This is a genomic window from Bradyrhizobium sp. IC3123 (genome assembly GCF_020193625.1).
Classification (GTDB): Bacteria; Pseudomonadota; Alphaproteobacteria; order Rhizobiales; family Xanthobacteraceae; genus Bradyrhizobium; species Bradyrhizobium yuanmingense.
Genome location: NZ_JADYVF010000005.1, coordinates 286,941 through 342,982 on the forward strand (window position 1 = coordinate 286,941; position 56,042 = coordinate 342,982).

The window sequence follows — 56,042 nt, forward strand, 5'->3', positions numbered from 1 at the left end:
GGCCGGCGCATCGGCCTGCTCTCGACCTTTCCGCCGACGCTGGCGTCGATGCCGCCCGAGTTTCCCGCCTCCGTCGAGGTGGTGCCGAAGCTCGCCGACGGCGCGCTGGCCGCGCTCGACCGCGGCGACCGCGCCACGCATGACCGGCTGATCGCGGAGGCCTCACGGAGCTTGCGCGATTGCGACGTCATCGCGCTGGCGCAATTCAGCATCGCCGCGACGGCGCCGCTGGTCGCGGAGGCCGCCGGCCGCCCCGTCGTGACCACGCCGGACAGCGCGGTCGAAAAGCTGATGAAGCTGCTGAAGGCGAAGGGTTAAGCGCCGGCCTTGGTCCGACGTCGCGCATCCTTGATCGCGACCGCAAGCGCAGCCTTCGTCTCGTTGACGAAATCCTCGACCAGCTCCTCGCGCGTGGCATGCGCCGCCTCGCCCGTGAACAGGCCCTGCTCGGCCAGCATCACCACGCCGTGCAGCGCCGCCCAGATCTTGAGCGCCTGCCGTTCGCGCAAATAGCCCACGGCGGGCGCTTCCAGAGCTTCGATGACGAGCGCAAAGGTCTCCCGCGTCGCCTCGTGCAGCTCGCTGCCCTTGGCCGCGCAGGACACCGTGCGCGAGGCGAACATCAGGCGGTAGATGCCATTCCGGCGCAAGCCGAAATCGAGCGTCGCCTGTGCGAGCCGCGAGAGCTTCGATTGCTGCGACGGCTTTGCCATCGCATCACGCAAGAGCGCCGAGAGCTGCCGGAATGCTTGCGCGGTAACGGCGGCGAGCAGCGCCTCGCGGTCGGCAAAATGCCGGTATGGCGCCGGCTGCGAGACCCCGAGCTTCTTGGCAAGCGCCTTGATGCTGATCGCCTCCGCGCCGCCCCGCTCTGCCTCTTGCAGTGCGGCCTCGATCAACGCATCGCGGAGATCGCCATGGTGGTAGGTCTTCGCGGGCTTGCGGGCTGGTCGTGAACGCATGTCGGGGCGAAGCCTACAAGTTCCCGCTTGACAAGGGAAGCCCGCCGCGAATGTAATAGTATATAACTTAAATAGAACCGAGATGAGGAAACGCGCCGCCTTCGGGCCCTCGCGCGCACACGACCAAGGAAGCCGAGAATGGCAGAGCGACTGAAGGTTCACGTCGATCCCGACAAATGCCAGGGCCATGCCCGCTGCAAGGCGCTCGCGCCGGAGCTTTTCGAGCTCGACGAATACGGCAACGCGCACGAAGCTGGTGACGGCACCGTCCCTCCGGGACTCGAGGACAAGGCCTGGCTTGCGAAATCCAACTGCCCGGAAATCGCAATCGATGTGATCGAGGAATAGTGCGGCCGTTGCCGCCCCGCTGCGTTCAGCGAACACGAGCCAAGGGATTCCCTGCCATGTCCGACGTCGACCAGCCTGTCGCCCATCCGCCCGTCACCGACTGGGTTCATGATTTCGACCACACCGATCCGCAATGGACCGAGGACCCGTTCCCGATCTGGGACGAGCTGCGAGCCGTAAGCCCCGTGGTGCACACGAAACGCTTCCTCGGCTGCTATTTGCCGACGACCTATGAGGCCGTGCGCGAGATCGCCAACGACACCGAGCACTTCTCCTCCCGCCGCATCATCGTCCGCGACGTACGGCCGGAAATCACCAGCAGGAACGCAGCCCCGCCGATCACCTCCGATCCGCCCGAGCACAAGCCGGCCAAGCAATTGCTGCTGCCGCCGTTCACCCCGGACGCGATGAAGAAGCTCGAGCCGCGCGTCCGCGCCATCTGCAACGAGCTGATCGACGACTTCATCGCCGAGCAGAGGGTGGACGCTGCGGCGCGCTACACCAAGCACATCCCGGTTCGGGCGATCGCGCACATGCTCGGTATTCCCGAGAGCGACAGCGACCTTTTCATCAATTGGATCCACATGATCCTTGAGCTCGGCATCAAGGACGAGAGCAAGCTGCTCCAGGCCGTGCAGGAGATGACGGCCTATTTCGGCGGCCACATCGAAGCGCGCAAGAGCAAGCCCACCGACGACCTGATCTCCTACCTGATGAACGCCAGGGACAAGAACGGCAATCCGCTCGAGGACACCCATGTGATGGGCTCGCTGCGCCTGCTGCTGATCGCCGGCATCGACACCACCTGGAGCGCGATCGGCTCCTCGCTCTGGCATCTTGCGAAGACGCCGGCCGACCGCGAGCGGCTAATCGCCGAGCCCGGACTGATTCCAACCGCCGTGGAGGAGCTGCTGCGCGCCTATTCGCCGGTGACGATGGCGCGCGAGGTGGTCAAGGAGACCACGGTGTCCGGCTGTCCGGTCAAGCCGGGCAACATGGTGCTGCTGTCGTTCCCGGCAGCCAACCGCGACCCCACGATGTTTCCGGACGCTGACAAAGTCGTGATCGACCGGCGCGAGAATCGTCACGCGGCCTTCGGCCTCGGCATCCACCGCTGCGTCGGTTCCAACCTCGCGCGCATGGAAATGCAGGTGGCGCTGGAGGAATGGCTGAAGCGGATTCCCGACTTCCGGCTCGATCCGGCAGGCACTGTGACTTGGTCGCAAGGAACGGTGCGCGGCCCCCGCCAGTTGCCATTTTTGCTCGGAAAGGCGATGTAAGGCCTTCCCAAAGGAAGCGGACAGGCCTTTCATGGCGGCGCGACACCAAGCACGCCTCCGCCATGCATCGCCACGAGCACAGGCCATGACCGACGAGACGCCATCCGACAGCAAGCTGACGCGCACCAAGGAGAAGTGGGCGCGCGAGGGCCGCTTTCTCACCGGCAAGATGACACGCCCGGAGGATCAAAGGCTTCCGCCCGGGCAGCACCTCACCAAGGACTGGCCGGTACTCGATCTCGGGGTCACGCCGCCGGTCTCGCGCGAGCGCTGGCGGCTCGACGTCTATGGCGCGGTCGAGACCCCCGCGTTCTGGACCTTTGCCGAATTCGCCGCGCAGAAGCAGTCCCGGTTCACCTCGGACATCCATTGCGTCACGACCTGGTCGCGCTATGACAACGAGTGGGAAGGGCTCGCCACGCGCGAGCTGCTGGTGGCCTGCCAGCCGCGCGAGGATGCCCGCTTCGTCGTGCTGCATTCCTATGACGGTTACACCACCAACCTCGCGCTGGAGGATTTTGCCGCCGAGGACGCGCTGCTCGCCCACAGCTGGTCCGGCCAGCCGCTGACGGAGGAGCATGGCGGCCCGGTGCGGCTGGTCGTGCCGCACCTCTATTTCTGGAAGAGCGCGAAATGGCTCCAGGCCATCGAATTCCTGACCGAGGACGCGCCGGGCTTCTGGGAAGTCCGCGGCTATCATAACCGCGGTGATCCCTGGGCCGAGCAGCGCTATTCGGGCGATTAGGTTCGAGCAAGACGGGGGGAAGCCCATGCCGACGGAACGCTTTCAATTCACCGGCGAAGGCGGCCATCAGCTCGCGGCCGCGCTGGAGCTGCCTGACGGCGAGCCCGCGGCTTTCGCGCTGTTGGCGCATTGCTTCACCTGCGGCAAGGACACGCTGGCGGCCAAGCGCATCTCGGTCGCGCTCGCCGCCAAGGGCATCGCGGTGCTGCGCTTCGACTTCACCGGGCTCGGCTCCAGCGGCGGTGATTTCGCCAACTCGACGTTCTCCTCCAACGTTGCCGATCTCGTGCGCGCGGCCGATCATCTGCGCGAGACCCGCAAGGCGCCCTCGATCCTGATCGGCCATAGCCTGGGTGGCGCCGCGATCCTCGCCGCTGCCGGACGGATTCCCGAGGCGAGAGCGGTGGCCACCATCGCGGCGCCCTCGGATCCCGCCCACGTCACCGGCCTGTTCAGGGAGCATCTCGACAACATCCGCGCGCAAGGCGAGGTCGAAGTCTCGCTCGCGGGACGCCCGTTCCGGATCAAGCGCGAATTCCTCGACGACATCGCCGAGCACGAGCTGATGAAGGACGTCACCGGCCTGCACAAGGCGCTGCTGGTGATGCATTCGCCCCTCGACGATACCGTCGGCATCGACAACGCAACGAAGCTCTTCGTTGCAGCAAGACACCCCAAGAGCTTCGTCTCGCTCGACCATGCCGATCATCTTCTGACCAAGCCTGCCGACGCGCTCTACGCCGCCGACGTGATCGTGGCCTGGGCCAGCCGTTACGTCGATGCAGCGACGCCCGCGAAGGCGATGGATCTGCTGGAGGAGCCGCGCAAGGTCGTGGTGCAGGAGACCCGCAAGAGCAAGTTCAACCAGACCATCACCGTCGGCCCGCATCATCTGGTGGCGGACGAGCCGCTCGCGGCTGGCGGCGCGGATGCCGGACCCGGCCCGTACGATTTCCTGCTCGCCGGCTTAGGTGCCTGCACCTCAATGACCATGCGTCTCTATGCCGACCGCAAGTCGCTGCCGCTCGACCGCGTCACGGTGACGCTGAAGCATTCCAAGATCTACGCTAAGGATTGTGCGGAGTGCGAGACCCGCGAGGGCATGCTCGACCAGATCGAGCGCGACATCGCGATCGACGGCGCGCTCGATGCCGAGCAGCGCAAGAAGCTGATGGAGATCGCCGACAAGTGCCCGGTGCACCGGACGCTGACGTCGGAGATCCGGATCGTGACGAAAGCGGTGGAGTAGCGATGCCCCACTAGAAGCACGACGCCATCGTGCGCACGGCCGCGCTGATCTCGTTTTCGCGCCACGCCGCAAAGCCGAGCAGCAGGCCGTGATCGCGCGGCTTGCCGAGCGCCAGGCTGGACAAGGCGCGCGTTTCGACGCCCGCCTCGACCAGCCGCTTCACCGCCGCCCGATCAGTGCGGCCGCGCTCGAGACGGGCGACGAGCTGGATACCGCCGGGGGGCACCTCGACCAAGAGCATGCCACCGAGATGCCGCTGCAGCTCCTCGACAAGATGATCGCGGCGCGCGTGATAGAGCCGGCGCATGCGGCGCAGATGCGCGAGGAAGTGCCCATCGGCGATGAATTCGGCCAGCGCCTCCTGAATGTGGCTGGCGGCGATCAGTCCCATGTGCTGCTGCGCGATCTCCAAGGTACTGACCAGCGCCGCCGGCGCTACCAGATAGCCGAGCCGGATGTCCGACCTCATCGCCTTCGAGAATGTGCCGACATAGAACACACGGCCATGGGCATCTAACCCCTGCAAGGCCGGCACCGGCCGGCTGTCGTAGTGGAATTCGCCGTCGTAATCGTCCTCGACGATCCAGGTCCTGCCGGGCCGGCTTGCCGCGAGAAACTCGGTTCGACGGGCCAGCGACATCAACCGGCCGGTTGGGTGCTGATGCGACGGCGTCATGAAGATCAGCCTGGGAGCTCCAAGGCCTGGCATTCGCTGCATGCCCTGTTCATCCAGCCTGATGCCGGTCAGGCGCGCGCCGGATGCGTGAAAGGCAGCCGCCGCGCCGGGATAGCCGGGGTCTTCAACCCATACATGATCGCCCGGTGAAATGAGTGTGGCAGCAATCAAGGTCAGCGCGGCCTGCGCGCTCGGCAGGATCATGATCTGCTCCGCCGTGGCGCGGACGTCCCGGTTCGTCGCCAGATAATGCGTCAGCGCCTCCCGCAGGCGCAGCCGGTTGACCGGTCCCAGCTCGCGCCTGCCTGCATGCACGGCGCTGCGGCGCAGGCACCGTGCCCAGACCTCGTTCGGAAACTCCCTGAAATCGCCCAGCCCCGGGCGCAGCGGTTTGAGCTCCCCTCGATAAGACATCGGCCAGTCGGCCTGCTGGAGCTTCGTAGCCCAAGGCGAGAGCTGCAGTTTGCCGACGCATTCGCCCGCTGCGACGGCGCCCCGTTCGATGCGTTCGTGGCCGTCGATCATGACCACGGGACGGCGGCCATGAGACGCTGCGACATATCCCTCGGCCGCGAGCTGCTCGAACGCGTATGTGACGGTGTTGCGCGAGACGCCGAGATCGCTCGCAAGCCGTCGGCTCGACGGCAGAACGCGGCCTTTGCCGAGGCGGCCGGTCGCGATCAGGCCTCGCAGCTGGCTCGTCAGTTGCGCCACCAGCCCCTCGCCATCGGTCCGCTTCAGCTCGATCAACGCGGAGATCGTCGTGTCGGATACTGGCACTCTCTTCTTCTCCAATCTGGCACTTTTTCAAATGCCAGTCGGGATGCTATCCGGCGGCTCGGACTGCTTCAAGGACCTGCGACATGAACACCCTGTCACCCCGTGCGGCCATCGGCCTGTTCCTCATCGTGGTGCTGGCCTGGGGCGTGAACTGGTCGGTGACCAAGCAGCTCGTGCAGTTCGTCCCGCCGTTGTGGAGCGCGGCAATCCGGAGTTGGATCGCGCTGGTTGGATTGTTCGTGCTGCTCGGACTGAGCAACAATCTCGTGATCCCGGAGCGACGCGACTTTCCCGTGATCCTGAGCGTGGCGCTGCTGCATATGACGCTGTTCTCGATCCTGGTTGCCAGCGGCCTTCGCTTCCTGCCCGCAAGCAAGGGCATCGTGCTCGGCTACACCACGCCGCTCTGGGTCGCACTCGCCGCGCCCCTTTTCGGCAAGGACACGCTGACGGCGCCGAAGCTCGCCGGCGCTCTGCTCGGGCTGATCGGCCTTGCCGTCATCCTGAATCCATCCTCGATCGACTGGACCAACCCAAACGTGCTGCTCGGCGCCGGCATGGTCATCCTGGCCGCGATCTCTTGGGCTGCGAACATCATCTATATCCGCGCGCATCGCTGGATCGGATCTCCGCTTCAGCTTTTGCTTTGGCAGGTGCTCGTGGCAACGATCGTGCTGTCGGTCGGCGCGACAGCTGTGGATGGCCTCCCGCATGTGGAGTGGTCGTGGAGGCTCGTATTGTTGTTTCTCTATTCGGGCCTGGTCGGAACGGTCCTGGCTTATTGGGCGATGTCGATGGTCAACAAGAGCATCTCAGCCCTGACGACGTCGCTCGGCACCACCGGGACACCGCTGGTCGGCATCGCCAGCGCTGCGATCCTTCTGGGTGAACCCATCGACGCGAGCCTTGCCGTCGCGGCCGCGCTGATCGTCTCCGGCATCGGCCTTGCGACGCTGGGCGATCGGTTGTTGCGCAGTCAGGCCACCGCGAGAGGCTGAACCCGCAGAACCCCGCGCAGGCCCGCCGCGGTGCCGAGCAGGATGCCGGCAGCCGCGACGAACGATCCCAGCGCGAGCGTAGACACGCCGGTGAGCCCCTGCCCGATCGAGCAGCCGAACGCCATCACGCCGCCGATCCCCATCAGCGCGGCACCGGTCCCTGAGCGGAGCATGTGGCGCGGCGAGGAATAGCCTTCGAGCTTGAAGCGGCCAGTTGCGAGTGCCGTCACCAGACTGCCGGCGAAGACGCCGGCCACCGTCGCGATGCCGAAGTTGAGCGTCAGTCCAGTCGAGAGCATGGCATATTGCAGGCTATCGGCGATCGGCGCGACGAACGTAAGGGAGGTCACGGGGACCGGATTGAAGTCGTCGGCACCGAGATAGCCGGTGGCCAGCCAGCCGCCGACGACGAGCAGGCCCACGATGATGCCCGCTACGATCTGGCCGGGTGAGCGGCGGAACGCTGGATGCGCGAAAGCGAACAGGCTCAGCGCCACGGTTGTCGCGGCCGCGGCGAGCGCGCGTGAAAGCGATTCCGTGAAGCCGAGCGTCGCCAGCAACGACGGCAGCGAATTGGCAGGAGCCGTGGCTTGCGTTGCCTGGACCAGCGCAATGCGCGCCGGTGCGATGAGGCCCTTCAGCGTCATCTGCGCGGCAATCGCGAGCACGATCACGACCACGAAGGAGCGGAGATTGCCGCGGCCGAGCAGCACCAGCGCCCGCGAGCCGCAGCCGTTCGAAAGCACCATGCCGTAGCCGAACAGCAGGCCGCCGAGGAACAGCACCGCCGGCGAAAACGATTGCTGCAGATAGATCGACTTGCCGAGATCGACCGTGCCGCTGCCGGCGAGGAACTGGCTCGCGGCGATCGCAACAGCGATTGCGAGCGCGTAGGTCCGCACCAGCCGCCCGTCGCCCTCAGCCAGTAACCCGCGCATGCTGCTCATCAGGCAGAAACCGCTGAGCAGGCCAACGGCACCGTAGACGAGACCGATGGCCAGGCCGGCGAGGATAACGAGTTGCGTGGATTCCATGGTTACGGCTTCAGGATCACCCGGTCACGCGAGGAGCCGGCGACCGCAACATACGCTTCCTTCGCGCGCTCCAGCGGATAGATCGCATTCGCCCTGATCGGAAACGGTTTCAGATGGCCGCTGGCAAAACCCGGCCCGATGTCGCGCAGCACCGCACCCGTCGCGGCCGAGGATAGACCCAGCGTGTCGATGCCGACATAAGTGTGCTGGCCCCGATAGAATTCGAGGATGTTGAACTGCACGATGCGGTCGATCGCGGCGATCAGGATTTGGCGGCCGCGAAGCGCGAGCGATTTGTGCGCGGCCTGGAAATAGGGATCGCCGACCGTGTTGAAGACGACGTCGGCGCCCTTGCCGCCGGTCAATTCGCGCACGCGCGCGGCGGTTTCGGTGGCGGAGGCGTCGATCACCTCGATGGGCGCGTTGGTGTGGCCTTCATAGGCTTCCGCCCTGCGCACCACACCGATCACGCGCGCGCCCAGCCAGGTCGCGATCTGCACCGCGGCCTGACCGACCTTGCCATTCACCCCGAAAACCAGAACGGTCTCGCCGCGCTTCGGCACGCCCGCCCTGCGAAAGCCTTCCATCGCGGTCACGAAGGGCACGCCGATGCCGGCGGCCTCCTCCCAGGACACAGTCTTCGGCTTCTCCACGACCGCATCGGCTTCGACCACGAGATGGCTCGCATGAGTGCCGTCACGACGAATGCCGAGGTCCCCGGACGAGCCGAACACTTCGTTCCCAATGGTGGCGGCGGGCCCGTCAATCACCACGCCGGCATAGTCGCGGCCGGGGGTCCGGGGGAACACGGCATAGGGCATCAGCCCGGTGGCAGCCTTGACGTCGGAGGGATTGAGCGCGGCAGCCTTCACCTCGATCAGAAGATCGTTCGGCCCGCGCGCAAGCATCTGCCGCTCAATTGTCGGCGCAAGCGCAGCGGCATTTTCAGCTTTGGCGCTGAGGCGCACACAGCGCGCTTCGACGGTTTTGGCATCGGCTGACATGAAAAGACCCGCGATTTCTCGCGGGCCTTGTCGCCTCTGGCGCCGGTCGAGTCAATCCGTCCGGTCAGTCCTTTGGCCGCTTGTCGAAGAGCCGCTTGGCCTTGCCGAGCGAGCGCTCCAGCGTGGCCGGCGCAACTACCTGCACCCTGGAGCTGACGCCGATCGTATTCTTGATGTGGGTCGAAATTCGATCCGCATGGTCGACGAGGCCGCGGCCGTCCCAGCTCTCGGGCCGCGCCTCGGCGATGATGGTGAGCTCGTCCATGCGGCCTTCCCGGGTGAGCTCGAGGATGAAATGGCCGCCGCACCAGTCGGTCGCGAGCAGCACCTCCTCGATCTGGGTCGGGAACAGATTGACGCCGCGCAGGATGATCATGTCGTCCGAGCGCCCGGTCACCTTCTCCATCCGCCGCATGCCCGGCCGTGCCGTTCCCGGCAGCAGCCGCGTCAGGTCGCGGGTTCGATAGCGGATCACCGGAAAGGCTTCCTTGGTGAGCGAGGTGAAGACCAGCTCGCCCTTCTCGCCGTCGGGCAGCACCGCGCCGGTCTCGGCGTCGATCACTTCCGGGTAGAAATGATCCTCCCAGATGTGCAGGCCGTCCTTGGTCTCGATGCATTCCTGAGCGACGCCCGGGCCGATCACCTCGGACAGGCCATAGATGTCGGTCGCGTCCATGTCGAAGGCGTCCTCGATCTCGGCGCGCATCGCGTTGGTCCAGGGTTCCGCGCCGAAGATGCCGATCTTGAGCGAACACTGGCGCGGATCAAGCTTCTGGCGCTTGAACTCGTCGAGGATCGCCAGCATGTAGCTCGGCGTCACCGTGATGATGTCGGGCCGGAAATCATTGATGAGCTGCACCTGCCGCTCGGTCATGCCCCCGGAAATGGGGACAACCGTGCAGCCAAGCTTCTCGGCGCCGTAGTGCACGCCGAGACCGCCGGTGAAGAGTCCATAGCCATACGCATTGTGGATGATCATGCCGGTGCGGCCGCCGGCGGCGCGGATCGAGCGCGCCATCACCTCGGACCAGGTGTCGATGTCGCGCTGCGTATAGCCGACCACGATCGGCTTTCCGGTCGTTCCGGATGAAGCATGCACCCGCACGAGCTTTTCGCGCGGCACGGCGAACATGTCGAAGGGATAATTGTCGCGCAGGTCCGTCTTCACCGTGAACGGAAATTTGGCAAGATCAGAGAGATCGCGAAAGTCGGACGGATGCACGCCCGCTTTGTCGAAAGCCTTGCGGTAATGCGCGACATTGTCGTAGGCGTGCTTCAGCGACCAGGCTAGCCGCTGCCTCTGCAGCGCCATGATCTCGTCGCGCGAGGCGCGCTCATGCGCGTCCATCTCCGCGCTATAGGCGTTGCCACCTTCCTTGAGCCTCGTCAGAGCCATCCTCGTTTCCCCACATTGCCTGTTCTTTTTTGTTTGGTTTTATTGATCTTGCGCCGGCAGCCATTTGCCGGGAATGACGCGGGAATGTCCGCGGAATTCCGCGATGACGACCTCGCCCGCCGTGACACGCACGTCGTAGATGCCGGAGCGGCCGCCGCGGGTGATCTCCCGCGCTCTTGCGATGAGACGATCGCCAAGCTTGCCCGGCTTGATGAAGGTGATCTGGCCCTGTGCCGCCACGACGCGCTCATTGTGCGAGTTGCAGGCGAACGCGAAGGCGGAATCGGCGAGCGTGAAGATGAAGCCGCCATGGGCGATGCGCTGGCCGTTGACCATATCAGGCCGCACCGTCATGGCGAGCGTCGCAAAGCCCGGGCCGATCTCGACGATCTCCATGCCGAGACCTTTGGAGGCATCGTCCTCGGCCCACATCGCATCGGCGCAGGCACGGGCGATATCCTCAGACGACAGGGCGGCTTTCACGTTCACGCGCTTCTCCCGGCCAGACGTTTGCTCATGATGTTGTTCTGGTTGGCTCACACTGTCAAATATTGCGACGCATTTGCATTGCGGAGCCGCAGAACGCCTGATCAGACATGATCATAATCGACCACGACGCGCTCGGTGGACGGCTTGGCCTGGCAGGTGAGAACAAAACCGGCCTCGAGCTCCCACGGTTCCAGCGAATAGTTGATGTCCATCGGCGCCTCGCCTTCGACCAGCTTGGCGCGGCAGGTCGAGCACATGCCGCCCTTGCAAGCGAAGGGCAGATCGACGCCGGCGCGCAGCGCGGCATCGAGGATGGCCTCGTCCTCGGCGACGGGCACGTCGCGGCGCTTGCCGTCGATGATCAGCGAGGCGATCGCCTTCGGCGGCGCGTCGGGCGCAACCGCCTTTTTCGGCCGCGGCTTGCCGCCGAACTCGGAGACGAAGCGCTCGACATGGATGCGCTCGTCCGCGATGCCGAGATCGCGGCAGGTCGCCTCGATGTCCTCACTCATGCCAAGAGGACCGCAGATGAAGACGTGATCGACGCTGGCCGCCGGCACCAGCGCGCGGAGCAGCACCCTCACCTTGTCGCCGTCGAGCCGGCCATGCAGGATCGGAATGTCCTGCTCCTCGCCGGAGAGCACGTAAAAGATCGAGAGACGATCGATGAAGCGATCCTTCAGCTCCTCGAGCGTCTCGAGAAACATGACGTTGTCGGTGGTGCGGTTGCCGTAGAACAGGAAGAAGCGGCTGTCCGGCTCGCGCGCGAGCACGCCCTTCACGATCGACAGGATCGGCGTGATGCCGGAGCCGGCGGCGAAGCCGACATGAACGCGCGCACGATCTGTCGGCGGGACCAGACCGAAGCGGCCGGTCGGCGTCATCACGTCGAGCTCGTCGCCGCATTTGAGATCTTCGGCGGCCCAGCTCGAAAATGCGCCGCCATCGACCTTCTTGACGGCGATACGGATCTCGCCGTCGTCAGGGCCGGAACAGATCGAATAGGAGCGGCGCACCTCTTCGCCGTCGAGCGTGGCGCGCAGCGTCAGATACTGGCCGGGCGTGAAGGCGTAATCGCCGGCGAGTTCGTTGGGGATGGCAAAGGTCATCGAGACGGCGTCCGTAGCCTCGCGACGGAGGTCCCTGACGGCGAGGCGATGGAAGCGCGGTGCGGCTGCGGACATGGTCAATGGCACTTGAAATAGTCGAAGGGTTCGCGGCAGGCCTTGCAGCGCCAGAGCGCCTTGCAGGAGGTCGAGCCGAATTCGGACAGCAGCTCTGTCTTGTCCGAGCCGCATTGCGGGCACGCCACCGTCTGATCGCCGAACAGCGCGCGGCGCGAGTTTGAAGCTTGCGGCGGCGCGATGCCGTAGGCGCGCAGCTTCTTGCGTCCGTCCTCGGTCAACCAGTCCGTGGTCCAGGCCGGCGACAGCACGGTCCGTACCTTTGCATGTTGAAAACCGGCGCGCTCCAGCGCAACCTCGATTTCGAGCGCGATCATGTTCATGGCCGGGCAACCCGAATAGGTCGGTGTGATCGCGACCTCGACATGATCGCCGTCGAGAACGACGTCGCGGAGCACGCCGAGATCGCCGATGGTCAGCACCGGGATTTCCGGATCGACCACGCTGGCGGCGGCGTCCCAGGCGCGCTGGCGCAGCGCGGCGTCATCGGTCACCATCACCATGTCAGCCCCGGAAAAGTCCGCTGCATCGATTGCAGCTCCGACAGGAGGTGGCCGAGATGCTCGCTGTGACGACCGGAGCGGCCGCCCTGCTGCATCCACTCGTTCTGCGGCAGCGCGAGCGTTGCTTCACGCGTGACGTCCGAGAGCGTCGCCAGCCAGCGCCCGCGCAAGCTTGCGGGATCGACGGCAATGCCGGCATGGATCAGCGCGCGTTCGCCGTCGTCGACGGCAAACATCTCGCCGGTAAAGGCCCAGAGATGATCGATCGCTCCTTGCGTGCGCGCGTGGCTCTCCTCAGTGCCGTCGCCGAGCCGGATAATCCATTCCGAGGCATGGCGCAGATGGTAGGCGCTCTCCTTCTCCGATTTCGCAGCAATCGCCGCCAGCGTCGCACCGCGCGAATTCATCATCGCGCGCCAGTAGAGATCGGCGAAGGCGGAATAGAAGAATTGCCGCACCAGGGTCTGGGCAAAATCGCCGTTGGGTTGCTCGACTAGGAGAAGATTGCGGTACTGCCGCACGTCGCGCAAGTAAGCGAGCTTGTCCTCGTCGTTGTCCCTGCCTTCGACCTTGGCGGCAAAGGTGTAGAGCTCCCGCGCCTGGCCGATCAGGTCGAGCGCGATGTTGGAGAGTGCCATGTCCTCTTCCAGCATCGGCGCATGCCCGCACCATTCCGACAGCCTGTGACCAAGAATCAGCGCATCGTCGGCGCGGCGCAATGCGTAAAGCACCAGCGGCGTTTCGGAGACCTGGATGTTGGCGCAAGACATCACATCATCCCCATCACATGTGCCCCACTTCTTCCGGCACCTCGTAGAATGTCGGATGCCGGTAGATCTTGGATTCCGCCGGCTCGAACATCATGCCCTTCTCGGCGGGATCGCTCGCGGTGATCGCGCTGGAGGGCACGACCCAGATCGACAGGCCCTCGCCGCGCCGGGTGTAGATGTCGCGGGCGGCCTGCAGCGCCATGGTCGCATCGCTTGCATGCAGCGAACCGACATGCTTGTGCGCGAGCCCGTTGCGGCTGCGAATGAAGACTTCCCACAGCGGCGTGTTCGGCGTGGCCATATCGCTCTCCTATTCGGCAGCCTGGGCGGTCTGACGCTGGGCGCGCTTGGCGGCATAGCTAGCTGCCGCCTCGCGCACCCAGGCGCCCTCCTCGTGTGCCTTGCGGCGCGCGGCCATGCGGTCGCGATTGCACGGGCCGTTGCCGGCCAGCACCTGCTTGAATTCGGTCCAGTCGATCTCGCTGTAGCGCCAGTGGCCGTCAGCGTCCTGCGTCATGCCGGGATCGGGAATGGTGAGGCCGAGATATTGCGCCTGCGGCACGGTGGCATCGACGAACTTCTGGCGCAGCTCGTCATTGGAGAAGCGCTTGATCTTCCACTTCGTCGAGGTGTCGCTGTGCTGGCTCGTCGCGTCGGGCGGACCGAACATCATCAGCACCGGCCACCACCAGCGGTTCAGCGCGTCCTGCGCCATCGCCTTCTGCTCCTCCGAGCCGCGGCACAGCGTCACCATGATCTCGTAACCCTGGCGCTGGTGGAAGGACTCCTCCTTGCAGACGCGGATCATCGCGCGCGCATAAGGCCCGTAGGAGCAGCGGCACAGCGGGATCTGGTTCATGATCGCGGCGCCGTCGACCAGCCAGCCGATCGTGCCGATGTCCGCCCAGGTCAGCGTCGGATAGTTGAAGATCGATGAATATTTGGCCTTGCCGGCTAGCATGGCGTCGACCAGCTCCTCGCGCGAGGAGCCGAGCGTCTCGGCGGCGGCATAGAGATAGAGCCCGTGGCCGCATTCATCCTGCACCTTGGCGAGCAGCGCGGCCTTGCGGCGCAAGGTCGGCGCGCGCGTGATCCAGTTGCCTTCGGGCAGCATGCCGACGATTTCCGAATGGGCGTGCTGGGAGATCTGGCGGGTGAGCGTCTTGCGATAGGCCGCCGGCATCCAGTCGTTCGGCTCGATGCGCTCCTCGGCATCGACGCGGGCCTGGAATTGCGCAGCCTTGCCTGCGTCCTCGAGATCGCGATCAGCGGTCTCGGCCGTGTTCAGCGCCTGGGTGTACATGCGCATCCTCCCGTTTATTGGGAGAGAATATATAACAAGATTTACATCATGCAAGATATTTCTGTAACATAATGTCAGGCGCCGAACCTTCGTTCCAGCAGCTTTCGCGCGGCCGGCAACGGCCCTTTTTCATTGGTTCCATGGCTGTCGAGCCATTGTTCGGACGGAGCAAGCAGCGCGCGATAGATCTCGCCGCAGAGTTCGCGGGCCGCCCTGCCCGGCCAATCCGGCGGCAGCAGGCTCTCGGGCAGCAATGGATCGCGCAGCACGACGCGGCGGTAATGGTGGATCAAGAGGATCCGCGCGGTGAAGGCGTCGGCCTCGGACAGATCCGTGCCGCGCGCGATCGCGGCGCGCAGCGGCTCGAACGTCTTCATGAATTTCAGATAGGCATCGGCGGTCCGATCGAGCGGCCAGCTCGCGCTGAGCAGACGGCGGCCGCTGTCGTCTTCCGCCGAGACTTCGAGGCGGATCGCGCCCGCGGCCTCATCCGGCACCGGAACGCCCGATGGCGCGACCCATACGCCCGGCAGCGGGCTGCCGAAGCCGGCATTGCGCAGCGCTTCGCGCGATGCGTCGCGATCCTCGCCATTGCCGATCAGCAGCAGCTCGAAACGTCCGGTCCAGTCGGACGGCGGCGGATCGTAGATGTGGCGCGTCGCGGCCTCGAAGGTCTGGCGGCCCTTGTCGGCCAGGCGATAGAAACTGTTGCGACCGACCTTCTCGCGCGTCAGCCAGCCATCGGCGGCAAGCCGCGACATCGCGGTGCGCACCACGCCGCTGTCGATGTCGAGGCTTTCGAAGAATTCCAGAAGCGTGCCGAGCCACACCGAGCCACCACGCGGCACGATGGCATCACCAAACACTGTGATGACGATGGAGCCGGTGCGCGAGGGCTCGCGCTTGAGCTGGTCGATGATACGAGAGAGCGGATGCGCCATGCGGCAGCCTTAGCGCGTTTGGTGCAGGCGCGACAGTGGAGCGGGACGACGGCTCTTCTCCTTCTCCCCGCTATCGCATCTCCGATGCAATCCGACCTCGCCCAGCTTGCAGGGAGAGGTGAAGAGGAGCGCTACCGATGCGGATCGGGATACACCACGCTGCGCCAGCCGCTGCGATCGAACGGGCGCCACTGGCCTTCCTTCTGCGCGAGGCGATCGGCTACGGCATAGACGGCGGCCGGATGATGGCCCATGCCGCAATGGCTGCTCTCGACCTCGATGCTCTCGGTCTGTGCGCCCGTCTTCTCCATGCAGCCTTGCCAGGCGCAGACTCCGTCGGTACGGCTGAAGATGGCGGTGGTCGGCACCGGCGGCGGAGCGACAAGCTCGCCGCCGAAACGCGGATCAACCTCGTCGGCCTTGCGGCCGCTCGCCCATTCATAGACGCGCCAGGCGTTGGTCGAGCGTGGATCGCCGGCAAAGGGGCTACCAAGCGTGATCACTTGGCGCACGCTGTCCGGCACCATCTTGGCAAGCTGGCGCGCATAGATGCCACCGAGGCTCCAACCGACCAAGCTGATCTTGCGGCCGTGGGTGTCGTTGAGCTCTCGGATCTGACCGAGCATCGCATCCTGCACGCCGGGCCGCAGGCCGTAGTTGCGGCCTTGGCGCCAACCAGCCACTGCATAGCCCTTGCTGCTCAGAAACGTGCGCAGCGCGCCAGTGGAGGTGTCGGAGGCCACGAGGCCCGGCAGCACCAGCACCGGATGCCCATCGCCGCGCGGCGCAAGGCTCAGCAGCGGCAGCGCGCCGAGGAATGCGCCGAACTCGTGGATCGCGCGTCCTTCCAGAAACATCAAGGTACGGGACGGCGGACGCAGCGTTTGGGCAGTAGCGGTCATCAATGGTCCCCTAGGAAGAATCGCTGAAAAGGAGGCCGGCGAGGCCGGCAAATGCGTAGACAGATTCCAACTCGCCGGCTTCTGGATCGTTCCGCAGCGCAACATGAATCAGCTAGGCGGCCGGTTCCTGGTATTCAAGCGGGAGAGACGCGGGGCGACAATAGGTCCGCGCGTTAATGCTAACGGCCGTGACGCAAAAGTCACAACCATCGGAGCAGGAATTCTACGGTGTAGAGCGCGAGCCCGGCGAGCCCGCCAATCAACGAGCCGTTGAAGCGGATGTATTGCAGGTCGCGGCCGATGTTGATCTCGATCAGCGAAATCAGCTGGGTCATATTCCACGCTTTGACCTGATCGGAGATGAAGGTGGAGACGCCGCTCTTCTGGTCCGCGACGAAGCTGCGCAGCACGGTGACGAGGCCCTTGTTGATCTCGCCGCGCAACTCGGCATCGCTGGCGAGCGCCTCGCCGGCTGAGACGAACATCCCGGCGAGATGATGTTGCAGCACCTGCGTCTCGCCGCTCGCGCTGCGCTCGATGAAGGAGCGCGTGTTGGCCCAGACGGTGCGGGCGAGATCGGCGAGCTCCGGCCGCGCCAGGAGATCGCGTTTCAGGCCGTCGATGCGGTCGATATAGGCCTGATCGGTGCCGAGCCTGTCGACGAAGTTCAGCACCATGCGGTCGAACTCGCCGCGGAACGGATGCTTGGGGTCGCTGCGCACTTCGTTGAAGAAGGCGGTGGCGGAGGCCACGATCTTGTTCACCAGAAACTTGTCGGCACGATAGAGCTTGAGCAGGGTCGGCAATTCCGCGCGCACCTTCTCGCGGATCATCGCCATCGTCTCCGTCTGGTTCAAGGTCTCGTGCATCACGCGCAGGAGATCGTCGAACAGGATCTGATGCCGTCCCTCCGCGACGAAGCCGCGCAGCGTGCCGGCCGCCAGCGGCGCGAGGTCGATCGCCTGGAGCTGCGAGGACATGCGGCGGATGATGAAGGTCATCAGGCCGGAGCTTTCGGTTGCGGATACGGCCTCCGGCAACAGCCGCAGCGCAAAGCGCGCAAGGTCGTCGCTGCGCTTGCGGTCGCGCAACCAGTCGGCGACGAAGGAGCCGAAGTCGATCTCCTTCAGCTTGGCTTCGACTGGACCCGCCTCGAGGAAATGCACCTGGATGAATTCGCCGAGCTTGTCGGCGATGCGGGCCTGGTTGCTCTGGATGATCGCGGTGTGCGGGATCGGCAGGCCGAGCGGCCGCTTGAACAGCGCCACCACGGCATACCAGTCGGCGAGCCCGCCGATGGTCGCGGCCTCGGCGAAGGCGGCAATGAAGCCGAACACGGGATGCACGGGCAGAAGCCATTTCGCGACGACGAACAGTGCCAGCGTCGCGGCCAGCACCAAAGTCGCCAGCGCCTTGACGCGGCGCAGCTCGGCCGCTCGTTCGGCATCGCCGGGGGCGTCGAAGGAAAAGGTGACAGATGAGTCCATGACTGCATCACAGTACTCGTCATTGCGAGCGAAGCGATCCAGAATCGTTCAAAGACTTTGGATTGTTCGTCGCATCAGCGCAAAATTGCTACGCAATTTTGTCGCGAGCTCCTCGCAATGACGGCGGCGCAAAAACAAAGGCCCGCCGAAGCGGGCCTCAAATTCAGTTTGTGCTCAGGTGCCAGATCAGGCGGTCTTGCTGTAGACCTTGGCGAAATTGTCCTGAGCGGACTTCGCACCGTTGGCGGCGAGCTTGCCGAGATAGTCGGCGGTCGCCTTGGCGCGCGAGACGAACACTTCGCCGCGGGAGCGGAGCAGGCTCGACTGGATCTCGACGGCTTCGCTGACCGACTTGGCGGACGCGAGCTTGTCGATGCCCGAGAAGAACGCCTCGGCGTCCTCGTAGATCGCCTGCTGGATGTTGCGGCTGATCTTGCCGGCCTCGGTGATGGACTCGGTCACCGCGTTCTCGACGGCGGCGGTCACGCGCTCGGAGCCAGCAAACACCTCGGCAGCACGGTCCTTGGCGGTATTGGCAGTCTTCTTGACGAATTCGCGGGCGGCCTCGGGAACTTCCAGGTTCTGGATGTTCTTGAAAGCGTCCTTGAAGCCCTCGAAAGCGGTGTTGGTTTCAGTGGTCATGGGGTTCTCTCCATCCTCAATGGTTTGAGCTATGGGCTCACCCCGTCCGCATTGGCCCGGGGCACGACCTATATGGCACGGTTAATTGTGCATCGCAATATTGATATTGCAGTGCGATATCACGAAATCGTGAACAACTCTCACGAGAGACATCGTGATGCTTCCGTAGCCATGGGGCACGTGAATGGGTTCCGATCCGGACCCAATGTCGGACGCCTCCTGCTTAGTGCTGCACGGCGCCAGGCAGGCCGTAGGCCTCCATCTGAGCCTGGACCTGCGCGATGTTATGGCCGAGCACGACGATGTCGTGGGTCTTGCCGTCGACGTCCCGGACATGGTCCCGCAGCAGGGCCTCGGCCTTGAAGCCGAGGCTCTCGAACAGGGCGATCGCCGCCTGCTGATCCACCGTCATCTGGACCGAGAGCTTTTCCAGGCCCGCTCCGAGCGCCAGCGCAAAAGTCTCCTGCGACAGCGCTTTGCCCACGCCCTTGCCGCGGACCTCGGGCGAAACCACCATCCGGATCTCACCGACATGAGGCGACCAGGAATGGGGATCGCGCACCAGCGTGCCGCAACCAACGACCCTGCCCTCTCTCACCGCGAGCAGGCTCTGAATAGCTCCGCGCTCGATTTCCTTGACCCAGGCCGACAGCACCTTCGGCTCGCTGATGTTGCGTGGCAGGAACAACAGGTCATGGGTCGGCAGGCCCTTGCCAAAAGCCAGCACCGCGGCCTCGTCCGCGGGCGACATCAGGCGGATCTCGATAGTGCCGGCGTCGGTCTTGACATGGCGCGGATAGGAACGCTGCTCGCTCATATCGATCTCTTTCCCAGCCAGGAATCCAGTTTCGGCCACAGCCGCTTCACCGCGTTGGCGCCGGCAACGAGCGAAACGTGACCGCCCTTCAGGATCACCTCTTCCTTGTCGGTCGAGCCGACCTTGGCGATCAGGTGCTTGGCCGCCTCATAGGGCACGATGTGATCGTGCTCGGCGACCGCATGCAGGATCGGCACCGTGATGTTCTCGAGCCTGGCCGCACGGCCGCCGACCGACATGGTGCCGTTGAACAGCTTGTTATCCCACATCAGGTCCTTGGTGATGGTGCGGAAATATTCGCCGGCGAGCGGCAGCGTGTCGGTCGCCCAGCGGTCGAACATGCGGTACGACTTCACGAACTCGTCGTTCCAGATGTTTTCCCAGAGCTGGATCTGGCTCACCGTGCGCGAGGCCGGCCGCAGCATCTCGAACGAGGACAGGATCATCTCCGGCGGCACGTTGCCGACGCTGTCGACGAGGTGGTCGACGTCGAAATAGCGGCGGTCGGAGAAGTTCGAGAACAGCTTCATCTCCCGGAAGTCGATCGGCGTGGTGAAGCAGATCAGGTTCTTCATTGGCCCGTCCTTGTGGATCGAGCCGTAGAGCAGCGACAGCACGCCGCCAAAGCAATAGCCGATGACGGAGACGTCCTGCTCGCCGGAATCGGCTTGCACGCGGCGGACGCAGTCCGGAATGAAGTCGAGGACATAGTCCTCCATGCGCAGACCCTTCTCCTCCGGCCGCGGCGCGCTCCAGTCCAGCATGTAGACGTCGTAGCCGCGTTTCAGCAGGAACTCGATGAAGCTCTGGCCAGGCACGAGGTCGAGGATGTAGCCGCGATTGGTGGTTGCCATCACGATCAGCACCGGCACGCGGTAGATCTCGTCCGACATCGGCCGGTAGTGATAGAGGCTCATGGTCCCGCGCGTGTGCAGCACGTCCTTTGGCGTCGAGCCGAGCGAGGGGCCCGAGGTCGAGAAATATTCGACGCCCTTGATGCTGCGCTGAATCGCGCGCTGCACCTCGGACTGGATGCGCTCCGGGATCGAGGCAAGATCAAGTCCCGCCGGCGCGTTCATTTTTGGTCTCCGCCTTCGGACGGCGGACGCTTGGTTCGTGGTGGCCGCGGCGCGGCGCCGGGTTGCGGCGCGCCCGAAGTGGCCGACATCTGGCTCAGCATCGACTTGATCTCGCCGAGCTGGCCTTCGATCGACTGGAGCCGTTCCGCGATGCCGGTCATCTGCTCGCGGCTCGGCAGGTTCATCGAGATCAGGTATCTCTCCATGAGATCGCCGAATTGCTTCTGAGCACCTGCAGCAACGCCGCCGGCGCGGTTCATGGCCTGCGAGAATTCGGGCGTCTCCATCGCCTTGGTCGCGAAGGAGTTGAAACCCTTCTCCATTTCGCCAACCATCTTCTGCCACAAGGCGACCGGATCGGTGATCTTGTCGGTCATCGGCGTCCTCCCAATGCGGAGGGCTTTGCACCCTTCTTGTCCCGCCATACCACACCGTTGCGCGGTGCCGGTCAACCGGCAAGCAACCGACGCAACGTCGGAGACGCGGCTTCTTCGTGAAATGAAACCGTGCGATACAGCATCGGTCAGCAGGAGGAACCCGTGACCGCCCATCAACCGCCCCAGACCGTCCGCGCCAACGGCATCGATATCTGCTACGAGATCTTCGGCAACGACAATGCCGAGCCGCTGCTGCTGATCATGGGCCTTGGGGCGCAGATGATCCATTGGGACGATGCATTCTGCGAGCAGCTCGCCGCACGCGGCTTCCGCGTGATCCGCTTCGACAATCGCGACATCGGCAAGTCGAGCCATCTCACCGGCGGCAAGCGGCTGACGCCGTTCGAGCTGCTGAAGCTGCGCTTCTTGCGCATCCCGGTGGCCGCGACCTACAAGCTGATCGACATGGCCAAGGACACGGTCGGGCTGATGGATGCGCTCGGCATCAAGTCGGCGCATCTCGTCGGGGCGTCCATGGGCGGCATGATCGCGCAGGAGGTGACGCTGTCGTTTCCGCACAGCGTGCGCTCGCTGACCTCGATCATGTCGACGACGGGCAATCCGCGCGTACCGCCGCCGACCCGCGAGGCCGCCGCGGTGCTGATGGCGCCGCCGCCGCGCAGCAAGGAGGAGTTCATCGTCCGCTACGGCCAGACCTGGAAGGTGCTGCGCGCCGGGCATTTCCCGGAAGAGGAAGCGCTCGACCTTGGGCGCGCCGAGCGCGTGTTTGCACGCGGGCTCAATCCGGCCGGCGTCGGCCGCCAGCTCCGCGCCGTGCTTGCCTCGGGCAGCCGCAAGGAGCGGCTGCACACCGTGAAGGTTCCGACGCTCGTGATTCACGGCACCGTCGATCCGTTGGTCCGCCCCGAAGGCGGCAAGGACACGGCCGCGTCGATCCCGAACGCAAAGCTGCTGATGATCGAGGGCATGGGCCACGCGCTGCCCATGCGCTTCTGGCCGGAAATCATCGACGCGATCGACAAGCACGCGCATGGCGCGGCGGCGCAGGCGGCCTAGGCCGGCCGGTCTCCTCCAGGTGACCATGTGAGCAGCCGGTGCCTGTCTTAACGCGGGTTCCGATGAAGGCTATACAGACCGTCTCAGACGCCAGACAGAGGCTGCGGCCTCTCGGAGCTCACATGCACTTCATCATTCGATCGGCGGCAATGGCCGCTTCCATTCTCATGTTGTCTCTCGCCGGCGGCGCCGCGATGGCGGCCAGCGCGCAGGAAGAAGCCAACCGCCAAACTGTGCTGGCCTTCTATGAGAAGGGCCTCAATCAGAAGGACGCCGACGCCGCCCTCGCCTATGTCGGCAACCGTTACGTCCAGCACAATCCAACCGCTCCCGACGGGCCGGAGGGCTTCCGGAAGTTCATCGGCTTCCTGCGCGAGAAGTTTCCGAACTCGCGCAGCGAGATCAAGCGCAGCTTCGCGGAGGGCGACTTCGTCATCCTGCACGTCCACTCCGTTCGCGAGCCCGGCACCAGGGGCCGCGCGATCGTCGACATCTTCAAGCTGGAGAACGGCAAGATCGTCGAGCATTGGGACGTCATTCAGGAGATTCCTGAAAACCCGGCGAACGGCAACACGATGTTCTAGCCTCGAGGCGCGCCTAGCCTTTCCGCGCGATCCAGATCACGTGGCGCGCGCCGCCGCCTCTGCCGGTGGCGCGAACGTTGACTTCGTTGACGTCGAAGCCGGCGCGCTTGAGGCGCCCTGTGAACGGCGGATTGGGTCCCGACGACCAGACGGCCAGCACGCCTCCCGCCCGCAGCGCCGTCTTCGCAACCTGCAGCCCGCTCGCATCGTAGAGCGCGTCATTGCCCTTCCGGGTCAGCCCTTCGGGCCCGTTGTCGACGTCGAGCAGGATGGCGTCGAAGGCCGAACGCTTCGCCCGGATGATTTCACCGACATCGATCTCGCGAATGCTCACCCTGGCATCATCGAGGCTATCGCCGAAGACCTCGGCCATCGGGCCTCGCGCCCAGGCGACGACCGACGGCACCAACTCGGAGACCACGATCTTCGCCTGGGCTCCGAGCACGGCCAGCGCCGCGCGTAGCGTAAAACCCATGCCGAGACCGCCGATGAGAACGACGGGCTTTGCGACTTTCTCGATCTGCTTCGCGGCAAGGGTTGCCAGCGCCGCTTCCGACCCCGACAGGCGGCTGTTCATCAGCTCGTTGGTGCCGAGCTTGATGGAGAACTCCTTGCCCCGCCGCATCAGGCGGAGCTCCTCGTCGGAACCGGGGATCTTGGCGGTGTCGATCTTTTCCCAGGGAATCATGGGAATGCTTTAGCACGAACAGGATTGTAGGGTGGGTTAGCCGAAGGCGTAACCCGCCGCTCGGACAGAATTGGTGGGTTACGCCTAGCGGTTTGCGCTTCGCGCAATCCGCGGGGCTAACCCACCCTACGATCTGCGGCTACGCTCCCGCCCAGACGTCCAGCACATAGCGGTTGTTCGCGCCCATCTCCTCGATCCAGCGCGCGCCTGCCGCAGCATCGCTGCGGCTCTTCTCGCTATGGATCGCGACGAGCGCGGCCTTTACGTCCGGCTCCATCTTCGCGCCATCGCCGCAAACATAGACGATCGCGCCCTGCTCGATCAGCGGCCAGACTTTGTCCTTCTGCGCCGCGAGCACATGCTGCACATAGGTCTTCGGCCCGTCCGCGCGCGAGAACCCCGTGAACAGCTCGGTGATGCCGCTCGCCGCCATCGCCTTCAGCTCCTCCGCGTAGAGAAAATCCTGGTCGGGATGGCGGCAGCCGAAGAACAGCATGGATGGACCGAGGGTGGCTCCCTTCGCCTTGCGCGCCGCGCGCTCCTGGAGGAAGCCGCGGAACGGCGCAAGTCCGGTGCCCGGGCCGATCATGATGATCGGCACGGATGGATCATCCGGCAGGCGGAAGCCCGCCTTGGTCTCGCGCACGGTTGCGTAGATCGTATCGCCCGCCCGCCGGTTGGCGAGATAGTTCGAGCAGATGCCCTTGTAGGTGCCGCGGCCGGAGGCAGCCGGACCTTCGACCACGCCGACCGTGACGCTGCAACGCGCGGGGTCGACCGACGGCGAGGAGGAGATCGAGTAATAGCGCGGCGCCAGCAGCGACAGCATTTCGAGATAGACGTGGAACGGTAGTTCGCAAGCCGGATATTCGAGCAGCAGGTCGAACACCGATTTGCGCTTGGCGAGGATCTCGGAGCGATAGCGCTCGAGCGGTTCCGCCTCCTCGCCGACGAAGGCCAGCAGCTTCGGCTTGGTGACGGGGCAGCGGGTGTGCTCGGCCATGATCTGGATCTGCTTGCGCGTCGCGAGCTGCTGCAGCTCGACGAACTCGCTGAGCAGACGGCCGACCGACACGGCCGCGCCGACCGGCAATTGCGCGCGTCGGCCTTCGGCCACCTGGAGCCTGATCTGATCGGCCGGCAAAAAGCCGAAGCGGCGGGCAACTGAATCAACCAGCGTAGGATCGTTGCGCGGAACGACGCTGAGGTGATCGCCGACGCGGTAGCTGAGGTTGGCCGGCAGCTGCACCTCGATGTGGCGCGTCGAGCGCTCGGAAGCATTCGCGCCGGACTTGTTCTGGAGCTCGTCATTGACCAGCACCTTCATCGCCACTGCGCCGCCCTGGGCGACGATGGTGTTGACGGCGGTCACCGCGACCGGCTCGATTGCATAGAGCGGATCGTCCTCGGCGGCGCGGGTGAAATTCCAGTCGATGCCGAACTCCTTGGTCGCGACTTGCGCGGCCGCCGGGAACCATTTCTGGAACTGGCCGTCGAGATCGCTGCGCGCATCGCCCTCGCCGCGCGGATAGACCGCGCGCGCACCATGCTTCGACAATTGCTCGTCGATGAAGCGCGGCACCGATTGATAGGTCGCGGCCCAGTCGCTGTTGCCGCAGCCGAACACGGCGTAGCGCACACCGGCGAAGGCATCCTTCGGCAGATCCTCGCCGAGCCATTTGACGAACTGCGTCGCATTGTCCGGCGGCGCGCCGTTATAGGAGGCGCAGATGATCAGCACCCCGCCCTCCTGCGGCAGCTTGCCGACATAGTCGTCGAGCGGGCCGAGATGCACGGCAAAACCGTTGATCTCGGCAAGATCGGCCATGCGCGTTGCGAGCTCCTCGGCGGTGCCGAGATTGGAGCCGTAGAGCACCAGCATCGGCGTGTTGTGGCCGGGCCGCGTGGTGGGCTGACGCTGCGCCTTTGGCGCCGAGGACGCAGCCGCAACTGGCCCGCCATAGGCGCCGCGCTCGCGATCGGCGCGCGGCCGCACCTTGATCTTGAAGCCTTCCGGCTTGATGGTCAGCGTCTCCTTCAGGTGCATCTGGTAGCGCTGGTGGTCGATCAGCTTGAAGCGCTGCAGGATCATGCCGAGCGCGAGCGCTGCCTCGTGCATGGCGAAGCCGCGGCCGATGCAGGCGCGCTGGCCGTTGCCGAACGGCTTCCAAGCATTGATCGGCCGTCTTGCCTCCGCCTCGCGGCTGAAATTCTCGGGGTCGAAGGCGTCGGGGTTGGAACCCCACACGCTGGGATCACGATGCAGCGCCGTCACCAGGATGGTGACGAACGTTCCCTTCCTGAGCTTGTACTGCCCGCCGCCGATGGTCTCGTCGTTCAGCGGCGAGATGCCATAGGCCGGCGCCGGCGGCCACAACCGCAACGACTCCTTGAGGATCTGCGTGATGTAGGTGAGCTGCGTCACCTGCTGATAGGTCGGCTTGGCGTTGACGTCGGGGCCGAAGACGCGGTCGACCTCATCATAGGCCTTCTTGAGGATCTCCGGGTGCTTGAGCAGCGCATAGAGCGTGTAGGACAACAGGCCGCTGGTGGTCTCGTGCCCTGCGATCAGGAAGGTGTTGATCTGGTAGCGGATATTGACGTCGTCGAGCTGCTCGCCGGTGGAACGGTCGACGCCGGTCATCATCGCGGCGAGCATGTCCTTCTTGTCGTCGATGCCTTCCGCGCTCTTGCGCCGCTCGGCGATGATCTCGTCGACCATCTTGTTCATGAAGGCGACGTCTTGGGCCAGCGTCTTGCGCCGCTTCTGCATCCAGAGCTGCTCGAACGGCAGGCCGCGCGTCATCATGATGGTTTCGAGCGATCGTACCAGTGACTCGACGAAAGGATGGTAGTCGCGCCGGTAGAACGAGTTGAAGCGGTACTCGAAGCCGCACAGGCCGATCGTATCCAGCGTCAGCGCGGTCATGTCGTGGACGACGTCGATCTCGTCGTCGGCGTTGAGCCGCTCCCATTTCTGGACGAGCTGCTCGGCGATGTCGACCATGCTCGGGTGATAGGACTGCATGGCGCGGTTGCCGAAAGGCTGCAGCAGGATGTTGTGCGCCTTGCTCCAGTTCGGCTCACGGGTGTCGGCGGTGAAGAGGCCGTCGCCGCCGACCGCACGCACGCGCCGCAGCGCGCCGCGCACCGTCTTGTCGAACCGCTTCTCGTCGGAGAGCTCGTCGACGAGATCGTGGCCGGAGACGACGACGATCGGCGAGCCCATCATGTCAAGCCAGAAGATCGGACCGAGCTCCTTGGCAAGCCGCGTCAGGTGCTGCACGGGAGCGGCCGCGTCCAGCGACAGCATATTGCCGACCACTGGCTTGGTCGGCGGCTGCGGAATCGGGTCCAGACGGTTCTTGGATGACATCGAAATGTAGTCCCCCTGCCTCAATGTCGTCGTTGCGAGCGAAGCGAAGCAATCCAGAAATGTATCCGTGGAGGCAGTCTGGATTGCTTCGTCGCTTCGCTCCTCGCAATGACGCGTTCCCAATGACGACCGCTAGCCAAACCGCCTTCTCCGCCACTCGATCAGCTTGGCGCTGACCTCCTCCGGCTTCTCCTGTTGCGTCCAATGGCCGCTGTCCTTCACCAGATACTTCTCGAGATCATCGATCAGTTTCTCCATGCCGTCGGCCGCCGAGGGCGGCAGCACGGCATCATTCTCCGCCATGATCATCAACGAGGGCACGTGGATGTGGTGGTCCAGCCCCTCGGCGCGCTCCCAGTTGCGGGTGAAGTTGCGGTACCAGTTGATGCCGCCGGTGAAGCCGGTCTTCGTGAAGGTGTCGACGAACACCTTCTTCTCATCAGCCGACAGGATCGGCGTGCGCGGATCGACCTTGGCGTCGTACGCCGCAATCATCTGCGGGAAAGCCAGGTTGGTCTTCGACGAGGCGCCGACACCCGCGATCGGCGGCTCGTCCGGTTTCGCTGCCGGCTTTGCCAGCGGCTTGCGCATGAAGGCGTCGAAGGTCTGCTCGACGCGGCTGCCGAAGATCTTGTCCGGCTCGCGCGCGGGATCCTGGAACTGGACGATGTACATCTGGTCGCCGTAACGCTGGCGGAACAGCACGATCGGGTCGATCGGCATGCGGTCCCAATGCGGGGTGTTGACGCCGACGACTCCGGCGACGCGCGTGGGATGCCGCAGCGGCATCTGCCAGACGACGAAGCCGCCCCAGTCGTGGCCGACGAAGATCGCCTTGTCGATCCCGAGATGATCGAGCAGACCGACGAGATCGCCGGTCAGGTGCTCCATGTCATAGGCTTCGACCGGCTCGGGCCGGTCGGTCGCGCCGTAGCCACGCTGGTCGGGCGCGACTACGCGGATGCCGGCCTCGCTTAGTGCCTTGATCTGGTGACGCCAGGAGAATGCGAGCTCCGGCCAGCCGTGGCACAGCACGACCGGCGGTTTGTCATCGGACGGGCCCGCCTCGTAATAGCCCATGCGGATTCCGTTCGTCGTCGCGAACTTGAGCGGCGGCATTTCAATCATTGCAAATTCCTTACTCGGCGGCGCCCTTGATATCAGCGGCCGGCGGCGTGTACGCCGCCTCCAGCGCGGCGAATTCCTCAGGCAGCATGTCGCACATCACCTGCACATGCGGAATGATGTTGGCACCGACGATAAAGCCGAAATCGAGCTGGTCGCGATAGCTCTGCACGGTGATGTTGAGTGCCTGCCCGTGGGTCGAGATAGACACCGGGAAGATGTGCAAGAGCTCGGCACCGGCGGCATAGAGCGTCTGCCGTGGCCCGGGCACGTTGGACACGGTGATGTTGGCCGCGGGCGGCAGCACGTCGGAGAGGTTCGAGCGGCTATAGAGCAGCGCCAGAATCTGCACCATGATCGGCGCGCCCAGCATCGAGATGTTGGAGACCTGCGGCATCAAAGCCCGCAAAGGATGCGACATCTCCTTGGACTTGGTTGATTGCGCGATGATCGCTTCCAGCCGCGCCTTGGGATCCTCGATGTTGGTGGCGATCGAGCAGATCATGCCGAACACCTGGTTGTTGGCCTCGGTGTTGCCCTCCTCCCGCAGCGAGATCGGCACCGCTGCGGTCAGGGATTTCGCCGGCAGCGTGCCGTATCGCAGGAGATAGCGGCGGACGACGCCGGAGGCGAGCGCCAGCACCACGTCGTTGAGCTTGCCGCCGGCCTGCTTGGCCAGCGCCTTCGCCCGCGACAGCGGGATCGATACGCCGGCAAAGCTCCGCTCCGAGGAGATCGTCTTGTTGAGCATGGTCGGCGGCGACACCATGCTGGCAAGGCTCTCGCGCGACTTCGGATCGGCGATCTTGCCGAGCACGTCGGAGACGCTCTTGAGCACGGTCGGGATGTTGCCGGCGAAGCGCACCGCGCTCTCGATCTGGTACATAGCGTTGTCGAACAGGATCGAGCCGATATCGCTCTTGCCGGTGCGGGGCAGCTGCAGGTTCTTCGCCGCTTGCGAAGCCTCCAGCGGCTGGCTGAACAGCTGCTGATAGGAGTCGAGCAGGTTGGCGGCGATGTCGCGCGGCTCCTGCCCGGGCTTGCTGCCCGCGGTCGGCGGATCGACCTTCCGCGGGATCGGCGAGATGTCGTAGATCATGTTGGTCAGCGCCGCACCGGCGCCGCCATCGATCGCGGCATGGTGCATCTTGGAATAGAGCCCGACCTCGTTGTCCTTCATGCCCTCGAACACGTAGAACTCCCAGAGCGGACGGGCGCGGTTGAGCAGCTTGGCATGCATCCAGCCGACGATGCGCTCGAGCGTGGCGCGGTCGCGCGGCTGCGGCAGGCTTGCCCGGAAGATGTGGCGGTCGATGTCGAACTGGTCGTCCTCGACCCAGGAGGGATGATCGATGTCGAGCGGCGCCTTCTCCAGCCGCGCCTTGAGAATCGGCGCGATGTGCAGGCGCGAGACGATCATCGCCTTGAACTCTTCGAAGAAATCGCCCTTGTAGTCGTCAGGCAGGCGGAAGATCGCCATGCTGCCGACATGCATCGGCATCTCCGGTGTTTCCAGATAGAGAAACGACGCGTCAAGCGACGACAGCTTCTTACCGTCAGCCATGGTTCCCTCCCGAGTATTCGACGGGCGCCTTGGCGGCGCTTCTCGTCAGGCCGATACTGCCCGGTCCGGCGGGGCATATGCAATGGCAAACGGCCCCGCCCGGTCAAATGGCCGGAAGTCTCCCTCCGGTTGCGCCAGGCGATCCGCCACGGCCCACAGCACCGCCGGGTTCACGCCAAGCCCAATATGGCTCGCCAGGTGCACCTCGATGTTCTCGGCACGGTCGGAGGGGCGCAGCAGACAGGTCCGCCAGTTCACGACGCCGTCGGCGCGCGAATAGATCGACGTTGCCGGCACCGGCAGATCGCCGGCAATCGCCTCGCGTGCTTCCGCATAGTCCTCCACCTTCTCGCCGGATAACGTCTCATAGAGCCGCGTCGCGTGGGTCGCCCGCACATCGTTGGCGAAAGGGCTGCCGAGTGTGACGACGTAGCGGACCTTGTCCGGCGCCCAAAGCGCGAGATCGCGGGCATAGACGCCGCCGAGACTCCAACCGACCAGGCTGACCTTGCGTCCCGTGGCGGCATGGATTTCGGCCAAGCGCATGCGCAGCGAATCCCGCATGCGCCCGAGCCCGCCGAGATTGCGGCCCATCCGCCAGGCATGCGGCGCATAACCGAGCTCGCTGAGGTAGCGCCGTATCGGCACCATCGAGAGGTCGCTGGCGAGAAAGCCCGGCAGCGCCAGCACCGGATGGCCATCGCCCCGCGGCGCCCGCATCAGGAGCGGCGACAGCAAGAGGCTCGCATTCAACTCGAATAGCCCACGGGCCTCGGCGAGCAGCAGGCCGAGACCCGGCGGACGAAGCCGGCCTTCTTGCAGCGCCCCGTCCGGCCCGGGCGACACTATTTTTTCTTGTCGCCGCTGCGCGTGCCGCCGAGGCCTGCCATCGCGACGAACATGTCCTGAAACCGCTCGGCGATCTTGGGATCGAAGGTGAACCAGCTCTGGATCAGCGATTCCGGCGAGACCTTCTCGATGTTGCTGAGAACCTGCTGCTGCAGCTTGTCCATCACGGCCGTCTGCATCGGCCCCACATCGGGCAGACCGAAGAACTGGCGGGCCTCAAGGGGGGTGCAGTCGATTTCGATGTTAACCTTCATGTCCCCTCCAGATGAGATTCGAGCGGCCCGTCGGAGTATCACCGCGAGAAGGTCTGCAAGGCAAGCGACCTGAGGGGAAGCCGCTGGGATCGGCTTCCCCAATCGGCTCGTATGGTCAATCAATCAAATTGGCTGGCCCGCGACCCGCGCAGAAGCTCGCCGGCCGGCCCCGGGGGACGCCGGGCAGCATTGCTGCACAGCGGTGCAACTTGGCGCGTTCCTTGCTGGAATGACGCTTGCACGGGTCGAGAACTCTGGGCAACATGGATCAGTCAGCCTCGCCGAACAATCAAAAATCACCGGCGCGGAAGTGTGGAGAGGGTCAAGAATGTCAGTCGGTCAAAGTCTGTTTGCGGCGACACTCGCCGGCACGCTCGCGTTGGCGGTCTCGCCAGCATCGAGCCAGACGCTACGTTATGCCAACCAGGGTGACCTGAAGTCGCTCGATCCCTATACCCTGAACGAGAGCACCACCCACGCTCATCTCGGCCACGTCTATCAGGGCCTCACGGCGCGCGACAAGGACCTCAAGATCATTCCGGCGCTGGCGGAAAGCTGGGAAACCCCGGAGCCGACGCGCTGGCGCTTCCATTTGCGCAAGGGCGTGAAATTCCACAACGGCAACCCCTTCACCGCCGACGACGTGGTGTTCTCGGCCGATCGCGTCCGCAAGAAGGGGTCGAACATGCAGACTCGCCTTGCGCCGGACGTCAAGGTGATCAAGGTCGATGACTACACGGTCGACTTCGTCCTGCCCTCGCCAAATCCCATTCTGCATAACGCGTGGGATGTCTGGTACATCATGAACAAGAAATGGGCCGAGGAGAACAACGTCGTCGATCCGACGCCGGTGGCGGCGACCACGCCGAGCTATGCCTCACTGAACGAGAACGGCACCGGTCCCTTCATCATTGAAAGCCATCAGCCCGGCGTGAAGACGGTGTTCAAGGCCAATCCCAATTACTGGGGCAAGGTCGAGGGCAATCTCAAGGAGATCATCTTTACCCCGATCGCTTCCGACGCCACCCGCGTCGCCGCCCTGCTCTCGGGCGAAGTCGACGTCATCGAGCCGGTTCCGATCCAGGACATCTCCCGCGTCGATTCCAGCCCGAACGCTCAGGTGCTGAAGGGGCCGGAGCTGCGCACCATCTTCATCGGCTTCGACCAGATGCGCGATGAGCTGCTCTACTCCAACATCAAGGGCAAGAACCCGTTCAAGGACGTCCGCGTCCGCGAGGCCTTCTACAAGGCGATCGACATCGAGCTGATCAAGACGCGCGTGATGCGCGGGCTGTCGACGCCGTCCGCGCTGATGATCGCGCCGGAACTGTTCGTGCTGTCCAAGGAGTTCACGCGGCCGAAATTCGATCCCGACGGCGCCAAGAAGCTCCTGACCGAAGCCGGTTACCCCGACGGCTTCGAGGTCACCATGGACTGCCCGAACGATCGCTACGTCAACGATGCCGCGATCTGCCAGGCCGTGGTCGGCATGCTCGCCCGCATCGGCGTCAAGATCAATCTCCTGGCGCAGCCGAAGGCGCAGTACTTCGCCAAGGTGCTGAAGCAGGGCGGCTACCAGACCTCGTTCTACCTTTTGGGCTGGACCCCGAGCACGATGGACTCCCACAACGTGCTCTACGACATCATGGGCTGCCGCGACGATGCGAAATCCTCGCGCGGCGAGGCCAATCTAGGCGGCTATTGCAACAAGGAGTTCGACGCCATCACCGACAAGGTGCTGGTCGAAACCGACACCGCCAAGCGCAACCAGCTGATCAAGCAGGCCTACGACATCGGCACAAAGGACTGGTCCTACATCCCGCTGCACCAGCAGGCGCTGGCCTGGGGCGTGTCGAAGAAGGTGAACTTGCCGCAGCGCGCCGACAATCTCGTCATGTTCCACTGGGCAACCAAGAAGGAATAGCGTCGGTTGAACACGAGGTCCCGGCGGCATCCGCCTTCCGGGACCTCTTCTTTCCGGCCGACAAGGACGTTGGCCGTACGCTCACCCAAGGACAGTGGAAGGCATGCTCGCTTTCACGCTTCGCCGCGCCGTTCAGGCCATCGGCGTCATGTTCGCCGTCGGCATCATCGCGTTCTCGATGTTCCGCTTCGCCGGCGACCCCGTCAACCAGATCGTCTCGATCGACACCTCGGCCGCCGAACGCGCGATCGTGCGCAAGTCGCTCGGCCTCGACGACCCCGTGCCGGTGCAATTCGTGCGCTATTTCGCCGATGCGGCGCAGTTCAAGTTCGGCGTCTCCTACCAGTTCCGCCAGCCGGTCGCGACGCTGTTGATGGAGCGCATGCCCGCGACGCTGGAACTTGCGATCTGTGCGACCGTGTTTGCAATGGTGTTCGGCATCCTGATGGGCGTCTATTCGGCGCTCAAGCGCGATACCGTGCTGGCCAAACTATTCCAGGCGGTCTCGCTGATCGGCATCTCGCTGCCGACCTTCCTGATCGGCATTCTCCTGATCTACCTGTTCGCAGTGACATTGGGCTGGTTGCCCTCGTTCGGCCGCGGTGAGGTGGTCAAGCTCGGCTGGTGGACGACGGGCCTGCTTACGGTGTCGGGACTGAAGGCACTGATCATGCCTTCGATCACGCTCGGCCTGTTCCAGATGACCCTGATCATGCGGCTGGTGCGCGCGGAGATGCTGGAAGTGTTGCGGACCGACTATATCCGCTTCGCCCGCGCCAGGGGGCTGACCACGCGTGCGATCCATTTCGGCCACGCGCTGAAGAACACGCTGATTCCGGTGATCACCGTCGCAGGGCTTCAGTTTGGCTCGGTTATTGCATTTTCGATCATCACTGAAACCGTGTTCCAATGGCCGGGCATGGGGCTTCTGTTCGTCCAGGCCGTGCAAAACGTCGACATTCCGATTATGGCCGCCTACCTGCTGATGGTTTCACTGATCTTCGTCACCATCAATCTGGTGGTCGACATTCTCTACACGGTGGTCGATCCGCGCCTGCGCTCGACCGTCGGTCGCGCCGCATAGGGCAGCCTGCATGTCCGACGCAGTCGTCTCCAATTCCGACAAGCAAAGCGCGCAGCCGGCGCAGGTCGCCCATGGCTGGTTCAGCCGCACGCTCGACAGCGACTTGTTCTATTCGTTCCGCCGCTCCAAGCTCACCATGGTGGCTGCGGCCATCACGGTCCTGTTCTTCCTGCTTGCGATCTTTGCATCCGTGCTCGCGGTGCAGAACCCGTTCGATCCGGCACAGCTGCAATTGATGAATTCGCGGATTTCACCGCTGTGGACTGCGGACGGCCAGAGCCCGTTCCTGCTTGGCACCGACGAGCAGGGCCGCGACGTGTTCTCCGCGATTCTCTATGGCATGCGCATCTCGCTCGCCGTGGGTGTCGCCGGCGTGATCTTCGCCGGCGCGCTCGGCATCGCCCTCGGCCTGATCGCCGGCTATTTCGGCGGCGCAGTGGACGGCGTGATCATGCGGATCGCCGACGTGCAGCTGACATTCCCTGCAATCCTGATCGCGCTGCTGGTCAACGGCATCGCGAAATCAATCCTCGGCAACCGGCTGGACGCCACCAGCATGCTGGTGGTGCTGGTGATCTCGATCGGCCTGAGCTTCTGGGTTGGCTATGCCCGGACGGTGCGCAGCTCCGTGATGGTCGAGAAGAACAAGGACTACGTCGCCGCCGCACAGCTGATCGGCCTGCCGGCGCCGAAGATCATGCTGCGGCACGTGCTGCCGAACACGATGGGCCCGATTCTGGTCATCGCCACCATCAACCTTGCGCTCGCCATCATCACCGAGGCGACGCTGTCCTTCCTCGGCGTCGGCCTGCCCGACACCATGCCCTCGCTCGGCACGCTGATCCGCATCGGCAACAATTATCTGTTCGCCGGCGAATGGTGGATCGTCGCCTTCCCGGGGCTCGCGCTCGCGGCGCTGATCCTGTCGATCAATCTGCTCGGCGACTGGCTGCGCGACGCGCTCAATCCGAAGCTTCGATGAATACGCCTCGTCCATGACCGAACCCGTCCTTTCCGTGCGCGATCTTCACGTGGAGTTTGCCTCCCGCCGCGGCACGCTGCGCGCCATCGACGGCGTCTCCTTCGACATCGCCAAAGGTGAGGTGCTCGGCGTCGTCGGCGAGTCCGGAGCCGGCAAGTCCGTCACCGGCCTCGCGGTGATCGGCCTGATCGATCCGCCCGGCCGCATTGCCGGCGGCGAGATTCATCTCGCGGGCCTGCGCATCGACAATCTGCCGCCGGAGGAGATGCGCCGTATCAGGGGCAAGCGCATCGGCATGATCTTCCAGGATCCGCTGACATCGCTCAATCCGCTGTACAAGGTCGGCGACCAGATCGTGGAGACGATCCGCACCCACCTCAATCTGTCCGAGTCGGCCGCCCGCCGCCGCGCCATCGACCTCCTGGCCGAAGTCGGCATTCCCGCGCCGGAAAAGCGTATCGACGGCTATCCCCACGAGTTTTCCGGTGGCATGCGCCAGCGCGTCGTGATCGCGCTCGCGATCTGTGCCGAGCCCGAGCTGATCATCGCGGACGAGCCGACCACCGCGCTCGATGTCTCCGTGCAGGCCCAGATCATCTCGCTGATCAAGCGGCTCGGACGCGACCACGGCACCGCGGTGATGCTGGTGACGCACGACATGGGCGTGATCGCCGAAACCTCCGACCGCGTCGCGGTGATGTATGCCGGCCGCGTCGCCGAGATCGGCCCGGTGCAGGACGTCGTGAAGAATCCGCTGCACCCTTACGCCAAGGGCCTGATGGGCGCGATCCCGACGCTTGCGGGCGAGGACAAGCGCCTGGTGCAGATCCCGGGCTCGATGCCGCGCCTGTCGGCGATCCCGCGCGGCTGCTCGTTCAATCCGCGCTGCGCCTTCGCCTTCGATCGTTGCCGTGTCGATCGGCCGGAGCCGCTGCCGCGCGGCGCGCAATCGGTGGCCTGCCACCTCTATGACGACGTGCCGGCGGAGAGCGTGGCATGAGTGCTCCCTTCGTCCAGGCCACAAACCTGCGCCGCGTCTTCGACGTCTCGAAACCCTGGCTCAACCGCGTGCTTGAAGGCGGACATCTCGAATATCTCAAGGCAGTCGATCACGTTACCTTCGACATCAGGAAGGGCGAGACGTTTGCCCTGGTCGGCGAGTCCGGCTCCGGCAAGACCACGGTGGCACGCATGGTCGTCGGCCTGCTGCCGCCAAGCGCCGGCGACGTGCTGATCGACGGCGTCTCCATGACCGACCCGCGGCAGGCGCCAGCGCGGCGAAAGCTGCGCCGGCGCATCCAGATGATCTTCCAGGATCCCTATGCGAGCCTGAACCCGCGCTTCCGGGTCGATGCCATCATCTCCGAGCCGATCCGTGCCTTCGACCTGATCCAGGGCGAGCGCGACATCCAGGCTCGCGTCGGCGAGCTGCTCAGCCTCGTCGGCCTGCATCCAGACGACCGGCTGAAATATCCGCACGAATTCTCCGGCGGCCAACGCCAACGCATCGCGATCGCGCGCGCGCTCGCGTCCGACGCCGAATTCATCGTCTGCGACGAGCCGACCTCGGCGCTCGACGTCTCCGTGCAGGCGCAGATCCTGAACCTGATGCGCGACCTCCAGGACAAGTTCGGCCTGACCTACATGTTCATCAGCCACAACCTCGCCGTGGTGCGCCACATGGCGAGCCGCGTCGGCGTGATGTATCTCGGCCGTATCGTCGAGATTGCGGACGGACGCGAGCTGTTCGCCAATCCGCGCATGCCTTACACCAAGATGCTGCTGGGCGCCGTGCCTGATCTTGCCATGAGCGGCCGCCAGCGCATTCCGGTCAAGGGCGAAATTCCGAACCCGATCAATCCGCCCTCCGGCTGCGCCTTCAATCCGCGCTGTCCGCTGGCGTTCGATCTCTGCCGCAAGGAAACCCCGGAACTAATCGACGGCGTCGCCTGCCATGCGGTCAACACCGCGCCGGTCCCGGCGTGACGCGCGCGTGCCATGCAGCCTGCGCATTTGGAAGCGGCGTGGCCCTGTGATCAATTGCGCGCGCCGGAAATAAGGTGGTGAAGTCCCATGGGCAGTAATATCAATCCCGATCCGTTCACGACGAGGCCCGAGATCGAGGGCACGTTCGGGGTCGTCGCCTCGACGCACTGGATTGCGACGGCCGTGGGCATGGCCATCCTGGAAAAGGGCGGCAATGCCTTCGATGCCGGCGTTGCCACCGCCTTCACGCTCCAGGTGGTCGAGCCGCATCTGAACGGTCCCGGCGGCGACGTGCCCGTCATCGTGCATGACGTCAAGCGCGGCCGCACCGAGGTAATCTGCGGCCAGGGCCCGGCGCCGGCGCGGGCCACCATCGCGCATTACAGAAGCGAAGGCCTCGACATGGTGCCGGGCACGGGTCTGCTCGCCGCCTGCGTTCCCGGCACCTTCGAATCCTGGATGATGCTGCTGCGCGACTACGGAACGATGCGCGTGCGCGACGTGCTGGAGCCGGCGATCTCCTACGCCCGCGACGGCTATCCGCTGGTCGAGCGCGCCTGCGCCACGATCCAGACCGTCGAGCAGCTGTTCCGCAAGCACTGGCCGACGTCCGCCGCGGTCTACCTCCCGAACAGTGAAGTGCCGAAGCCAGGCACGCTGTTCACCAACAAGACACTGGCTGCGACCTACGCCCGGATCCTGAGCGAGGCGGAAAGCGGCGGCGGTGGCCGCGATGCGGAGATCGAGCGCGCGCGCAAAGCCTGGTCGCAAGGCTTCGTCGCGGAAGCCGTCGACAAGTTCTGCCGAACCCAGGAGGTGATGGACGTCAGCGGCTCGCCACATCGCGGCGTGCTCTCCGCCGACGACATGGCGCGCTGGCAGCCGACAGTCGAGGCGCCGCTCACCTACGATTACGGCCGCTACACGGTCTGCAAGGCCGGCGTATGGAGCCAGGGCCCGGTCACGCTGCAGCAGCTCGCGCTGCTGAAGGGCTTTGCGCTCGACGGCCTCGACCCGACAGGGCCGGAGTTCATCCATCTCCAGATCGAATGCGCCAAGCTCGCCTTTGCTGATCGCGAAAAATTCTACGGCGATCCCAAGTTCAACGAGATCCCGATCGAAACGCTGCTGTCGGATACCTATAACGACGAGCGCCGCAAGCTCGTCACCGACAAGGCTTCGCTCGATTTCATCCCTGGTTCTGTCGAGGGCTTCGGCGGTGTCGTCAAGCTGCGCCGCGCGGAGGGCCAGCGCGAGGCGGTCGGCGCGCTCGGCGCCGGCGAGCCGACCGTGGGCCGCTTCGGCGAGGTGCGCGGCGACACCGTGCATTTCGACATCATCGACAGGGACGGCAACATGGTGTCGTCGACGCCGTCGGGCGGCTGGCTGCAATCCTCGCCGATCATTCCCGAGCTCGGCTTTTGCCTCGGCAGCCGCGCTCAGATGTTCTGGCTGGAGGAAGGTCATCCCGCCGCGCTCGCGCCGGGCAAGCGGCCGCGCACCACCCTCTCTCCGACCATGGCGCTGCGCGACGGCGAGCCTTACCTCGCCTGGGGCTCGCCGGGCGGCGATCAGCAGGACCAGTGGATCACGCAGTTCTTCCTGCGCCACGTCCATTGTAACCTCAATCTCCAGGAAGCCATCGACGCGCCGGCCTGGCATTCCGAACATTTCCCGATCTCGTTCTGGCCGCGCACCGCGCGTCCCGGCGTGCTCGTGGTCGAGAACCGCGTGCCGAAGGCAACGATCGAGAACCTGCGCGAGCGAGGGCATATCGTCGAGATCGGTCCCGACTGGTCCGAGGGACGCCTGACCGCGGCCTCACGCGTGGGTCCGCGCCGGCGCGCCGCCGCCAATCCGCGCGGCATGCAGAGCTACGCGGCGGGACGCTGAAGGCAGCACATGACTTGGTCGATCATCGCGCGCGATCCTGCCACCGGCCAGTTCGGCATCGCGGTTGCGACCCGCTTCTTCGCCGTCGGCGCGCGCGTGCCCTACATCGCCGCCGGCCTCGGCGCCATCGCGACGCAGGCCTTCGTCAATCCCTATTACGGCATTGACGGCGTCAAGCTGTTGCGCGAGGGCCTCAACGCGCACGACGTGCTCGCCACGCTGCTGGCGACCGATGCCGGCCGCGAGAGCCGCCAGGTCCATATCATGGATGCCAGCGGCGCCATCGCCGCGCATACCGGGCGCGACTGCGTTGACTGGTGCGGCCACGTCGCGGGCAGCGGCTTCTCGATCGCCGGCAACATGCTCACCGAGGCCGACGTGCTCGACGAGACGGCGAAGACCTATATCGCCAGCGACAGCCTGCCCTTCCCGCGCCGTCTGCTCGCAGCGATGCGCGCCGGCGAAGCCGCCGGCGGCGACAAGCGCGGCAAGCAATCGGCCGCGCTCGTGATCCACGGCGAGGAGGAATGGCCGGCCCTCGACATTCGCGCCGACGACCATTCCGATCCGCTCGGTGAGCTCGAACGGCTCGAGCGCGTCAGCCACGAGCTCTGGGTGCATTTCCGCGCCTCCATGCCGACGCGGCAGAACCCGGCCGGCAACACCGATCGCAGCGTCATCGACGCCAGCATCGAAGCGGCGCGCGCGAGACGATCATGAGCGCCAGCCCCCTCATCGAGATCAAGGATCTGCGTATCCGCTTTCATGGCGACGAGGGCCGTATCACCCACGCGGTCGACAGCGTCGATCTCAGCGTCGCCAATGGCGCGACGCTCGGTCTCGTCGGGGAATCCGGCTGCGGCAAGAGCGTGACGTCGCTGGCGATCATGGGCCTGCTGCCGAAGCAGAGCGCGGAAATAAGTGGCGCGATCCGCTTCGACGGTTTCGACCTGCTGACCACGCCGGACCAGACCCTGCGCGATCTGCGCGGCAATCGGTTGGCGATGATCTTCCAGGAGCCGATGACCTCGCTCAATCCGAGCTTTACGATCGGCGACCAGATCATCGAGACGATCCTGCGTCACCGGGGCGGCTCGCGGAGGAGCGCGCGCGACCGCGCGATCGAGCTGCTGCGCCGCGTCCATATCCCTTCGCCTGAGCGTCGCATTGACGACTACCCACACAAGCTCTCCGGCGGCATGCGCCAGCGCGTGATGATCGCGATGGCACTCGCCTGCGACCCGCGGCTGCTGATCGCGGACGAGCCGACCACCGCGCTCGACGTCACCCTGCAGGCCCAGATCCTGGAGCTGATGCGCGAGCTGAAGGCCGCGAGCGGCGCCGCGATCATCTTGATCACCCACGATCTCGGCGTCGTCGCCGAGGTCTGCGACGAGGTCGCGGTGATGTACGCCGGCGAGATCGTCGAGCGGGCGCCGGTCGACGAGTTGTTCTCCGCGCCGCAGCATCCCTACACGGTCGGCCTGCTCGGCTCGATCCCGCGGCTCGACCACCGCGCCGAGCAGCTTGCGACGATCGAAGGCATGGTGCCGAACATGGCACAGCCGCCCGCCGGCTGCCGCTTCGCCGCGCGTTGCCCCTTCGTGCTCGACGCCTGCACCAAGGTGCCGCCGCCACTGGTCGAACTCAGCGACGGCCACCTCTCGCGCTGCATCCGCGCGCCGCTCGAATTGCTGGTGTCGTGATGGCGCTCCTCGAAGTCGAAGGCCTGGTCAAGCATTTCGTCGCTCAGCGCTCGCTGCTCGGCCGCGCGCTGGCGCACGTCAAGGCGGTCGACGGCGTGTCCTTCTCGCTGGAGGCCGGCAAGACGCTGGCCCTGGTCGGCGAATCCGGTTCCGGCAAGTCCACCGTCAGCCGCCTGGTGCTGCGGCTGATCGAGCCAGACGCTGGTATGATTCGCTTCGACGGCCGCGACCTGCTGGCGCTCGACGCCGGGACCTTGCGCGCCTTCCGCCGCGAGGCGCAGATCATCTTCCAGGATCCCTACGCCTCGCTCAATCCGCGCATGACAGTCGGCCAGATCCTGACCGAGCCGCTAGCGCTGCACGATCTGGTGCCGCCGGCGCGGCGGGCCGAGCGCGTCGCCGAACTGCTGCGGCTGGTCGGGCTGGAGCCGCGCCTCGCCCGGCGCTATCCGCATGAATTCTCCGGCGGCCAGCGCCAACGCATCGCGATCGCCCGCGCGCTCGCGGTCGAGCCGAAGCTCATCATCTGCGATGAGCCGGTCTCGGCGCTCGACGTCTCGATCCGCTCGCAGATCCTCAATCTGCTACGCGAGCTCCAGGACCGGCTTGGCCTCGCCTACATCTTCGTCTCGCACGACCTTGCCGTGGTCAAGCACATCGCCGACCACGTCGCGGTGATGAATCTCGGCCAAATCGTCGAGACGGCGGAAGCCGACGCGCTGTTCGCCGCGCCGCGCCACCCCTACAGCCGCGCGCTGCTGTCGGCGATCCCGCTGCCGCAGCCGAAGGCGAAACGAACGACGGTGCTGCTGGAGGGCGAAATCCCGAGCGCCCTCAATCCGCCCGCCGGCTGCCGCTTTCACACCCGCTGCCCGTTCGTGATCGAGCGCTGCCGCAATGAGGCGCCTGCGCTTCTAGCTGACCGCACCGGCCATGCCACCGCCTGTCACCGCACCGCGGAGCTGCCGTCTGCCGACGCCATTCTACCCACCGCCGGCGGGTTTTCGCCGGCGCTTGCAAAGCTGGTCGCGGCCTTCAGCCAAAAGACGGAAGGCAGCAGCCCCGACGGGGTTGGTATACAGTGCGCCGCGTCCGCAACGAAATAGCCGAAGCAATGGGGATTGACCGATGAAGATGTTTCGCCTGGCCGCAACAGCCGCCGCTGTGCTGGTGTCGATCGGGGCCGCGCAGGCCCAGACCACGTTGCGCATCGGCCTCGCCGAAGACCCCGATATCCTCGACCCTACGATGGCGCGCACCTATGTCGGCCGCATCGTGTTCTCCTCCTTCTGCGACAAGCTGTTCGACATCGACGAGAAGCTCAACATCGTGCCGCAGCTGGCGCTCTCGAGCGAAACCGCCGACGACGGCAAGGCGCTGGTCATCAAGCTGCGGCCCGGCGTGAAATTCCACGACGGTGAGCCGTTCGATGCCGAGGCCGCAAAATTCTCGCTGGAACGGCATCTGACGTTCCCCGGCTCGTTCCGCAAGCCGGAGCTCGCCTCGGTCGATCGCGTCGAAATCGTCGATCCCCTCACGATCAAGCTGGTGCTGAAGTCGCCATTCTCGCCTCTGCTCGCTCAGCTCACCGACCGCGCCGGAATGATGATGTCGCCGAAGGCGGCCAAGGAGGCCGGCGACAAGTTCGGCCTCCGCCCGGTCTGCGCCGGCCCTTACAAGTTCGTCGAGCGCGTGCAGCAGGACCGCATTGTGTTCGAGAGATTCGCCGACTACTGGAACAAGGACAATGTCTTCATCGACAAGATCGTGTTCCAGCCGATCGTCGATGCGACCGTGCGGCTCGCAAACCTGAAATCCGGCGGCCTCGACCTGATCGAGCGCGTGCTCGCCACCGATCTCAAGGAGGTGCGCGCCGACTCCCGGCTGAAGGTCGCGACCGCCATCGAGCTCGGCTATCAGGGCATCACGCTCAACATCGGCAAGGACAAGACCAAGGGCCCGCTCAGCCAATCGGCCAAGGTGCGGCAGGCGCTCGATCTTGCCATCGACCGCGAGGCGATCAACCAAGTGGTGTTCAACGGCGAATTCAAGCCGGGCAACCAATGGGTCAATCCCGATCACCCCTATTATCAGGGCGCATTTCCGATCCACGGCCGCGACATCGCCAAAGCCAAGGCCCTCCTGAAGGAAGCCGGCGTCACTGGGCCAGTCAGCGTTGACTTCCTGGTACCAAAGGGTGCCGAGACCGAAGCGGTGGCTCAAGTGGTGCAATCCATGGCGAGCGAGGCGGGCTTCGATATGAAGATCCGCGTCACCGAGTTTGCGACGTCGCTGAAGCAGGCCGAGTCCGGCGAATATCAGGCCTTCATGCTGGCATGGAGCGGACGCATCGATCCCGATGGCAATTCCTACGTGTTCCTGCGCAAGGATGCGCCGCAGAACTACAGTGCCTGGACCAACGCCGACGCGGACAAGGCGCTCGACGATGCCCGCCGTACGTCGGACATGGCTCAGCGCAAGGCCGCCTACGAGAGACTTGCGAAGCTGGAGCTGGAAGATCACGCCATCCTCTACCTCTATCACCGCCGCATCATCATCGCGCACACGACCAAGCTCGAAGGCTACAGGCAAATGCCGGACGGCCTCGTCCGCGTTGTCGGCCTCAAGCTGAAGTGACGCTGCGAGGATGCTGAACTTCCTCGCTCGCCGCCTTGTGCAGATCGTGCCGACGCTGTTCTTCGTCTCGGTGCTGATCTTCTCGCTGCAGCAATTGCTGCCGGGTGACCCCGCGCTGGTGATGGCGGGCGAGGAGCGCGACCCGGCCGTGATCGAGCAGATCCGCCGCCAGTACCGGCTCGATCAGCCCGTCCCGGTGCAGTACGCCTACTGGATCAAGGGCGTGCTCTCGGGCGATTTCGGCGAGTCGCTGCGCAATAAGATGCCGGTGCGCGAGCTGATCGCGCAGAAGCTGCCGGTGACGCTGCAGCTCGGCTCGATGGCGATTCTGATCGCGCTGCTGATCGGCATTCCCGCCGGCATCGTCGCGGCCGTGAAGAAGGGTTCCGCGTGGGACTACGGCGCCAATCTCTTTGCGCTGTGGGGCATTTCAACGCCGAACTTCTGGCTCGGAATCATGCTGATCTTCCTGTTCTCGATCGAGCTTGGATGGTTGCCGGCTTCCGGCTACGTGCCGCTCACCGAGAACTGGCGCGCAAGCCTGGCCGTCACCATCATGCCGGCCTTCGTGCTCGGCAATGCGATCGCCGCGATCCTGATGCGGCATACGCGCAGCGCCATGCTTCAGGTGCTGGAAAGCGACTACGTGCGCACCGCGCGCGCCAAAGGACTGTTGGAGCGCACGGTGATCCTCAAGCATGCCATGCGCAATGCGCTGACCCCCGTCATCACGCTCGGCGCGCTCGAGCTCGGTACGCTGCTCTCCGGCGCAGTCCTGACCGAGCAGATCTTCTCCATTCCCGGCTTCGGCAAGTTGATCGTGGATGCCGTATTCAACCGCGATTATGCCGTGGTGCAGGGCGTCGTCCTGGTGACGGCCACGGTCTACATCACGCTGAATCTGGTGGCCGACATCGCCTACATCCTCGTCAATCCGCGGCTCCGGGGCTGATCCATGACCGACGCCGCGCTGCCGAGCCCTCTCACGCGAGCCGACGAGCTGGATAGCCCGGCCCGCCGCGCGCGTCGGCGGCTGTTCAAGCGCAAGGCAGCGGTGTTCGGGCTCGTCGTGCTCACGATGTTCATCGCCCTTGCCGTGCTCGCTCCGCTCATCGTGCCCTATGATCCCATCGCGACGAGCTGGAGCCTGGTGCGCAAACCGCCGACCTCGGCCCACTGGTTCGGCACCGACGAGCTCGGCCGCGACATCCTCAGCCGCGTCGTCTACGGCGCGCGCGCCTCGCTGCTCGCAGGCCTGATCTCGGTCGCGATCGCGCTCGGCATCGGCGTGCCGCTCGGTCTCCTCGCCGGCTACCGCGGCGGCTTCACCGACGCGCTGATCAGCCGCATCACCGATGCGATGCTGGCCTGCCCGTTCCTGATCCTGGCGATCGCGCTCGCCGCGTTCCTCGGCCCGAGCCTCGGCAATGCCATGATTGCGATCGGCATCTCGGCGACGCCGATCTTCATCCGCCTGACCCGCGGCCAGGTGCTCGTCGTCAAAGCCGAAGACTATGTCGAGGCCGCGCGCGCACTCGGCAATCCGCCGTGGCGGATCGCGCTCTCGCACATCCTGCCGAACATCCTCCCCTCGCTTCTGGTGCAGGCGACGCTCTCGATCGCTGCGGCCATCATCGCCGAGGCCGCCCTCTCCTTCCTCGGCCTCGGCCAGCAGCCGCCGGCGCCGTCCTGGGGCAGCATGCTCAACGCGGCACAACGCTTCCTGACCCAGGCGCCCTGGATGGCAATCTGGCCGGGCCTTGCGATCTTCCTCGTCGTGCTGTCGCTGAACCTGCTCGGCGACGGGCTGCGCGACGCACTCGACCCAAGGCAGCGCTGATTATTCCTCTTGGTGAGGAGCTCAGACCACCACCTCCCGCAGCACGCGGCGGCAATCCATCTCGAATTCCAGATCGACCACCGGCGGACGGGCGAAATGCCAGGTCAGCCCGGAGCGGAGCGCGCCGCGACGGACCAGTTCGTCCACCAGCGCATGGTGAAAGTCGTGCACGGAATAGGCCTGCACCCCGGTCGTGTCCTTCCAGCCGAAGCCGAAGGCCGCCATCCGGTTTTCCATCTGCGACGTGGTGGTGAAGCGCACCTTCTCGCGCAGCCCCTCCGGGCTGAGATCGCGGTAGCGCACCGTGCGCTCGACATAGGAGCCGCTGCCCTCGCGCGCCTCGGCGCCGCCGGCGATGACGAAGCTCGGCAAATCTGACCGCGTCGGACGCGTGAAGGAGAACGCATAGAACGACGGTTCGGACGGCGGATCGATCTCGGGGCAGACATTGCTGCGCGCCACCGGATTGGTGCTGCCGTCGAAGATGCCCCATTCGGACAGCGTCTTCACATAGTGCAGATTGAACGCGCGAAAGCCTTCCTCGCTGAAGGCCGCGGGCGAGCGCAGCTCGCAGGCACAGAATGCCGTCAGCGGACGCCCCGCCTCCTGGATGAACTTTGCGGCCAGCGCAAACCCTTCCGCGAGCGGCACCAGGCGGTCGAACCGGACCCGCTCGATCTCGTAGCCCTCATCCGCGGCAGCACCGGCGGAATATTGGAACACGGACGGGATGAAACGATAGTTGCCGGCCGAGAATTCGCGCGTCATGACGGACTCCTATTCCAGTTGCATGCGAGTGCCCTTGGCGCCGTTGAGCAGGCGCTTCAGGTGAAATCCGGCCAGCGGATCGTCGGCGTGCATGCCGACCAGCGCGGCGAAGGACGGCATGGCCGCGGCATCGCCGGCCTCCATCTTGGCAAACGCTTCGGCATATTGCGCCGTCGCTGGCGCCTCGAACCTCGCCTGCGGCAGCGGCTCGAATGCGCGCAGCGGCTCGCTGCGTCCGCGCAGCATCAGGTCGCCCACGGGACGGCCACGAAAGTTTTCGGCCCCATTCGCAACGCTGGCACTAACGCAAATGCGCGTTCCCAGGTGCTTGTTCGCCGCCTCAAGCCGGGCCGCAATATTGATGGTGTCGCCATAGGCCGTGTAGTCGAAGAAACGGTTGCCGCCGAAATTGCCGACCAGCGCCGGACCGGCATGAGCGCCGATGCGGGTAGCTCCGAAATTCACGCCTCTTGCCTTCCAGCGCGCCGAAAAGTCCTCCGCCCAGGCGTCGAGAGCATGGGCACAGGCGACCGCGCGCGTTGCATAGTCCGGCTGGTCGCCGGGGGCGTTGAACAGCACCTGGATCGCATCGCCGATGATCTTGGCGACCGTCCCCTCATGGGCGAAGACGATCTCGGTCATGCCGCCGACATATTCGTTGAGGAGCTCGCCCAGGGTCTGCGGAGGCGCGGTCTCGACCAGCGAGGTGAAGCCTGTAATATCGGTGAACAGGGTGGCGACATCGCGCCACTGCACCTCAATGCCGTCGCCATCGACGTTCGCGGCCAGCCGCCTTGCAATCTCCGGCGAGAAGAAGCGCGACAGCGAGGCATGGGCGCGCTCGGCTTCCATCTGGCGCCGCCGCACCTCGCGCAGCATCTCCACATGGCGGACGGTTTTCTCGATCGTAGCTTCGAGGTCGGCGAAGTCGATCGGCTTGGTCAGGAAGTCGAACGCACCGCGGTTCATGGCGGTGCGGATGTTGCTCATGTCGCCATAGGCCGAGACGATGATGGTCGACTTCTTCTCCTGGGCCTCCTGGAGCTTCGCGAGTAGCGACAGGCCGTCCATTCGCGGCATGTTGATATCGGAGACCACCATGTCGACATGCGGATTCTGCTCCAGCGCTTCCAGCGCCTCCAGGCCGTCGCGCGCGAAGATCAGCGCGAGCTGCCCATCGCGGATCTGCCTGCGGAATTTCTGCAGGATCAGCGCCTCGAGATCCGGCTCGTCGTCGACGAAGAGGATGGTCGCAGTCATGCGGCTTGCTCGAGCCTCGTGTCGATCTCCTGCCGCAGCAGCGCAAAGTCGATCGGCTTGGTGAGGAGCCCGACGGCGCCCCGTTCGATCGCCTTGCGGCGCGTCTCCGCATCGCCATAGGCCGTGATCATGATGACGGGAACATCGGGATGCGCGGCACGCACCTTCGGCAGCATGTCGAGCCCGCTCATGCCGGGCATGTTGATGTCCGACAGGATCAGGATCAGCGAGGGATCACGGACTTCGGCGGCGCGCTCGAGCGCCTCGGGGGCCGAGAGGGCAAACTCCATCTGAAACCGGCCGGCGCGCAGGTCGCGCCGGAACTGCTGCCGAAACAGTGCCTCGACGTCGGGCTCGTCATCGACGACCAGGATGTAAACGTTCAAGACTTTCCTCCGGAAGTGTCGCCCGCTGCCATCGTCCGCGGCAGCGTGATGATGAACTCGGTGAATACACCTTGTGTGGTGTCCACGTCGATCGTGCCGCCGTGTTGTTTCACCACGATGTCGTGGCTCATTGAAAGGCCGAGTCCGGTGCCCTCGCCGGCCGGCTTGGTGGTGAAGAAGGGATTGAACATCTTTTCCTTCACCTCGGCTGGAATCCCGGTGCCGTTGTCGCGAATCCGGATCTGGACCCTGTCGCCGAGATTCTTCGTTGCCGCGCGCAAGGTGGGCTCGAATGCATCGCCCTCGCTCTCCTTGCGCTTGGTCGCGGCATAGAAGCCGTTCGAGATCAGGTTCAGCAAGACGCGCGTGATCTCCTGCGGATAGACGTCGATCATGCCGGCAGCCGGGTCGAAATCGCGCTGGAGCGTGACGTTGAAGGCAGGCCTTTCGGCGCGCGCGCCGTGATAGGCGAGATTGAGGCTCTCCTCGACCACCGCATTGATGTCGACGGCGCGATGCTCGCCGGAACCCTGACGCGAATGCAGCAGCATGTTCCTGACGATGGAATCGGCGCGCTTGCCGTGCTGCACCACCTTCTCGAGATTGGCCCTGAGCATGCCGGTCAGCTCGTCGACCTCCTCCTTCGTCTTGCCGTCGAGCGCGGCCGATTGCAGGATCTCGTTGAGCTCGTCGATCAGCTCGGTCGAGACCGCGGAGAAGTTGTTGACGAAGTTGAGCGGGTTCTTAATCTCGTGGGCGATGCCGGCGGTGAGCTGGCCGAGGGAGGCGAGCTTCTCGGTCTGAATCAGGCGGTCCTGCGCGGTGCGCAGATTGTCGAGCGATTGCGATAGCTCGGTCGTACGCTCGCGCAATTGCTTCAGCAGGCGCGTATTCTCGATCGCGATGACGGCTTGCTTGGTAAAGTTCTCCACCAGCGCGACTTGTTTGTCCGTGAAGCCGCGAATCTCTTGTCGAAAAATCGTCATCGCGCCGATCAGATCATCCTCTTTCAGCATGGGTACGGAGAGAAGGGTTCGGGCGCCGGCAACGTCGGCCATTCCGACGACAAAGGGAACACCGGCCTTGTACCCAGGACTTTCCCTCAAGTCATTGATCTGCGCGGGCTGATGCGTCGCGATGATTGCAGCCAGCGTCGTTCCTGGATGTGGGAAGATCGGAGTCCGCTTACGGAAGGCGGAGAAATCGGGCGGAATGTTGTAGTCGGTGACGATGTTGAATTTCTGGCCGTCCCACAGATTCATCGTGCCGAAATTCGCACCGCAGACGCGGGTAGCATTCTCCAACATCTTCTGAAACACCGGCTCTAACTCTCCCGGAGAGGAGCTAATGACTTCGAGCACCTCCGACGTCGCCGTTTGTTGCTCGAGCGACTCCCGCAATTCGGCGGTCCGCTTCTCGACCTTGTTCTCGAGGTCCGCATAGGATTCCTGCAGGCGCGCGCCCATGTCGTTGAACTGGTCGGCGAGCCCTTCGAGCTCGTCGCCGGTCTTGATCGAGATGCGCTGGGAGAAATCACCACCGCCCATTCGTTCCGCGCCGCTCCGCAGCGCCTGAATCGGCCCGACCATGCGGCGCGCCAGGAAGATCCCGGCCAGCACCGCGAAGATGGATGCCGCGAGCAGCACGATTGCAAGGCGCTGCAGCGAAGCATAGAGCGCGGCATAGGCTTCCTCGACCGGCAGCTCGACGAACATGGTCCAGCGCAGCGGCTCGATCGGGGCCGATGCGGTCAGCACCTTCTGCCCCTGGATGTTGTGGGCCTCGGAAAGCACGTCAGGCATGGCGCCGCCGGCCTGCACGGCGCGTACCTGCGCAAGGCCGGACATGTCGGTGTTGCGCAGCACGAGACTGATGTCGGGATGCGCGATCAAGCGGCCCTCCGGGCCGACCACGTAGGCGTTGCCGTGCTCGCCGACCTTGATCTGGGACACGACGTCCCAGATCAGCTTGAGATTGACCTCGGCGATGCTGACGCCGGCATCCTTGCGTGCGCCCGCAAGCGCCAGCGTCATGTAGGGCTCGGACTCCCGGCGAAAATAGACCGGCCCGTAATAGACCTTGCGCGCGACCGCCTCGGTGAACTTCGGATCGCTCGACAGGTCGATCCCGCTGTCGAGCGCGTCCATCGCCAGCCGCGAGACCCGCAGCCGCTCCTTGCCGGTCGAATCCACCTGGGCCAGCTCGGTGATCGCAGGGACCTGGCGCAACAGGCGCAGCGCGTCAAACCGGCGCTGCTCGATCGAGCCGCCCGACCAGGGCAGCTGCGTGGTCCAGCCGAGCTGGCTCTCGATCTCCTTGACGAACCGGCCGATCTTGGCAGCGGCCGCCTCGGCCTGCTCGTGCTGGACCCGGATCAGAGCGGCCTTGTGCTCGCGATAATAGAAGTAGACCTCGAACAGGCCATTGGCGAGCAGCGCAATGGCGACGACCGCCACGAAAAGCGCGACGTATTTGGCGAAGAGCCGGGTCCGGATTCCGCGCCCCGCAGTGTCGCCGGAGGCGACCTCGCCTGGGGCCGCGCTCGGCAATGTCCCGGCTCGAGGTGTATCGGGGTGGAGGGACAGGCTCATTCCACGGAACCTAGCAAGAAGACCGGACCTTGTCTCTCGCAAGCGCGGCAAGGAGCTCGCCCGAGACCCAACGAAAAGGGCGGCAGCGGATCACCGCTGCCGCCCTTTCGGGACTAGCCTGCCGGCGGCCTCAGGTCGGCCGTAGCGCCTTTGAATCGAGGTCCAGCTCGCCGATCTGCTTGTTCCGCTCCGAATCGGCCGCCGCGCGATGGTCGGTCGCCAGCACCACATAGACTGCCGGCAGCACGAACAGCGTGAACAGCGTGCCGATCGACATGCCGGCGACGACAACGAGACCGATCGAGAAGCGGCTGGCCGCGCCCGCGCCGGTCGCGGTCAGGAGCGGGATCAGGCCGGTCACCATCGCGGCCGTGGTCATCAGGATCGGCCGCAGACGGATGCGGGCCGACATCTCGATGGCCGAGCGGCGGTCGAGCCGCTCGTTAACCTGGAGCTCGTTGGCGAACTCCACCATCAGGATGCCGTGCTTGGTGATCAGGCCGACCAGGGTGAGCAGACCGACCTGGGTGTAGATGTTTATGGTCGCCATGCCGAAGAACAGCGGGATCAGCGCACCGACGATTGCCATCGGCACCGAGATCATGATGACCAGCGGGTCGCGCAAGCTCTCGAACTGGGCCGCCAGCACCAGGAAGATGATGATCAGCGCAAAGCCGAAGGTGATGGCAAGCTGATTGCCTTCCTGCACGTATTGCCGGGAGTCAGCCAGATAGTCGTGGCTGAAGCCTTGCGGCAGCTTCTTGGCCTCGCCTTCGAGGAAGTCGACCGCAGCGCCGACGGTCACGCCGGGCATCGGCACGGCGGAGAACGTCGCCGAATTGAGCTGGTTGTAGTGCGTCAGCGAATTCGGATCGGTCTTGGTCCTGATCGAGACCACGGTCGACAACGGAAGCTGCTGCCCGGTGTTGGTCGTCACATAGTAGCCACCGAGCGATTCCGGGGACAGCCGCTTGCCGCGCGGCACCTGCGGAATCACCTGATAGGAGCGGCCCTCGAGGTTGAACCGGTTGATGTAATTGCCGCCGAGCAGCACCGCGAGCGTCGAGCCGAGGTTCTGCATGTTGACGCCGAGGTCCTGAGCCTTGGTGCGGTCGATCGTCACCTCGACGTTCGGCTGGTTGTAGGCGAGGTCGCTATCGGAGACGATGAACATGCCGCTCTTGCGTGCAGCCTCCTTCAGCTTCTCCATCTGCTCATAGACGGTCTGGAAGCTGGCCGTGGAATTGATCACCATCTGGATCGGCAGACCGCCGGGTCCGCCCGGCAATGGCGGCAGGTTGAACGCGAACGCCTGCACGCCCTCGATCTTGGAGAGCTCGGCCTGCACCAGCGGCTTCAAGGCGATCGACGAGCGTGTGCGCTCGTCCCAGGGCTTCAAGAGCATGCCGGCAATGCCGCCTTGCGGGCCGTTGATGCCGTTCAGCACGAAACGCAGATCGGTCTCGGGGAATTTCTGGAATTCCTTGTCGAGCTTCTCGCCGTAGAAATCGACATAGTCGATGTTGGCGTATTTCGGCGCCTTGGTCACCGCGAACACGATGCCCTGATCTTCCTCGGGCGCCAGCTCCTTCGAAGTGTTCATGTAGAGGAAGCCGACGAGTCCCAGGATCGTCACGGCGAACAGGCCGGTGATGGCCTTGTAGTCGAGCGAGCGGTCGAGCTTGCGGCCATACCACCGCGTCATGGCGCCGAACACCCGGTTCACCAACTTGGCGAAGCGGCCCTCTTCGGTGTTCTTCAGCAGCACCGAGCACATCATGGGCGACAGCGTCAGCGCGATCACGCCTGATACGATGACCGAGCCTGCGAGGGTAAAGGCAAATTCGCGGAACAGCGACCCGGTGAGGCCACCGAGGAACCCGATCGGCGCGTACACGGCGGCGAGCGTGATGGTCATGGAGATGACCGGCCCGACGATTTCGCGCGCGCCTTGTAGCGAGGCCTGGACCGGCGTCTTGCCCTCCTCCAGATGGCGATGGATGTTCTCCACCACGACGATGGCATCGTCGACGACGAGGCCGATCGCCAGGACCATCGCGAGCAGGGTCAGCAGGTTGAAGCTGAAGCCCAGCGCCAGCATCATCGTGCAGACGCCGATCATCGACAACGGAATGGTGACGACGGGAATGATGACGGAGCGCAGCGAGGCCAGGAACAGGAAAATGACCACGATCACGATGATGACGGCTTCGCCCAATGTATTCCGCACCTCGTCGATCGAAGATTGGATGAACTTGGTCGAGTCGTAGGCGACCTTCATCTTCATCGAGGGCGGGAGGTTGCGTTCGAGCTCGGGGAACAGCGCGCGCACACCCTTGACCAGCGTCAGCGGATTACCCTGTGGCGTCGCCTGCACGCCAATGAAGATCGCGCGCTCGCCGTTAAAGGCGACGCTGGCATCCGTGCTCTGGGCTGCAAGCTCGACGGTGGCGATGTCCTCCATCCGCACGAAGCCGCCGTCCTTGGCCTTGACGATCATCTTCTTGAACTGATCGACGTTGGTCAGGCCCGTGTTGGTCGAGACGTTCGAGACGATCAGATAGCCCTTGGTCTGGCCGGCCGCGGACTGGAAGTTGTTGGCCTGGATCGCCGCCGCAACGTCAGCCGGCGATACGTTGCGGCCCGCCATCTTCACGGGATCGAGCCACAGCCGCATCGCAAAGGTCTGGCCGCCCAAAATGTCGGCCGAGGCGACGCCGTCGACGGTCGACAGCACCGGCTGCACCACACGCGTCAGATAGTCGGAGATGGCCGAGCCGGACAGCTCGTCCGAGGAGAAGCCGAGATACATCACGGCCGTGGTCTGGCCGGTGGTCTTGGTGACGATCGGGTCGTTGGATTCCTTTGGAATCAGGTACTTCACTGAATTGGTCTTCGCCAACACCTCGGTGAGCGCCTGGTTCGGATCGAAATTCAGCTTGATGTAGACCTGGATCGTCGAGGTGCCGAGCACCGAGGACGAGGTGATGTAGTCGACGCCTTCGGCGGACGCGACCGCCTGCTCGATCGGCGTGGTGATGAAGCCCTGGATCAGGTCTGCGGACGCGCCGGGATAGACGGTCGTGATGTTGATGACCGTATTCGACAGCTTCGGATATTGCCGGATCGGCAGCACCATTGCCGCGCGCAGGCCGATCAGCAGGATCAGCAGGCTGACGACGACCGACAGGACCGGTCGTTTGATGAAAATGTCGGTAAAGGCCATCGCGGGCGATCTCGATTTCTTTTTTTCAAGACGCGTGATCCGGCCGGGCCGGATCACGCGAGGATATTGTCAGTAGCGCGGCGGCTGCGCCGGGATCTGCGGGGCCGGATCGGTCGAGATCGATACCGGCGCGCCTGATTGCAGCTTGAGCTGGCCGAGAGCGACGACCTTGTCGCCTACCTTCAGGCCCTTGACGATTTCGACGCGACCCTCGACCCGGTTGCCGGTCTGCACGAAGGTGCGCACCGCCGACAGGCTGGTCTTGCCGTCTTCTTCCTTCTTCTCGGTGATCACGAACACCGAGTCGCCGTACAGCGTGTAATCGACTGCCGTTTCAGGCACCGTGATCACGGCCGGCTTTTCCGGCAGCACCACGGTCGTGGTGACAAACATGCCGGGCTTCAGGATCTTCTCCGGATTGGCAATCGTGGCCTGCACGCGGATGTTGCGAGTATCGGTCGAGATCTGGGGCTCGATCGTGGTGATCTTGCCCTCGAAGGTGCGGCCCGGATAGGCGTCGACCTTCAACCGCACGACCTGGCCGACCTTGAGGCTGCCGGAATCCTTTTCCGTCACCGTGAAGTTGGCCCACAGCTCGGACAGATCGGTCAGCGACACGATCGCCGTGCCGGCGGTCAGATACTGGCCGACCTCGACCTTGCGCATGCCGAGATCGCCGGCGAACGGCGCGCGCACCAGCTTCTGCGAGATCAACGCCTCGGTCTTGGCGATGCCCGCCTGGGCCTGGTCATAGGCAGCCTGCGCGGTATCGACGGTCGCCTGCGGACCGAACTGGCGCGAGGCCAGCTGCTTGGCGCGTTCAAGCGACAGCTGCGCGACGGTCGCTTGCGCCTTGTAATTGGCGAGATCGCCCTGCTCGGGCGCGTCGAACAGTTGCACCAGCGGCGTGCCGGCCTCGACGCGCGTGCCCGGCTCGAACTTGATCGCGGTGACACGGCCGTTGACGTCGGCGCTGACGTCGACCTGATGCACGGCGACGAGGCTGCCGACCGCGGTGAGCAGGTTCGGCACCACCTCGGACTTCGCCTCGGCCGCGCTGACAGCGGTCGGCGGCGGCTTGTTGTTGGCGAAGAATTGCTTGATCATCTGGCCGCGGAAGTAATTGAACCAGACGAGCCCTCCGACGAGCACGGCCAGAAGCGTGCCAACGATGATGAACCAGCGCACTGGCCGGACCGGACGCTTGGGAGCCTTGTTGTCGATCGGTTGCCCCGAAATCTTGTTTTCGGCCACGATGTTCATGTCATGCACTTTCTGCAATCGCCGCCCGGTTCGCATCCGCGGCCTGATTGCGGCCCAGATGCGAAGCAATTGCGGCGTCGTTAAGTCCGATACCCCTCAGGAGAAACTCACAGAGCTGCCGCTCCAGGTCGGTCGCCCTGCCATAAGCAAGACAGGGCGTGGCCGGCAGCCTGGTCAGCGCCGCGGTCATCACCGCATGATGCGCGAACCAGAACAGGTTGAGCGGATCGCCAGCGCAGGGCCGCGCGTCACCGCTCGCAACCGCACGCTCGAGCGAGGCGACGAAGACAGCGCCGATCAGCGTCTCGATCTTGGCATACAGCAATCGGGCGAATTCGCCGTCATCCAAATGGCTCGTGGCCATTAGCCGCAGGCGCTGGGCCTCTTCCTGATCGGGACCGTCAGCGATCTGGAGGAAGTGTTCGACCATGCCGCGGATCACCTCGACCAGCGTAGCCGTCGACGGCTCGCGCTCGAGCAGCTCCATCAGAGCGGGATCCGCCTCGCATTCGTCGCTGAGGATCTCGGCGTAGAGCGCCGCCTTGGACGGGAAATGCTTGAACAGCAGCGCTTCAGAAATGGCAGCGGCGGCCGCCACGCTCTTGGTCGTGGTGCCGTTATAGCCGTGTCGGGCAAAGCAGCGCTTTGCGGCGCCGAGGATCAATTGACGCCTCAGGTCGCTCGTCATACGCAATGAGCTCATGCTGGGTGAGTAAGCACTCACCCACGCAGGAGTCAAGCACTATGTTGCATCGCAACCTGCGTGCGACCTAGAATCAATGGAAATTGGTCGAGCCTGCACGGCCCGCGTGCAGGCGTTCGGGGATGGACGGACCGCCTAGATCGGCTGGAAGCCGAGGTCAGCACGGATCCGGTTGACGATGTAGGTCCCGTCCCGCGTCGGCAGAATCCGCTCAAGGCCGGCGCTGTCGATCTTCACATTGGCAAAGCGCGGACCCGCAGAGACGTCGTGGACGGCTTTGGCGAAGGCTTCGACTTCGGCCATGGTCGTGACAGCCCGGCTGTCGTTAATGCCGCAAGCCCTGGCGATGCCGACGAGGTCGGCGGCGGCGGAGGTGTGGCTGGTCTGGCCGCCGGTCTCGCCATAGGCCTCGTTGTCGAGCACTGCGATCGAGAGGTTGGCCGGCTTCTGCAGGCCGATGGTGGCAAGGCTGCCCATGCCCATCAGCATCTCGCCGTCGCCGGTGATAACCAATACCGGCAGCTTCGGCTGCGCCAGCGCCAGACCCAGCCCGATCATCGCGGCGCCGCCCATGCCGCCCCAGAGGTAGAAGTTGCGGGCGTGGTCGCCGGCGGCGCACAAGTCGTTGGTGGAAGCGCCAAGGCCGCCGATCGCGACGACGTTCTTGCGGTTCGCCAGCAGCGTGGACACCACCTGCCGGCGGTCGAGGAGATTGGCTTTGCTCATTTGGTGAAAACCTTGGCGCCGATCAGGCGCTGCGACAGAAGGACGGCGGTTGGCGTCAGCGCGTTGTAGGCCTGCGCCGCGGCCGCTTCCAAGACGGCAGGCACCTCGGCAGCGTGCGAGGCACGCAGCACCTTGACGCCGGAGAGCTCGAACACGCCTTGCGTGGTCGAGCCCATCGGCACCTGCCACGGATTGAACTCGCCCCACTCGCCGCGCATCGTCACGAGCGTGAGGAACGGAAAGCGCAGGATCGGGATCAGCGACAGCATGTTGATGCAATTGCCGACGCCGCTCGATTGCATCAGCAGCACGCCGCGCTGTCCGCCCGCCCAGGCGCCGGCGAGCAGCGCCACGCCTTCCTCCTCCGTCGTCAGCGCAATGCCGCGCATGGTGGAGGAGTCCAGCACGCGCTGGATCAGCTTGGAATGACCGGCGTCCGGAACATAAGGCACCTGCCGAACGTCGAAGCGCTGCAAGGTCGCGAAAATATCGTCGGGCCAGTTCGGCGCCGTGTCGGCAGCGTCAGCGCGTGCGTGCATTTTCCTGTCCGGTCGGCTAGCAAGGTGCCAAGACTAAAGCTGCGA

General features: G+C 64.8%; 53 protein-coding genes (1 of these 53 only partly in view). 20 read left to right on the plus strand and 33 right to left on the minus strand.

The genetic code is table 11. The annotated features are described in order from the left end of the window. On the plus strand, nucleotides 1–318 hold the 3' end of the coding sequence (locus I6F20_RS18880; RefSeq protein ID WP_225127353.1) for an aspartate/glutamate racemase family protein. The gene continues 321 nt to the left of window position 1, outside the view; only the last 318 of its 639 coding nucleotides appear in the window; its start codon lies beyond the left edge, outside the window; the stop codon is at nucleotides 316–318. Here the strand turns inward: I6F20_RS18880 and I6F20_RS18885 are convergent. Then, nucleotides 315–962, minus strand: a complete 648-nt coding sequence (locus tag I6F20_RS18885; protein WP_036025733.1) for a TetR/AcrR family transcriptional regulator — start codon at nucleotides 960–962, stop codon at nucleotides 315–317. The genes I6F20_RS18880 and I6F20_RS18885 overlap by 4 nt on opposite strands. A gap of 138 nt (nucleotides 963–1,100) precedes the next feature. Between I6F20_RS18885 and I6F20_RS18890 the strand changes: the two genes are divergently transcribed. The 4 genes from I6F20_RS18890 (at nucleotide 1,101) to I6F20_RS18905 (ending at nucleotide 4,584) form a co-directional block, all read left to right on the plus strand. Continuing rightward, a complete protein-coding gene (locus tag I6F20_RS18890; protein WP_018648108.1) occupies nucleotides 1,101–1,310 on the plus strand; it encodes a ferredoxin in 210 nt (69 codons plus the stop codon). Between the two features lie 56 nt (nucleotides 1,311–1,366). Further along, on the plus strand, nucleotides 1,367–2,590 hold the full coding sequence (locus tag I6F20_RS18895) for a cytochrome P450 (protein WP_036025735.1): 1,224 nt from the start codon (nucleotides 1,367–1,369) through the stop codon (nucleotides 2,588–2,590). Between the two features lie 85 nt (nucleotides 2,591–2,675). Beyond that, on the plus strand, nucleotides 2,676–3,335 hold the full coding sequence (locus tag I6F20_RS18900; protein ID WP_036025737.1) for a sulfite oxidase-like oxidoreductase: 660 nt from the start codon (nucleotides 2,676–2,678) through the stop codon (nucleotides 3,333–3,335). Between the two features lie 25 nt (nucleotides 3,336–3,360). Beyond that, on the plus strand, nucleotides 3,361–4,584 hold the full coding sequence (locus I6F20_RS18905) for a bifunctional alpha/beta hydrolase/OsmC family protein (RefSeq protein ID WP_225127354.1): 1,224 nt from the start codon (nucleotides 3,361–3,363) through the stop codon (nucleotides 4,582–4,584). 10 nt (nucleotides 4,585–4,594) lie between these two features. Here the strand turns inward: I6F20_RS18905 and pdxR are convergent, their stop codons facing one another. Beyond that, complete coding sequence (gene pdxR / locus I6F20_RS18910; protein WP_036004905.1) at nucleotides 4,595–6,040, minus strand: MocR-like pyridoxine biosynthesis transcription factor PdxR; 1,446 nt, start codon at nucleotides 6,038–6,040, stop codon at nucleotides 4,595–4,597. Between the two features lie 83 nt (nucleotides 6,041–6,123). On the opposite strand from pdxR, the gene I6F20_RS18915 reads away from it, so the two are divergent. Continuing rightward, nucleotides 6,124–7,038 carry a DMT family transporter gene (locus tag I6F20_RS18915; protein WP_225127355.1) on the plus strand — a complete coding sequence of 305 codons (915 nt, stop codon included), beginning with the start codon at nucleotides 6,124–6,126 and terminating at the stop codon, nucleotides 7,036–7,038. Here I6F20_RS18915 and I6F20_RS18920 read toward each other — a convergent pair. The 16 genes from I6F20_RS18920 to I6F20_RS18995 form a co-directional block, all read right to left on the minus strand. Continuing rightward, the gene (locus tag I6F20_RS18920) at nucleotides 7,017–8,072 is read right to left on the minus strand and encodes a YeeE/YedE family protein (protein ID WP_225127356.1); all 1,056 of its coding nucleotides are present in this window, start codon (nucleotides 8,070–8,072) and stop codon (nucleotides 7,017–7,019) included. The genes I6F20_RS18915 and I6F20_RS18920 overlap by 22 nt on opposite strands. A 2-nt stretch (nucleotides 8,073–8,074) precedes the next feature. Continuing rightward, nucleotides 8,075–9,076, minus strand: a complete 1,002-nt coding sequence (locus I6F20_RS18925; protein WP_225127357.1) for a quinone oxidoreductase family protein — start codon at nucleotides 9,074–9,076, stop codon at nucleotides 8,075–8,077. A gap of 64 nt (nucleotides 9,077–9,140) precedes the next feature. Further along, on the minus strand, nucleotides 9,141–10,472 hold the full coding sequence (gene paaK / locus I6F20_RS18930; protein ID WP_225127358.1) for a phenylacetate--CoA ligase PaaK: 1,332 nt from the start codon (nucleotides 10,470–10,472) through the stop codon (nucleotides 9,141–9,143). A 39-nt stretch (nucleotides 10,473–10,511) separates the two neighbouring features. Beyond that, nucleotides 10,512–10,961, minus strand: a complete 450-nt coding sequence (paaI, locus tag I6F20_RS18935) for a hydroxyphenylacetyl-CoA thioesterase PaaI (RefSeq protein WP_225127359.1) — start codon at nucleotides 10,959–10,961, stop codon at nucleotides 10,512–10,514. 101 nt (nucleotides 10,962–11,062) lie between these two features. Then, nucleotides 11,063–12,145, minus strand: a complete 1,083-nt coding sequence (paaE, locus tag I6F20_RS18940) for a 1,2-phenylacetyl-CoA epoxidase subunit PaaE (protein ID WP_225127361.1) — start codon at nucleotides 12,143–12,145, stop codon at nucleotides 11,063–11,065. Between the two features lie 2 nt (nucleotides 12,146–12,147). Then, the gene (gene paaD / locus I6F20_RS18945; RefSeq protein ID WP_370143314.1) at nucleotides 12,148–12,648 is read right to left on the minus strand and encodes a 1,2-phenylacetyl-CoA epoxidase subunit PaaD; all 501 of its coding nucleotides are present in this window, start codon (nucleotides 12,646–12,648) and stop codon (nucleotides 12,148–12,150) included. Further along, nucleotides 12,642–13,418 (minus strand): 1,2-phenylacetyl-CoA epoxidase subunit PaaC, encoded by a 777-nt coding sequence (gene paaC, locus I6F20_RS18950; RefSeq protein ID WP_225127363.1) that lies wholly within the window; start codon nucleotides 13,416–13,418, stop codon nucleotides 12,642–12,644. The genes paaD and paaC overlap by 7 nt, the downstream gene beginning before the upstream one ends. 13 nt (nucleotides 13,419–13,431) lie before the next feature. Beyond that, nucleotides 13,432–13,719, minus strand: coding sequence for a 1,2-phenylacetyl-CoA epoxidase subunit PaaB (gene paaB, locus I6F20_RS18955; protein ID WP_015687593.1), 288 nt, complete (start codon nucleotides 13,717–13,719; stop codon nucleotides 13,432–13,434). 9 nt (nucleotides 13,720–13,728) lie between these two features. After that, nucleotides 13,729–14,721, minus strand: a complete 993-nt coding sequence (gene paaA / locus I6F20_RS18960; protein WP_193760390.1) for a 1,2-phenylacetyl-CoA epoxidase subunit PaaA — start codon at nucleotides 14,719–14,721, stop codon at nucleotides 13,729–13,731. Between the two features lie 74 nt (nucleotides 14,722–14,795). After that, nucleotides 14,796–15,662 carry a phenylacetic acid degradation operon negative regulatory protein PaaX gene (paaX, locus tag I6F20_RS18965; RefSeq protein ID WP_036004811.1) on the minus strand — a complete coding sequence of 289 codons (867 nt, stop codon included), beginning with the start codon at nucleotides 15,660–15,662 and terminating at the stop codon, nucleotides 14,796–14,798. A gap of 131 nt (nucleotides 15,663–15,793) precedes the next feature. Continuing rightward, a complete protein-coding gene (locus tag I6F20_RS18970; RefSeq protein WP_225127364.1) occupies nucleotides 15,794–16,564 on the minus strand; it encodes an esterase/lipase family protein in 771 nt (256 codons plus the stop codon). 200 nt (nucleotides 16,565–16,764) lie between these two features. Next, on the minus strand, nucleotides 16,765–18,051 hold the full coding sequence (locus I6F20_RS18975) for a DUF445 domain-containing protein (protein ID WP_225127365.1): 1,287 nt from the start codon (nucleotides 18,049–18,051) through the stop codon (nucleotides 16,765–16,767). 186 nt (nucleotides 18,052–18,237) lie between these two features. After that, the gene (locus tag I6F20_RS18980; protein ID WP_036004804.1) at nucleotides 18,238–18,693 is read right to left on the minus strand and encodes a phasin; all 456 of its coding nucleotides are present in this window, start codon (nucleotides 18,691–18,693) and stop codon (nucleotides 18,238–18,240) included. 223 nt (nucleotides 18,694–18,916) lie between these two features. Further along, a complete protein-coding gene (locus I6F20_RS18985) occupies nucleotides 18,917–19,510 on the minus strand; it encodes a GNAT family N-acetyltransferase (RefSeq protein ID WP_225127366.1) in 594 nt (197 codons plus the stop codon). Further along, the gene (locus I6F20_RS18990) at nucleotides 19,507–20,589 is read right to left on the minus strand and encodes a PHA/PHB synthase family protein (RefSeq protein WP_225127367.1); all 1,083 of its coding nucleotides are present in this window, start codon (nucleotides 20,587–20,589) and stop codon (nucleotides 19,507–19,509) included. The genes I6F20_RS18985 and I6F20_RS18990 overlap by 4 nt, the downstream gene beginning before the upstream one ends. Beyond that, nucleotides 20,586–20,966, minus strand: a complete 381-nt coding sequence (locus I6F20_RS18995; RefSeq protein ID WP_036004795.1) for a hypothetical protein — start codon at nucleotides 20,964–20,966, stop codon at nucleotides 20,586–20,588. Before I6F20_RS18995 ends, I6F20_RS18990 begins: the two co-directional genes overlap by 4 nt. Before the next feature lie 162 nt (nucleotides 20,967–21,128). Here I6F20_RS18995 and I6F20_RS19000 point away from each other — a divergent pair, with 162 nt between their 5' ends. Then, the gene (locus I6F20_RS19000; protein WP_225127368.1) at nucleotides 21,129–22,043 is read left to right on the plus strand and encodes an alpha/beta fold hydrolase; all 915 of its coding nucleotides are present in this window, start codon (nucleotides 21,129–21,131) and stop codon (nucleotides 22,041–22,043) included. Nucleotides 22,044–22,165: 122 nt separating this feature from the next. Then, nucleotides 22,166–22,627, plus strand: coding sequence for a nuclear transport factor 2 family protein (locus I6F20_RS19005; RefSeq protein ID WP_225127369.1), 462 nt, complete (start codon nucleotides 22,166–22,168; stop codon nucleotides 22,625–22,627). A gap of 13 nt (nucleotides 22,628–22,640) precedes the next feature. Here the strand turns inward: I6F20_RS19005 and I6F20_RS19010 are convergent, their stop codons facing one another. The 6 genes from I6F20_RS19010 to I6F20_RS19035 form a co-directional block, all read right to left on the minus strand. Then, nucleotides 22,641–23,315 (minus strand): polyamine aminopropyltransferase, encoded by a 675-nt coding sequence (locus I6F20_RS19010; protein ID WP_109144507.1) that lies wholly within the window; start codon nucleotides 23,313–23,315, stop codon nucleotides 22,641–22,643. A gap of 139 nt (nucleotides 23,316–23,454) precedes the next feature. Beyond that, on the minus strand, nucleotides 23,455–26,691 hold the full coding sequence (locus I6F20_RS19015) for a bifunctional cytochrome P450/NADPH--P450 reductase (RefSeq protein WP_225127370.1): 3,237 nt from the start codon (nucleotides 26,689–26,691) through the stop codon (nucleotides 23,455–23,457). A 132-nt stretch (nucleotides 26,692–26,823) separates the two neighbouring features. Continuing rightward, nucleotides 26,824–27,819, minus strand: coding sequence for an alpha/beta fold hydrolase (locus tag I6F20_RS19020; protein ID WP_225127371.1), 996 nt, complete (start codon nucleotides 27,817–27,819; stop codon nucleotides 26,824–26,826). A gap of 10 nt (nucleotides 27,820–27,829) precedes the next feature. Next, nucleotides 27,830–29,380, minus strand: coding sequence for a WS/DGAT/MGAT family O-acyltransferase (locus tag I6F20_RS19025; protein WP_036025769.1), 1,551 nt, complete (start codon nucleotides 29,378–29,380; stop codon nucleotides 27,830–27,832). A 45-nt stretch (nucleotides 29,381–29,425) separates the two neighbouring features. Next, nucleotides 29,426–30,226, minus strand: coding sequence for an esterase/lipase family protein (locus I6F20_RS19030; protein ID WP_225127373.1), 801 nt, complete (start codon nucleotides 30,224–30,226; stop codon nucleotides 29,426–29,428). Further along, on the minus strand, nucleotides 30,226–30,483 hold the full coding sequence (locus tag I6F20_RS19035; protein WP_036004778.1) for a DUF6489 family protein: 258 nt from the start codon (nucleotides 30,481–30,483) through the stop codon (nucleotides 30,226–30,228). Before I6F20_RS19035 ends, I6F20_RS19030 begins: the two co-directional genes overlap by 1 nt. 328 nt (nucleotides 30,484–30,811) lie before the next feature. Between I6F20_RS19035 and I6F20_RS19040 the strand changes: the two genes are divergently transcribed. The 12 genes from I6F20_RS19040 to I6F20_RS19095 all read left to right on the plus strand — a co-directional run bounded on the left by I6F20_RS19040 (nucleotide 30,812) and on the right by I6F20_RS19095 (nucleotide 44,535). Beyond that, nucleotides 30,812–32,407, plus strand: a complete 1,596-nt coding sequence (locus I6F20_RS19040) for an ABC transporter substrate-binding protein (protein ID WP_225127375.1) — start codon at nucleotides 30,812–30,814, stop codon at nucleotides 32,405–32,407. Between the two features lie 103 nt (nucleotides 32,408–32,510). Beyond that, entirely contained in the window at nucleotides 32,511–33,491 is a 981-nt protein-coding gene (locus I6F20_RS19045) for an ABC transporter permease (RefSeq protein ID WP_036025775.1), read from the plus strand. Between the two features lie 10 nt (nucleotides 33,492–33,501). Next, nucleotides 33,502–34,473, plus strand: a complete 972-nt coding sequence (locus I6F20_RS19050) for an ABC transporter permease (RefSeq protein ID WP_225127377.1) — start codon at nucleotides 33,502–33,504, stop codon at nucleotides 34,471–34,473. Between the two features lie 13 nt (nucleotides 34,474–34,486). Next, on the plus strand, nucleotides 34,487–35,473 hold the full coding sequence (locus I6F20_RS19055; RefSeq protein ID WP_057027053.1) for an ABC transporter ATP-binding protein: 987 nt from the start codon (nucleotides 34,487–34,489) through the stop codon (nucleotides 35,471–35,473). Next, entirely contained in the window at nucleotides 35,470–36,459 is a 990-nt protein-coding gene (locus I6F20_RS19060; RefSeq protein WP_036025780.1) for an ABC transporter ATP-binding protein, read from the plus strand. Before I6F20_RS19055 ends, I6F20_RS19060 begins: the two co-directional genes overlap by 4 nt. Nucleotides 36,460–36,546: 87 nt before the next feature. After that, a complete protein-coding gene (locus I6F20_RS19065; protein ID WP_225127379.1) occupies nucleotides 36,547–38,352 on the plus strand; it encodes a gamma-glutamyltransferase family protein in 1,806 nt (601 codons plus the stop codon). Between the two features lie 9 nt (nucleotides 38,353–38,361). After that, nucleotides 38,362–39,072, plus strand: coding sequence for a DUF1028 domain-containing protein (locus I6F20_RS19070; RefSeq protein ID WP_225127381.1), 711 nt, complete (start codon nucleotides 38,362–38,364; stop codon nucleotides 39,070–39,072). Next, nucleotides 39,069–40,058 carry an ABC transporter ATP-binding protein gene (locus I6F20_RS19075; protein WP_225127383.1) on the plus strand — a complete coding sequence of 330 codons (990 nt, stop codon included), beginning with the start codon at nucleotides 39,069–39,071 and terminating at the stop codon, nucleotides 40,056–40,058. The genes I6F20_RS19070 and I6F20_RS19075 overlap by 4 nt, the downstream gene beginning before the upstream one ends. Further along, nucleotides 40,058–41,164, plus strand: a complete 1,107-nt coding sequence (locus tag I6F20_RS19080) for an ABC transporter ATP-binding protein (RefSeq protein ID WP_225114426.1) — start codon at nucleotides 40,058–40,060, stop codon at nucleotides 41,162–41,164. The genes I6F20_RS19075 and I6F20_RS19080 overlap by 1 nt, the downstream gene beginning before the upstream one ends. A 22-nt stretch (nucleotides 41,165–41,186) precedes the next feature. Next, complete coding sequence (locus I6F20_RS19085; RefSeq protein ID WP_225127384.1) at nucleotides 41,187–42,695, plus strand: ABC transporter substrate-binding protein; 1,509 nt, start codon at nucleotides 41,187–41,189, stop codon at nucleotides 42,693–42,695. A 10-nt stretch (nucleotides 42,696–42,705) separates the two neighbouring features. Further along, nucleotides 42,706–43,647: an ABC transporter permease gene (locus tag I6F20_RS19090; protein ID WP_025034874.1), complete on the plus strand. Its 942-nt coding sequence runs from the start codon at nucleotides 42,706–42,708 to the stop codon at nucleotides 43,645–43,647. Between the two features lie 3 nt (nucleotides 43,648–43,650). Then, a complete protein-coding gene (locus I6F20_RS19095) occupies nucleotides 43,651–44,535 on the plus strand; it encodes an ABC transporter permease (RefSeq protein WP_057027046.1) in 885 nt (294 codons plus the stop codon). Nucleotides 44,536–44,556: 21 nt separating this feature from the next. Here the strand turns inward: I6F20_RS19095 and cnbZ are convergent, their stop codons facing one another. The 9 genes from cnbZ to I6F20_RS19140 form a co-directional block, all read right to left on the minus strand. Next, complete coding sequence (cnbZ, locus tag I6F20_RS19100) at nucleotides 44,557–45,303, minus strand: 2-amino-5-chloromuconate deaminase CnbZ (RefSeq protein WP_225127385.1); 747 nt, start codon at nucleotides 45,301–45,303, stop codon at nucleotides 44,557–44,559. Nucleotides 45,304–45,312: 9 nt separating this feature from the next. Then, nucleotides 45,313–46,563, minus strand: a complete 1,251-nt coding sequence (locus tag I6F20_RS19105; protein ID WP_036004735.1) for an adenylate/guanylate cyclase domain-containing protein — start codon at nucleotides 46,561–46,563, stop codon at nucleotides 45,313–45,315. Next, on the minus strand, nucleotides 46,560–46,949 hold the full coding sequence (locus I6F20_RS19110; RefSeq protein WP_025034870.1) for a response regulator: 390 nt from the start codon (nucleotides 46,947–46,949) through the stop codon (nucleotides 46,560–46,562). The genes I6F20_RS19105 and I6F20_RS19110 overlap by 4 nt, the downstream gene beginning before the upstream one ends. Next, nucleotides 46,946–49,540 carry an ATP-binding protein gene (locus tag I6F20_RS19115; RefSeq protein WP_225127386.1) on the minus strand — a complete coding sequence of 865 codons (2,595 nt, stop codon included), beginning with the start codon at nucleotides 49,538–49,540 and terminating at the stop codon, nucleotides 46,946–46,948. The genes I6F20_RS19110 and I6F20_RS19115 overlap by 4 nt, the downstream gene beginning before the upstream one ends. A gap of 130 nt (nucleotides 49,541–49,670) precedes the next feature. Continuing rightward, nucleotides 49,671–52,766 (minus strand): MexW/MexI family multidrug efflux RND transporter permease subunit, encoded by a 3,096-nt coding sequence (locus tag I6F20_RS19120; RefSeq protein WP_036025801.1) that lies wholly within the window; start codon nucleotides 52,764–52,766, stop codon nucleotides 49,671–49,673. A 69-nt stretch (nucleotides 52,767–52,835) separates the two neighbouring features. After that, the gene (locus I6F20_RS19125; protein ID WP_036004727.1) at nucleotides 52,836–54,029 is read right to left on the minus strand and encodes an efflux RND transporter periplasmic adaptor subunit; all 1,194 of its coding nucleotides are present in this window, start codon (nucleotides 54,027–54,029) and stop codon (nucleotides 52,836–52,838) included. Nucleotide 54,030: 1 nt separating this feature from the next. Further along, nucleotides 54,031–54,732, minus strand: a complete 702-nt coding sequence (locus tag I6F20_RS19130) for a TetR/AcrR family transcriptional regulator (protein ID WP_063822469.1) — start codon at nucleotides 54,730–54,732, stop codon at nucleotides 54,031–54,033. Between the two features lie 135 nt (nucleotides 54,733–54,867). Further along, nucleotides 54,868–55,458 (minus strand): thiamine pyrophosphate-dependent enzyme, encoded by a 591-nt coding sequence (locus I6F20_RS19135; RefSeq protein ID WP_225127387.1) that lies wholly within the window; start codon nucleotides 55,456–55,458, stop codon nucleotides 54,868–54,870. Next, nucleotides 55,455–55,997 (minus strand): phosphonopyruvate decarboxylase, encoded by a 543-nt coding sequence (locus I6F20_RS19140; RefSeq protein ID WP_036025804.1) that lies wholly within the window; start codon nucleotides 55,995–55,997, stop codon nucleotides 55,455–55,457. The genes I6F20_RS19135 and I6F20_RS19140 overlap by 4 nt, the downstream gene beginning before the upstream one ends. Between the last annotated feature and the right edge of the window lie 45 nt (nucleotides 55,998–56,042).

What these genes read in the sequence shown, in the direction of transcription:
- paaE (WP_225127361.1), bottom strand. Translation starts at nt 12,145, where the DNA reads ATGTCCGCAGCCGCACCGCGCTTCCATCGCCTCGCCGTCAGGGACCTC.
- I6F20_RS19125 (WP_036004727.1), bottom strand. Translation starts at nt 54,029, where the DNA reads ATGAACATCGTGGCCGAAAACAAGATTTCGGGGCAACCGATCGACAAC.
- I6F20_RS18890 (WP_018648108.1), top strand. Translation starts at nt 1,101, where the DNA reads ATGGCAGAGCGACTGAAGGTTCACGTCGATCCCGACAAATGCCAGGGC.
- I6F20_RS18925 (WP_225127357.1), bottom strand. Translation starts at nt 9,076, where the DNA reads ATGTCAGCCGATGCCAAAACCGTCGAAGCGCGCTGTGTGCGCCTCAGC.
- paaC (WP_225127363.1), bottom strand. Translation starts at nt 13,418, where the DNA reads ATGTCTTGCGCCAACATCCAGGTCTCCGAAACGCCGCTGGTGCTTTAC.
- I6F20_RS19050 (WP_225127377.1), top strand. Translation starts at nt 33,502, where the DNA reads ATGTCCGACGCAGTCGTCTCCAATTCCGACAAGCAAAGCGCGCAGCCG.
- I6F20_RS18905 (WP_225127354.1), top strand. Translation starts at nt 3,361, where the DNA reads ATGCCGACGGAACGCTTTCAATTCACCGGCGAAGGCGGCCATCAGCTC.
- I6F20_RS19090 (WP_025034874.1), top strand. Translation starts at nt 42,706, where the DNA reads ATGCTGAACTTCCTCGCTCGCCGCCTTGTGCAGATCGTGCCGACGCTG.
- I6F20_RS19085 (WP_225127384.1), top strand. Translation starts at nt 41,187, where the DNA reads ATGAAGATGTTTCGCCTGGCCGCAACAGCCGCCGCTGTGCTGGTGTCG.
- I6F20_RS19135 (WP_225127387.1), bottom strand. Translation starts at nt 55,458, where the DNA reads ATGAGCAAAGCCAATCTCCTCGACCGCCGGCAGGTGGTGTCCACGCTG.
- I6F20_RS19005 (WP_225127369.1), top strand. Translation starts at nt 22,166, where the DNA reads ATGCACTTCATCATTCGATCGGCGGCAATGGCCGCTTCCATTCTCATG.
- I6F20_RS19060 (WP_036025780.1), top strand. Translation starts at nt 35,470, where the DNA reads ATGAGTGCTCCCTTCGTCCAGGCCACAAACCTGCGCCGCGTCTTCGAC.
- I6F20_RS18895 (WP_036025735.1), top strand. Translation starts at nt 1,367, where the DNA reads ATGTCCGACGTCGACCAGCCTGTCGCCCATCCGCCCGTCACCGACTGG.
- I6F20_RS19015 (WP_225127370.1), bottom strand. Translation starts at nt 26,691, where the DNA reads ATGTCATCCAAGAACCGTCTGGACCCGATTCCGCAGCCGCCGACCAAG.
- I6F20_RS19075 (WP_225127383.1), top strand. Translation starts at nt 39,069, where the DNA reads ATGAGCGCCAGCCCCCTCATCGAGATCAAGGATCTGCGTATCCGCTTT.
- I6F20_RS19040 (WP_225127375.1), top strand. Translation starts at nt 30,812, where the DNA reads ATGTCAGTCGGTCAAAGTCTGTTTGCGGCGACACTCGCCGGCACGCTC.
- I6F20_RS18915 (WP_225127355.1), top strand. Translation starts at nt 6,124, where the DNA reads ATGAACACCCTGTCACCCCGTGCGGCCATCGGCCTGTTCCTCATCGTG.
- I6F20_RS18920 (WP_225127356.1), bottom strand. Translation starts at nt 8,072, where the DNA reads ATGGAATCCACGCAACTCGTTATCCTCGCCGGCCTGGCCATCGGTCTC.
- I6F20_RS19080 (WP_225114426.1), top strand. Translation starts at nt 40,058, where the DNA reads ATGGCGCTCCTCGAAGTCGAAGGCCTGGTCAAGCATTTCGTCGCTCAG.
- I6F20_RS19105 (WP_036004735.1), bottom strand. Translation starts at nt 46,563, where the DNA reads ATGACTGCGACCATCCTCTTCGTCGACGACGAGCCGGATCTCGAGGCG.
- I6F20_RS19115 (WP_225127386.1), bottom strand. Translation starts at nt 49,540, where the DNA reads ATGAGCCTGTCCCTCCACCCCGATACACCTCGAGCCGGGACATTGCCG.
- paaA (WP_193760390.1), bottom strand. Translation starts at nt 14,721, where the DNA reads ATGTACACCCAGGCGCTGAACACGGCCGAGACCGCTGATCGCGATCTC.
- I6F20_RS18990 (WP_225127367.1), bottom strand. Translation starts at nt 20,589, where the DNA reads ATGAACGCGCCGGCGGGACTTGATCTTGCCTCGATCCCGGAGCGCATC.
- paaK (WP_225127358.1), bottom strand. Translation starts at nt 10,472, where the DNA reads ATGGCTCTGACGAGGCTCAAGGAAGGTGGCAACGCCTATAGCGCGGAG.
- I6F20_RS18970 (WP_225127364.1), bottom strand. Translation starts at nt 16,564, where the DNA reads ATGACCGCTACTGCCCAAACGCTGCGTCCGCCGTCCCGTACCTTGATG.
- paaX (WP_036004811.1), bottom strand. Translation starts at nt 15,662, where the DNA reads ATGGCGCATCCGCTCTCTCGTATCATCGACCAGCTCAAGCGCGAGCCC.
- paaB (WP_015687593.1), bottom strand. Translation starts at nt 13,719, where the DNA reads ATGGCCACGCCGAACACGCCGCTGTGGGAAGTCTTCATTCGCAGCCGC.
- I6F20_RS18985 (WP_225127366.1), bottom strand. Translation starts at nt 19,510, where the DNA reads ATGAGCGAGCAGCGTTCCTATCCGCGCCATGTCAAGACCGACGCCGGC.
- I6F20_RS18885 (WP_036025733.1), bottom strand. Translation starts at nt 962, where the DNA reads ATGCGTTCACGACCAGCCCGCAAGCCCGCGAAGACCTACCACCATGGC.
- I6F20_RS19120 (WP_036025801.1), bottom strand. Translation starts at nt 52,766, where the DNA reads ATGGCCTTTACCGACATTTTCATCAAACGACCGGTCCTGTCGGTCGTC.
- I6F20_RS19035 (WP_036004778.1), bottom strand. Translation starts at nt 30,483, where the DNA reads ATGAAGGTTAACATCGAAATCGACTGCACCCCCCTTGAGGCCCGCCAG.
- I6F20_RS19070 (WP_225127381.1), top strand. Translation starts at nt 38,362, where the DNA reads ATGACTTGGTCGATCATCGCGCGCGATCCTGCCACCGGCCAGTTCGGC.
- I6F20_RS19020 (WP_225127371.1), bottom strand. Translation starts at nt 27,819, where the DNA reads ATGATTGAAATGCCGCCGCTCAAGTTCGCGACGACGAACGGAATCCGC.
- I6F20_RS19095 (WP_057027046.1), top strand. Translation starts at nt 43,651, where the DNA reads ATGACCGACGCCGCGCTGCCGAGCCCTCTCACGCGAGCCGACGAGCTG.
- I6F20_RS19140 (WP_036025804.1), bottom strand. Translation starts at nt 55,997, where the DNA reads ATGCACGCACGCGCTGACGCTGCCGACACGGCGCCGAACTGGCCCGAC.
- I6F20_RS18995 (WP_036004795.1), bottom strand. Translation starts at nt 20,966, where the DNA reads ATGACCGACAAGATCACCGATCCGGTCGCCTTGTGGCAGAAGATGGTT.
- paaD (WP_370143314.1), bottom strand. Translation starts at nt 12,648, where the DNA reads ATGGTGATGGTGACCGATGACGCCGCGCTGCGCCAGCGCGCCTGGGAC.
- I6F20_RS18975 (WP_225127365.1), bottom strand. Translation starts at nt 18,051, where the DNA reads ATGGACTCATCTGTCACCTTTTCCTTCGACGCCCCCGGCGATGCCGAA.
- cnbZ (WP_225127385.1), bottom strand. Translation starts at nt 45,303, where the DNA reads ATGACGCGCGAATTCTCGGCCGGCAACTATCGTTTCATCCCGTCCGTG.
- I6F20_RS19010 (WP_109144507.1), bottom strand. Translation starts at nt 23,315, where the DNA reads ATGATTCCCTGGGAAAAGATCGACACCGCCAAGATCCCCGGTTCCGAC.
- I6F20_RS19055 (WP_057027053.1), top strand. Translation starts at nt 34,487, where the DNA reads ATGACCGAACCCGTCCTTTCCGTGCGCGATCTTCACGTGGAGTTTGCC.
- I6F20_RS19045 (WP_036025775.1), top strand. Translation starts at nt 32,511, where the DNA reads ATGCTCGCTTTCACGCTTCGCCGCGCCGTTCAGGCCATCGGCGTCATG.
- I6F20_RS18900 (WP_036025737.1), top strand. Translation starts at nt 2,676, where the DNA reads ATGACCGACGAGACGCCATCCGACAGCAAGCTGACGCGCACCAAGGAG.
- I6F20_RS18980 (WP_036004804.1), bottom strand. Translation starts at nt 18,693, where the DNA reads ATGACCACTGAAACCAACACCGCTTTCGAGGGCTTCAAGGACGCTTTC.
- I6F20_RS19130 (WP_063822469.1), bottom strand. Translation starts at nt 54,732, where the DNA reads ATGAGCTCATTGCGTATGACGAGCGACCTGAGGCGTCAATTGATCCTC.
- I6F20_RS19025 (WP_036025769.1), bottom strand. Translation starts at nt 29,380, where the DNA reads ATGGCTGACGGTAAGAAGCTGTCGTCGCTTGACGCGTCGTTTCTCTAT.
- I6F20_RS19065 (WP_225127379.1), top strand. Translation starts at nt 36,547, where the DNA reads ATGGGCAGTAATATCAATCCCGATCCGTTCACGACGAGGCCCGAGATC.